A 57,671-nucleotide genomic window follows, 5' to 3' on the forward strand; every position below is an offset into this window, starting at 1 on the left:
CCGAACTTCTCCTGGCGGTGCCGGACCTCGAACACCGAGAGCCCGCGTTCGGGGTCGGTGTCCAGGAAATCGGCCACGTCCCCGGACCGGCAATGGTGCCAGTGTTTGCAGAGCAGGGTTTCCATTGCCAGGCTTCCTCCTTTTGTGAATACCGCGGGACGCTTTTCCTTGCGCAGCCCGCCTTGCCGCTTCCGGACAGGACTCCGGAATACAGTTTACCGGCAACACTCCGTCGCGTCAACGAAATGGGGCATTTCCGGGTCTCGGCGGGGTAATCCGGGCGGTGCTACAGGAAATACTTGATCACGGCGAATCCGCCGATGAGAAGCACGGTAAAAAGAATGGCCAGCCAGTTGAAATGCCGGTCGATGAAGCCCTTGATCGGCACCCCGAACCTCCAGATCAGGAGCGCCACCAGGAAGAACCGGGCGCCCCGGGAGACGACCGACGCGACCAGGAACATGGGCAGGTTCACGTCGAAGGCCCCGCCGGAGACGGTGAAGACCTTGTAGGGAATGGGGGTGAAGCCGGCTGTGAAAATGATCCAGAAGTTCCAGGTCTCGAAGAGTCCCTGGATGTAACGGAACAGGTTCACGGTGAAGCCGGGAACGTTATCGAAGAAAAACAGGGCCACCGGCGAGAACACGCCCGGCCCGTCCCACCAGACGAAGTACCCGATCCCGTAGCCCAGAAGAGCACCCAGAACGGAGGCCATCGTGCAGATGGCGGCGAAACGGAAGGCTTTTGACTGGGCTCCCAGCACCAAGGCGATGAGGAGCGGGTCCGGCGGAATGGGGAAGAACGAGGCCTCCGCAAAGGAAAGAACGAACAGGGCCGGCGCCCCGTAGGGGGTGTCGGCCCAGTGGAGGACCCAGTCGTAGAGGCGTCGCAGGAGCTTCATCCGCAGGCATGTCCGTGAGTGAATATGGGCGGCCCGGCGTCGGCCGGACCGGCAGTGTTCCCTATCTCATTTCCCCGGCCCGGACAAGTCAATTGGTCATTTTTTTCAGGATCTGCTCCAGTTTGCGGATCTCCTCCCCGTAGCCCGCCCAGTTGCCCTGCCGCTGCATCTCCAGGGCTCGCTGATAGGACTTCATGGCCTCCGCCGCGAGATCGCGGATCGATGCCTGCTTCTCCGCCACCGGGGCCGCTCCCGCCGCCGCGGAGGCGACGGCCGCTTTCCGGGCTCCGAACAGGCGCTGGAGGGCCAGGTCGAGGTTCTCCTCCATCACCACCTCGTTCTCGTAGGCGACAATGACCCGCCGCAGCTCAGGGAGCCCGACGGCGTCCGAGGCGGCAAGGTACAGCGGCTGCACGTACAGGAGGGACCGCTCGATGGGGATGACCAGGAGGCTTCCCCGGATCACCCTCGAACCGTGCTGGCTCCAGAGGGTCAACTGCTGGGAGATGTAGGAATCCTGGTTGATCCGCGCGTCCACCTGCTTGGGCCCGAAGATGAGCCGGTCACGGGGGAACGTGTAGACCAGGAGTTTTCCGTACCCGGGGGCGTCGCACCGCGCAGCCAGCCAGGCGGCCAGGTTGTCTCTTTTGGCCGGCGTGTAGGGCAGGAGCAGGATGTACTCCTCCTTCTTCGCATCGGGCAGCTTCATGATCGTATAGTAAGGCTGCATGTACTTTTCGTTGAAGACCGGCACTTCCCAGAGGTCCTCCTTGTTGTAGAAAACCTTCGGATCCGTCATGTGGTAGGCGGAGAACATGGAGGCCTGAAGCTGCAGAAGCGACTGGGGATAGCGGATGTGTCGCTTCAGGTCGGCCGGCATCTCGTCCAGGCTCCGGAACAGTTTCGGGAAGATGCGCATGTAGACCTGGATGATGCTGTCGCCGGGATCGCTGATGTAAAAAAGGACGTTGCCGTCATAGGCGTCCACGGTGACCTTGACGGCGTTCCGGATGTAGTTGGCGTTCCGGACCAGCGGGTTGGTGCGGGGCGCCGGCTTCGAGTAAGGCATCCGGGACGATGCCGTGTAGGCGTCGACCATCCACACCAGTTTTCCCTCTTCGTTGATCACCAGGTACGGGTCCGCATCGAAGATGAGAAACGGGGCGATTTTCCGGATCCGCTCCCGGACGTTCCGGTAGATCAGGATTTTGCTCTCGGCGGTGATGTCGGAGGAAAAAAAGATCTTTTCCGTCTGGAACTTCATGGAGAAAAGCAGCCGTCGGGCCGGGGAGCCTGTCGCCACTCCCCCGGTTCCCGCATAGGACGTGTAGATATTGCCTTCGGGAGTCGGATAGCTGAACTCGGGGATCTTTGTCTTCACGATGACATAATCGTTTGACATCTCCCCGTAATAGATCTCCGGCCGCTTCACCTTCAGATCCGTTTCGCTCGCCGGCGGAATATCCTTGATGAAGAACTCCGGCAACCCTTCCTTGCTGATCCGGCTCACCGGTCCCAGGGTCAGGCCGTTGCCGTGGGTGAAGATCAGGCGCTCGTTGATCCAGGTTTTGCTCGGCAAGTCGGCGTACGACAACTCCCGGGGCGACAGCATGACCTGGAGATACTTCCCGTCGACGGTATAGCGGTCGTTGTCGACGTCCATGAACCGGTAGTACGTCCGGATCTGCTGCAGCTGGCTGTAGGTGCGGAGCAGCGGGGCATGGTCCCAGAGGCGGATGTTCCGGATGGTTGCATCGTTCCGGTCGATGTCCCGGCCCGTGAGGTTGTAAGCGACGTCGAAGGGGATTTCCTGGATGCGGTCCAGGTCGTAGCCGAGACGGGTGAGGCGGATGTTGTTTTCGATATAGGGTGCCTCCAGGAGCAGCTCGTTGGGCGCCACCTTGAATTTCTGCAGGACCGCCGGGTAGATCGCAACGCCCAGGAAATAAACGACGAACGCCAGCCCCAGGGGAATCGTCGCCCATTTCATGGATTTCTTGTGGATTCCCAGGATCACGCCGATACCGGCGAGAGGGGCAAGCACCGTCAGGATCCGGTAACCCAGGAGCCTGGCGTGGACGTCGGTGTAACTCGCGCCGAAGACGACTCCGTGATCGGAATAGAGCATGCGCAGCGAGTCCAGGTAAAATCCGAAACCCATGTTCACGACCAGGAGGCCGAGGAGAAACCCGAGGTGGCGGGTTACCCGGGGATCGATCCGGATCTGACGCTGGGTCAGCAGGACACCGCCGCTCAGGAAGTAGAAAATCCCCGTCACAAGGACGGCCAGGATCAGGCAGAAATCAACGACCTGCTTGAGGGAGTCGAAAAGGGAATATTGAAAGAGATAAAAACCGATGTCCTTCCCGAAGACCGGGTCGTTGACGCCGACGTTCAGGGCGTTCTGGAACAGCAGGATGTCGTCCCACAGGGAGGCTCCCCATTTGCCCATCATGATCGTCGCAAAAAACAGGATCAGGCCCGTAACAATCAGCCGCACCTTTTTTACGGCGCCGGGAGGGATCGGAAGGGGGGTGCCGCCGATCTGGTACGAACTCGGCTGGGGGAACTCGACCCGGCCGGCGATGAACAGGTTCGCCAGGGCAACACCAAGGAACAGCAGGGCTAAAACGGCCCCGGAGGCGATCTGTGTCGTCAGGGTTTTCATGAAGACACTCGTGTAACCAGTCTCGACGAAAAACAGCCAGTCGATGTACAGGTCGACGAGAGACGATAGCAACGGCAGCACGACCAGGAATACGATGAGTATCCCGATGAAAATCCATCTGTTTTTTCTCATAACCTCTCCTGATTGTCTTTTGCTGTCCGAAACCCGGCCGGTTTTGTCGGATATTCCGCTCTTTCAGACCGCGCACGGGAATGCCCGGCCCGGAAGAAGCTCCAGTCGGGGATTTCGCCGCGGGAGTGCCCCGGTGTCCAGATCACGGCGGATTTCATCGAGGGTGGCGACACGGCAACCTTTGGCCCGGAACTGTTCAAGGAGAAAGATAAACGGTTGATCCCAGATGCCGCCCTCCGCTTCGGCATGAACGGGAAGTACATGGAGCCCGCCCCCACGGAGGGCCGACAGGACCGCCTCCGTTCCTCCTTCGACGCCGGCCTCCTCGAAGCATGGCAGGTCCGAGGGAATCTCCGGAATCCCCAGTCCCTCGTAAAGGAAGGGCTCCGCCGCCCGGGTGCAGCTCAGATACTCGAACCGGTATCGCCCCAGGATTTCCAGGACCCGGTCATCGACCCTCCAGGAAGGGGCGCCGAAAGCTGTGGGCCGCCGGCCCGTGAGGGAACGAAATTCCTCGGTTCCCTTCTCGAACCAGTCTTCGATCCACTCCCGGGATCTCTCCGCGAGGTCGTCCTGCCAGCGCCGGTGGTCCCAGGCGTGGAACTGGACCTCATGACCTTCATCCAGAATACGCCGGACCAGCCCGGGAAAGGACAGGGCGATCATGGGCGACGGCAGGAGGGTGCCGTAGAGGGCCGTCCGGAAGCCATAGAGCCCCGGGGCGTTCGTCCGGAGCATTTTCTTCAGGAACCGCGGATTTTTCAGGAGCTGGAGGAGCGCCCGGCCCGAGGCGTCGGGCCCGATGCTGAGAAAGAAGGTCCCCTTCAGGCCGAAGTCCCCGAGGATGTCCAGGAGACGGGGAACCCCGTTCTTCATCCCCTGGTACGTGTCCACGTCGATCTTCAGGCCCAGAACGGGATCCATCAACCTCCCCTTACCCTTCCGCCCTTTTATCTTTCCGCCCTTCCACTTCACAAGGAATCGACTGGCGAGGGGTCGCACGACGTTCGAGCATTCAGGGAGAGGGACTCCCTTCGCGCTCAGAAGCGTTTTTTCGACCCTGCATCGTCTCGCTCCGCTGCAAAGTCATAACTCGCACCGGACGGTGCAGAGACTGATGACTTTGCGGGCGCTGCGCTGCGACGGCAGGGTACCCCGAAAAAGCCGCTATTCGCGCTCCGGGAAGCCCCCCTCCCCAACCAATGTTCGCGGGGGCGCGACCGGGGGTTTCCAGAGGAGCGATTAGGACTTTTTTCCCATCCCTCCAGCCTGACGGACCTTCGCCACCGGATCGCGGGAAAAAACGTCCGCGACGGCGGAAGCCCCCGTGGCAGTCCCCCGCGCCCCGACCGAACCGGCCAACCGTGGGGGCGCGACCGGGGGTTCCAGGGGAGCAGGAGCAGTCTGTTGAGACCACCTTCAGAAGGCTGTTCAAAAAGGGTGGAATGCGAGGCGCCCGAAATCCCGCGCCGCGAGTCTTACTGTTTCGTAGGTCGAGCGGAGCGGGATGAGGGCAACACAGCAGACGCCCTTTTTCAACAGCCTGTTGATTGTCAGATTTTGTTTTCTTCCAGGAACGAGTACAGCGTCCGCCGCATCGATTCCTCAAGGTTCACATTCGGCTCCCAGCCCAGCAGCCGCCGGGCCTTCTCGATACTGGGCTTGCGGGTATAGATGTCCTGGTAGCCCTTCCCGTAGAAGTCCTCCGCGGGCTTCTCGATGATCTCCGAGTAGGCCTTGTCGGCGCGATGGTCCGGGTGCTCCGTGAAGATGCCCTTCAGGAGGTGGGCCAGCTCCCGGACGGAGCATTCGTTGGAGGGGTTGCCGATGTTGATGATCTCGTTCTTGCAGGCTCCGTCCTTGTTATCCAGGATCCGGATCAGTGCGTCGATGCCGTCGTCCACGTACGTGAAGCAGCGCTTCTGGTGCCCCCCGTCAACAAGGGTGATGGGACGCTGCATGAGCAACTCGGCGATGAACTGGGTCACCACCCGGGAGCTGCCCTCCTTGGCGGTGTCGAGGGAGTCCAGCCGCGGTCCGACCCAGTTGAAGGGGCGGAACAGGGTGAACTCCAGGTGTCCCCGGGTACCGTAGGCGTAGATGACCCGGTCCAGGAGCTGTTTGCAGCACGAGTAGATCCAGCGCTCCTTCTGGATGGGTCCCACCGTGAGAAAGCTTTCGTCCTCGCTGAACTCCGGGTCCGCGCAGGCGCCGTAAACCTCCGACGTGGAGGGAAAGACGATCCGCTTGTGGTATTTGACGCACTGCTTGACAACATTGAGGTTCATCTCAAAGTCGAGATGGTAGACGCCGATGGGGTCCTCCACGTAGAGCTTCGGCGTGGCGATGGCTACCAGCGGCATGATGACGTCGCACTTCTTGACGTGGTATTCGATCCACTCCCGGTTGATGGCGATGTCGCCCTCGAGGAACTGGAACCGGGGGTTGTGCATAGCGCGGCCGAGGCGGTCCTCCGCCAGGTCCATACCGTAAACCAGCCAGTCCGTCTCGTCCAGGATCTTGTTGGTGAGGTGGTGGCCGATGAAACCGTTGACGCCCAGGATGAGAATCTTTTTCGTCGCCATTCGCTTGTCCTTTTCGAGAAGAATCGTCTTTCCAATGTCCCGTGAATTCTGGGAAATCGCTCTTTACGATGTTTTGATGCTTTGCGCAACCCCAATCGGGAATCACCTCGCAATCCGGGGACATCCGCTACGGTACACGTCGCCCGACCCCTTCGCCACCCGTCACCGGCATCTGCCCGGGCGGGTCTGCAGACGCCTCCCTTCGCCCGGCTAATGACTGAAACCCTTCATATTCATTGAGTATTTCTTTTTCCTGTGGTAAGTGGGCACCCAATGGTCGTCCCGGTCCGGAACGACCCGATTCATTTCAGGGTCCATGGATATATTCGTCCCTGGAGGATCCCTGCGTGGTCGGCCCGCCATTCGGAAAGGGGCGTCTGCTTTTTCCCTTTCCGATCCGGCGGCCCGGAGATCGAGCCTGTCCCGAACCTTTCCGGAGATCTTTGCATGGATTTGAAACCCTATCCCCTGGAAACACTCTTCGGCCGCATCATGAGCCCCTTCGAGCGCTTTCTCAAGCAGACCACGGCGGGCGGAATCGTTCTCATCGGGACGACCGTATTCACCATCCTCTTTGCCAACACACCCTGGGGCGGATGGATCCACCATCTTTTCGAGCAGACCGCCGGGATTACGGCGGGAGGAGAGGTTTTCCTCAGCCTCACTCTCCACCAATGGGTCAACGAAGGGCTCATGGCCCTGTTCTTCCTGCTGGTGGGACTGGAACTGAAGCGGGAATTCCTGGTGGGAGAGCTTTCAAGCCCGAAGGACGCCGCCCTGCCGATAGTGGCGGCTGCCGGCGGGATGGCCGTTCCCGCGCTGATCTACTTCATGCTGAATCCGGCGGGACCGGCGGCGGCGGGCTGGGGTATTCCCATGGCCACGGACATTGCCTTCGCCGTGGGAATCCTTGTCTTGCTCGCCTGGCGGGTTCCCCGGAACGTGATCATTTTTCTGACGGCCCTCGCCATTGTCGACGACCTGGGAGCGGTCCTGGTCATCGCCCTCTTCTACACCCAGGCCATCGACTGGGTGAGCCTGGGCTCGGCGGTCGTCATGCTGCTGTTCCTGACGATGCTCAACCGGGGAGGCATCCGGCATCCGCTCCCCTATGTCCTGGCCGGGATTCTGCTCTGGGTCTTCCTGCTGAAGTCGGGCGTCCACGCCACCATTGGCGGCGTCCTGCTGGCATTCACGATCCCCGCGAAGCCCGCCCACACACCGGAACAGTTTGATCGCTCACTGGAGGAACTGAAGGATGCCTTCCATGCGGAGACCTGCGACCCCGAATCCTCGGGAAATCCCCTGAGCAGCCTTCGCATGGCCACCCTCGCGGAGGCTCTGGAGAAGGAGGCCATTGCGGTTCAATCTCCCCAGCAACGGATCGAACACACCCTCGCCCCCTGGGTCACCTTCGGCGTGATCCCTCTCTTCGCCTTCGCCAACGCGGGGGTGGACTTTTCCGCCATCGAGGGTTGGGAGGCCCTGGCGGACCCGGTCACCCTCGGCGTGGTTCTCGGTCTTGTCCTGGGCAAGTTCTCCGGAATCAGCGGGGCAAGCTGGCTGGCCGTCCGGGCCGGACTGGCGGTCCTTCCCCGGGGTGTCGGCTGGATTCACCTGTGCGGGGTCTCCTGGCTGGCCGGTATCGGCTTTACCATGTCGCTCTTCATCAGCCAGCTGGCCTTTCCCGCGGATCCATCCCTCGCCGAAAAGGCGAAGCTGGGAATCCTTTCGGCGTCGCTCGTGGCCGCCGTTATCGGATCTGCATGGATGTACCTCGCCGGGGGAACCAAAGGGAAAGGGAGCCGGCATCCAGGCTCCACCGCTCCGGACACCGGCAGCGCAGCCTGCGGAGGAACCAACGGGACATCTTAAACCCGCTGGGCCTTCCTCTGTTTCTTCTGCTCGTACATCAGCGTGTCCGCCCGGGTCATCAGGTCGTCGAGACTGGAGGATTCCTGCGGGTCGCACCGCACCGTGCCGATGCTGATGGATATCTTGTAATCCCTGCCTTCGCGGGCGTTGTGCACACGGAGGCACTCCTCGAAGCGCCCGGTGATGGCGTCGGCATGGTGCAGAGACGCCCCCAGCGCCAGGACCACGAACTCATCGCCGCCCACCCGAGCGATGATGTCGGATTCGCGGAAGGCCTCCTTCAAAATCGAGGCTGCCTCGACAATTGCTTCGTCCCCCATCCTGTGGCCCAGGTTGTCGTTGATCCACTTCAGGCCGTCCATGTCGGCGAAGAGAAGCACGATGTCCATGCGATTCCTTTGCGCGATCTTCATCTGTTTTTCGGCAAGGGCCACGAAGCCCCGGCGGTTGAAGAGGCCTGTCATCGCATCCGAAACGGATTGCCGTTGCAGTTCCTCCTCGAATCGCTTCCGCTCCGAGATGTCGCGGAGGATCCCGCTGAATCCGACAGGCTTCCCAGTCGGATCCTTCCGCAGGTTCACAGAGGTCTCCACATGAACCGCTACGCCGTCCTTCCGGACCAGTCGGCATTCGAAGAGACTGAGGCCGACGCCGGTCCGGAAGACTTTCCCGAACGTCTCCGCGACCTCCGGAACTGTTTCCATGTCCATGATCCGCTGATAATTCAACCCCCGCAATTCCTCCGGGGAATATTTCAGCATCGCGCAGGCCGCCGGATTGAAGAAGGTCAGGTTTCCCCGGAGGTCCGTCTCCACGTAGCTCTCCCACATGTTTTCAAGGATTTCCCGGTACTTTTCTTCGCTCCGCTGGAGGGCCTCCTCCGCCGCCTTGCGCTCGCTCACATCGTCGCAGACGGCCACGATCTCACCGGAGGGAAGCTTGTAGACGTAATTTTCAAGCCACTGGGAAACGCGGTCATCCCGGTACGGCAACGCGCCCATCCGTTTCGGCTTCCCTGTTCTCCAGACCTGGATGAAGACGTCCAGAAGGCCCATTGCCCGCATTCCGGGAAACACGTCCCGAACGCTCAGGCCGACGACCTCTATTTTCCTGACCTTGCCGATCCTCTCCATGGACCGGTTGAGGTCCCGGATGACAAAATCCATGCCGTCGGCCAGGGCCTCGTATACGACCACGCCGCTGCTCATGCTGCCGAACAGCTCCCGGAACCGCTCCTCCTTGAACGCGATGGCCTGCCGGGACCGGCTGACCACATGGACCATCGACAGGACAACCGTGAAAAGCAGGAGAACGGCAACCGTCAGCAGGATGCCCGCCATCCGGTAGACCTGGATCCGCTTTGTCGAATTCAGAAGAACGACGGACCAGCCCTCTTTGTTGAACAGCCTCCGGGAGACGATGAACGTTTCCCCGTCCAGAACGGCCTCCGTCCCGTCGGTGAGTTCATCGTCCAGGACGGCATCAAAGCCCCTCTTCCCGAACTGCCGGGACAGGCCCAGCGCAGCCGCCGATTCCGCCCGGACCGGCCACAGGCTCTTCAGAATCCGGCCGGGGCTGCTCGACAGGAAAACGATCCCGTTGGGATCGACCAGGTAGCAGTGGGGGTACTTGCTGAAGAAAGATTCCGTCGTGTCGAGGATTTTTTGCATGGCGGCGACGCCGACAATCGCGCCTTCCCGGTCCCTCACCGCCTGGCTGGCAAAAAAGCCGCGTTTCCCGGAGGTGATGCCAACCCCGAAATACCGGCCCCCGAGGCCTCGCATCGCATCCTGGAAATAGGGCCGCGACTGGAAAGACACGCCGACGAAACTGTCCGGGTCCGGACGGTTGGATGAAGCGACCGTCCGTCCCTCTCTATCCATCAGGTAGGAGACGGAGGCATTCAGACTGGTATTGTACCGGTCCAGGGCGGCATTCGCCTGTTCGATGTCGGCATCCTTCCCCCCGGTCAGGGCTGGAACGACCAGTGGGGAACCGGACAGGGCCCGGACGGCGCCCTCTATCCTCTCGCACTCGGAGTCCAGGAGAACCGAGATGGTCAGGGCTGCGGCCTCTCCCTCGCGGATGATTTCCTGCTGTGCCCGGCTGCACAGGGTATCCGTGGCCATCCAGCCGGCCAGGACAACGGCGGCCACGAGGAGCGCCGACAGGACCGTCAGGCGGAACGGGGTCTCGAGCTGTCGTTTTTCCATGCCGAATCCTTTTACATCCTGCCGTCGACGTCGATTGCACAGCGGTTTTCCACGCAGCTCCCCGCCGATCGGACCGGCTCATTCAGGAGAACCGGCAGGATCACGGGCAAAACGGAGCCCTTCCAGGGGCCGGAAGCGATCCCGCAGGGAGGCCCCTTTCATTCTCCCGCCGCCCGTCTCGACCTCCAGGAGCTCCAGCAGGCCGTCCCCGGTCGTCACGAACACCCGGTTTCCATCGAGGCGGATGCTTCCCGGTCCAGCCGTTGTCGCCGCCGCGTAGGTCGGTGTAAAGATCGGCGAAGACGAACGGCCGATCCCGGAATCCACCGGCAGGCCCCACCAGACGATCAGCTTTTCCCCGGCGGGAAGAAACGTGAAGGCCCCCGGCCAGGGGTCCGTCACGGCCCGGATGAGGTTGTAGATGCAGAGCGCCGGCCGGTGCCAGTCGATGAGGCCATCGGCGGGCCTCCGCCCTCCGAAGTAGCTCCCCCTGGACAGGTCCATCGGGATCCGGTGTGCGGTGCCCGTCGCGATCAGCGGGAGGACTTCCGCCAGGAGGTCCGTCGCTGCCCGGCAGAGCTTGCGGTAAAGGGTAAGCGCCGTGTCTTCAAAAGCGATGTCCACGGCCCGCTGCCCGACGATGTCTCCCGCGTCTGGCTTCGCCACCATGTGATGGAGCGTAACCCCCGTCCGGGTCTCGCCGTTGACCAGGACCCAGTTCACCGGCGCCCGCCCCCGGTAGGCCGGAAGGAGCGAGCCGTGGAGGTTGTAGGCCCCCGCGCTTGCGAGGTCCAGAATCTCCGGACGGATCATATGGCGGTAGTAAAAGGAGAAGATCACCGCCGGCTCCAGGGCGGCGATCCGTTCCCGCCACTCCGGCGTGCTCAGACTTTCCGGGCACAGGACGGGAATGCCCCGCGCCTCTCCCCAGGCCCGGACGGAGCCGAACCAGATGTTCTCCCCCGGGTCGTCGCCATGGGAGAAAATGGCCCGGATTCCGAAACCCGCCGCCTCCAAGGCGTTCAGCCCCGTGATCCCCATGTCGGAGTAGGCGAAGACGACGGCGTTCATGGTGCCTCCGCCTCGTGAACCCGCTCGATGACGTATTCGGGGCGCTTCCGCACCTCCCGGTAGATCCGGCCGATGTACTCGCCGATGACGCCGAGGGCGAAAAACTGCATCCCCACGAAGACGAAGAGGATGGCGAACAGGGTGAAGACGCCCTGGGCCGCCCAGAGGGCCCCGTAGACAAGCCGGGCCACGGCGAGGAAGACGCCGAAGAGCACCCCCAGGACGGACATGGCGATGCCGCCGTACATGAGCATCTTCATGGGAAAGTCGGAAAAGGACGCCACCAGGTCAAACTGGAGGTTGATCAGTTTCCTGAGGGGATAGTTGGATGCGCCGCCGTGGCGCTCCTCGTGGGCCACCTCGATCTCCGTCACCCGCTTGGCGAAGACCGTCGCCAGGGCCGGGATGAAGGTCGCGTGTTCGTGGCAGGCGCTCATGCGCTCCACCACGGGGCGGCGGTAGGCCCGGAGCATGCATCCCCAGTCTGTCATGTGGACTCCGGTGATCCGGCGGGCCATCATGTTGACGATCCGCGAGGGAATCTTCCGGAAGATCGAGTCCTTCCGGGCTTTGCGGATGGTCCCCACGACGTCGTAGTTTCCCTCTTCCATCGCACTCAGGAGGTGGGGGATCTCTTCGGGTGGGTTCTGAAGGTCCGCATCCATGGTTACGACGATCTCGCCCCGGAGGATGGAAAAGCCGGCCATGATCGCCGCGTGCTGGCCGTAGTTGCGGGTCAGCTCCACCACCCGGATGCCCGGTTCCTTCGCGAACCCTTTCAGAATCGTGAGGGAGCGGTCCCGGCTGCCGTCGTCGATCAGGACGATCTCGTAAGGCCCGTCCAGGCCTTCCAGGACGGGCCGGAGCCTTCCGAGGAGGGCCTCCAGGTTCTTTTCCTCGTTGTAGACGGGGACGACGACGGACAACATCGGTTTCGGATTCACAGTCCTCTCTCCCTTCGCGCCGGCGCGCGCCTTCCCGCGGGTTTGCCGGTTTCGGTGCATGCGTCTGTCGGGCCCTGCACCTCTTCCCTGCTTCCCCGGTTCTCGATCCAATCCGGCATCCGCCGCTCCGCCCGTTTTCTCATCGGCCCAGGATCTCCCGGACGGCCTCGCAGACGTAGGCAACGTCCCCCTCCGTCATGTCCGGGAAGAGGGGCAGCGACAGAATCCGGTCCGCTGCCTGCTCCGTCTCCGGCAGGCGGGGCGATGCGTCGCCGTAGCGCTCCCGGACGTAGGCGAGCCGGTGCACCGCCGGGAAATGAAGACCATAGCCGATGTTGCGCTCCGCCAGCCCCTCCATGAAGCGCTCCCGCGGCAGGGCGGACACCTTGACCACGAACAGGTGCCAGGGGTGCTCGTGCGGATAATCCGGAACACCCGGCAGGTCGAGGCCGTCGATCCCCGACAGTCCCTCCCGGTACCGGTCCGCCAGCCAGCGGCGCCGGGCGTTGAATTCCTCCACCCGGTCCATCTGGACGACCCCGAGTGCCGCCTGGATGTCCGTCAGGTTGTACTTGAAGCCCGGCTCCCGGATGTCGTAGGACGGATCCCCCCCCTTGCCGTAGCGCTTCCAGGCGTCCCGCTCGATGCCGTGGAAGCGGAGCAGCCGGATCTTTTTCTCCAGTTCCTCGTCGTCGAGGGTGACCATCCCCCCCTCGCCGGTGGTGACGTTCTTGATCGGGTGAAACGAGAAGATCGCCGGCACACCGAATCCGCCGGCGTGGATTCCCCGATAGACGGTTCCCACGGCGTGGGCGGCGTCTTCGACGACGGTGATCCCTCGCCTCCGGGCAACCTCCAGCAGGGGGTCCATGTCCGCCGGAGCCCCGGCGAAATGGACGGGGATCACGGCCTTCGTCCGGGGACCGATCGCGTCCTCCACCTGCCCGATCTTCAGATTCAGCGTGTCATAGTCCACGTCTGTGAAAACCGGCACCGCGCCGGCCAAGGCGATCTGGTTGACCGTGGAGACAAAGGTCAGGGAGGGGGTGATCACCTCGTCTCCCGGCCCGATTCCCAGGGCCAGGAGGAGCAGGTGCATCCCCGCCGTGGCGGACGTCAGGGAGATGGCACAGCGGGCACCTGTCCGCTCCCGGAAACGGGCCTCCAGATCGAGGCACTTCCGGCCTGTGGTGATCCAGCCGGAGCGCAGGCAGGCGGCCACCTCCGCCACCTCCCGATCCCCGATGGACGGCCTGCTGAAAGGCAGGAATTCTTTGCGGATCTTCATTCGGATCTTCTTTCCGGCCGCCGCCGCAAATGGAACGCGTGCCGGTCCGCTTCCCGGTCCGGGCGTTTCGGTTTCGCTTCAAACCCTATGCGGAGCGGCCTTTTCTGTCAATACCCCGGATCCGGCGGCGCCTCCGGCCGGTCCGGCTTCGGCAGGCGGATCATGACATAGTTCCCGTTGGTCCAGAGGACCTGCATGGCCGGGACCTCCTTCCGGATGTGATCCACATTTTCCTTTCCCGCCGTCACCAGGTAGATCTCGTGCCCCTGCCGGTAGTAACGGTAGAATTCGAAGAACATTATGAACCACTTCTGGCGCTCGTCCTCGGGAATCTGCAGAGCGCCGTAGAAAAGCTCGCCCACTTCGTCCACCACCGGCGTCCGCACCCCCGTGTAAAAGTCGATCCCGTAGAGATTGATCCGGTACTGATAGAGTTTCTGCCCGGCCGGGAGATGCTGCGGCATTGCCTGGACGACCGGCAAGGCCGACTTGTAGGGCGTCAGGAACCGGCCGGCCGGAAAGATCAGGGAAAGGAAAAACAGGGCCGAGACCAGATAGATCCCCAGGAAACGGCCGCTCCCGTCCGGACGGCGCAGCCTGTCCGGCAGGATTGCCAGCAGGATTACCAAGACCAGGGGCGGGGCGATCCACAGCATCCACTCCCCCGGCGGCATGCCATGCTCCGGCAGGAAGACCGGCACGAACAGGGCCGCACCCAGGAGAACCGACTGGAGGATCACCGGCCCGCGCACCCTCCATCCCCCTGCCACTGTTTCCTCCTCCGACACCAGGAACAGGCGCCCCAGAAACACCGCCAGGGGCGGGAACAGGGGGGCGACATAGGGAACGAGCTTCGAGGAGGAAATGGAAAAAAAGACCAGGATCAGGCCGAACCAGGACAGGAGAAAGCGCTTCTCATCCGCTCCGAAGGACTCCGCCCACTTGCGGCGAAAACCGCCCGCGGCGGAGGGCAGAAAGCCCAGCCAGGGAATGATCCCGCCGACCAGGACCGGCAGGAAGAACCAGAAGGGCTCACTCCGCTGGTGGAACTTCGTTGTATAGCGCAGGAAGTGTTCCTGGATGAAGAAGAAGCGGAAGAAGTCCGGGTTCCGCTCCTGGACCAGGAGCAGCCAGGGAAGCGTCACCAGGAGGAAGATCGCGATGCCCACCGGCGATAAGAACCGCAGGATGTCCCGCCAGCGGCGCGAGAGGACGAGCCAGAGCCCTACGACGCCCGCCGGGAAGACGATGCCGATGAGCCCTTTCGTCATGAAGGCGAGGCCGGAGAGGAAAAAGAAGAGGTACAGCCAGCCCCGGCGGTGCTCCCCGCCGGCGAAGAAGCGGTATCCCGCCCAGATGGCGGTGCAGACGAAAAAGGCCAGCGGCATGTCGAGAATGTTGATCCGTCCGATGACGGCGTGGAAGGCACAGGTGGTCAGGACGGCGGCGGCATAGAGCCCCGTCCGGCGGTCGTGGAAATACAGCCCCATCCGCCAGGCCAGGAGGATCAAGCCCCAGGCGCAGAGGGCCACGGGCAGGCGGGAGGCGAATTCGTTCTTTCCGAAAAGGTGAAAGGACAGGGCCGTCGCCCAGTACATCAGGGGCGGCTTCTCGAAGTACACGACCTCCTTGAGGTGGGGAGTGACGTAGTCGCCCGTGGCGATCATCTCCGCCGGGATGCCGCTATAGCGCCCCTCGTCGGGCTCCATCAGGGGCATGAAGGGGAGTGTGCCGGCGTAGAGAATCAACGGGACAACCCACAGAATCAGGATTTTTTTCCAGTCCTTCACGGTTTCCTCGGGGTCGAAAAAAGTGGCGAATCATATAAAGACCGTCCCCCCTTGTCAACGGACAAACGGGGACGGACGCCGTCCGTGAAGGAGCGGCGGCTCCTCCGCCGCAACGCCTCAAATCCGTTGACAACGGAAGGCTCTCTCCGCTACACACTGTGCCGGAACGGCCGGGGAATACCGGTTCGGCCCCGGGACGTCCCTTCTCATCAATTCCGCCCTTTCCCAGATCCCGGGACATTCCGGCCGCTCCCATCATCCCGACGGAGGTACCATCATGGCATTGATCGAATGGAAAAAGGACGAAACCGTAGCCATCGCCACCATGACCGGCGGCGAGAACCGCCACAACCCGGACTTCACGAAGGCGGTCCTGACGACCCTGGACGAAATCGAGGCGGACCCGGCGATCACCTCCGTGGTCATCACCTCCAGCGATCCCAAGAACTGGTCCCAGGGCATCGATCTCGCCTGGATCACCGCCGCCTACAACGAGAAGCGCTTCCAGGACGTCAAGGGCTTCCTTTACGGCCTCAACGACATGTTCAAGAGAATCCTCACCTATCCCATGCCCGTCATCGCCGCCATCAACGGCCATGCCTTCGGCGACGGCAGCATCATGGCCTGCTGCTGCGACTTCCGCTTCATGAAGTCGGGCCGCGGCTTTTTCTGTTTCCCCGAGGTGGACATCAGCATCCCCTTCCTGCCGGGCATGCAGGCCATCATCACGAAGGCCTTCCCCTACTACAAGGTCCAGGAGGCGGCCTTCAGCGGCAAGCGATACGGCGCCGACGAGCTGGCGGCCCACCACGTCATCGAGAAGGCCTGCCCCGACGAGGAGACCCTGTTGAAGGAGGCGGTCGCCTTCGCCAAAACCTATCAGAAGAAACGTCCCATCTTCGGGGAGATGAAGAAGCGGTTCCACAAGAACATCATCGCCGCCATCGAGAACGAGGATCCGAAGTATATCGAATCCCTGAAGATCATGATGTAGCGGCCGAGGGAAACGTTCGGATGCGGCGTTGCACTTCGTTCGTCGTCGTTGCGGCGTACAGGGAGTACGCCTCTCTCCTCCGACTCGCGCGCCTTGCCTGCGAACGTTTCACACGGCCGCCCGGAAGATTGCCCGCTGCATGAAACGTAAAGGCACGGTATGATGTAGCGGCCGAGGGAATAAAAAGGTAAAAAGGGGACAGATTGAAATCTGTCCCCTTTTACACATGTCTCCGTGACAGCCCCCGCGCCCCGAAAGAACCGTCCAGCCGGGGGGGCGCAGGAAGGCAGGCAGAATGGCCGGGATCATCAACCGCTACCTATTCCGGGAAATCGCCGTCCCTTTCGGCATGACCCTGTTCATCCTGACGTTCGTCCTCCTCATGGGGAAGATCGTCCAGCTGGTGAGCATGATGGTCAACCGGGGCGTCGGCTTTCTCGACGTGGTCCTGCTCATCCTCTACCTGATCCCCTCCTTCCTGGTCTACACCATCCCGGTCTCGCTCCTCGTTGCCATCCTGATCGGCCTCGGTCGCCTCTCGGGGGACAACGAGATCACCGTCCTCAAGTCCGCGGGCCTCAGCCTCTACCAGCTCGCCATTCCCGTGGCGGTCTTCGCCGGGCTGGCGTTCCTGTTTACCGCCGCCGTTACGTTCCATCTCGTACCCAGCGGGAACTCGGCGGCGAAGAACCTCGTTTACCAGGTGGCGCAGCAGCGGGCCGCCCTGGGCATCAAGGAAAAGGTCTTCGTGGACGACTTCCGGGGAATCCTCATCTATGCCGACCGGGTTGCCGACAAGGCCGAATTCCTGGAGGGGGTCATCATCTCGGACAACCGGATCACCGGCGAGCCTTCGACGATCTTCGCCCGGCGGGCCTACCTCCTGGCGGACCCGGTCCGGATGGTGATCATCCTCCGGCTCTACCAGGGCAGCACCCACACGGTCGACACAAACCTCCAGAACTACCGGAAGCTGGACTTCGAGCTCTACGACGTGACCCTGGACCTGATGCCGGCCCTCGCCTCCGCGGCGGCCCAGAAATCCAGCACGGAGATGACGGCGGGTGAGCTGCTCGAGCGCATCCGCAAGGCCGGTGTCGATCCGGCGGCCCTGCGGGAGTTGGCCATCGAGCTGAACAAGAAGATGACCATTCCCGTTTCCTGCCTCTGCTTCGGTCTCCTGGGCGTTCCCCTGGGGATTCGGGCCCATCGCTCCGTTAGGTCCCGGGGAATCACGGTCGGATTCCTGATCGCCCTGTTCTATTATCTGATCCTCATGGGCGGGGAGGCCCTGGCGGAACTGGGCCGGATTCCCCCCGCCGTCGGCACCTGGACTCCGAACGTCCTCTTCGGCACCCTGGGAATCGCCCTGTTTGTCCTGGCCGCCCGGGAGCGGCCTTTTCCGGTCCCGCGCCGGGCGGCGGAGACCCTCCGGCGCTGGTGGGAGAAACGGAGGCCGGCGGCATGACGATCCTGGACCGCTATATAACAAGGGAGTTTCTCCGGCTCTTCGGCGTGATCGTCCTGTCGCTCCTGCTGCTCGCACTGATGGTGGACTTCTTCGGGAAGATCCGCTACTTCATGAGCAACCATGCGTCGATCGGCCTGGTGGCGGCCCATTTCTTCTACATGATCCCCATGATCGTCGCCCAGACCATCCCGGCGGCGGTCCTCATGGCCACGCTCATGACCTTCGGCACCATGTCCCGCCACAGCGAGATCACGGCGATCAAGGCCGGCGGCGTCAGCCTCTACCGGCTCGCCCGTCCCGTGATCCTTCTATCGGTCGTCATCGGCGTCGCGGCTTTCTTCATCAGCGAATGGATCATGCCCTACACGAACACCCGGGCGGAGACGATCCGGCTGATCGAAGTCCAGAAGAAGCAGGACATGCCGGCCTTCAAGCAGAACCAGATCTGGTACCGCGGCAAGGACGGGGTCTACAATTTCAAGTTCTTCGAGCCCCGGACAAACACCCTGCGGGGAATTTCCATCTACTACCTGACGCCGGATTTCCGCCTCTCCCGGCGGATCGATGCGGAAAAGGCCGAATGGAAAGACGGGGCATGGGTCTTCACGAAACTCCTCATCACCCGTTTCGACCAGGGGGGCTTCCCCGCCCTGGAGTGGGTCCCCCGGAGGATCGTGAAGATTCCGGAAAAGCCGGAAGACTTCAAGATCGTTCAGAAGGACACCGAGCAGATGGGGTTCTTCGAGTTGAGGGACTATGTCCGGAAGCTGCGCTCGGAAGGATACGACGCCACCCGCTATGCCGTGGACATGCACGGAAAGGTGGCGTTCTCACTGGTGACGGTGATCCTGGTGTTCATCGGGATTTCGTTCTCGCTCAGGGAGGAGCGCGGTGGGGGCGTCAGCCGCAGCATCGGCGCGGCCATCGTGATCGGCTTCTCCTACTGGCTCGTCCATGCTTTCAGCCTGTCCCTGGGGCGGGCCGGCACCCTGCCGCCGCTCCTTGCAGCCTGGCTCGCCAACATCCTCTTCCTCGCCGTCGCCGCGTTCATGTACTCCCGGATCCGGACCTGACGAATCGTCCAGACGGCCTCGACAGCATAAACCGGTGCCCGTTGGTTCAGACCCTGCGAAAATCCTCCGGCCCCAGGAGCTCGAAGCCCTGTCCGGTGAGAACCGACTCGGCAAAATCCGGGTTGTCCGCCCGGAAAATGATGACGGCACTGTTCTTGAGCTTGTCGAGGAACGTGTAGAGGTAGTCCACGTTCAGCCCCTCGGCCGCGAGGGCCGCGAGGGCCAGGGCAAGCCCGCCGGGCCGGTCGGCGACCTTGACGGCCAGGACTTCGACTTCCTGGAAACGGTACCCCCGGCTGCGGAGCAGATCGGCCGCCGCCGCCGGGTCGGGAACGATCATGCGCAGCACACCGAAGTCCCGGGACTCGGCGATGCTGAGGGCCCGGATGTTGATCCCGCTGTCGCCCAGGAATGTGGTCAGCTCCGCCAGGGTGCCGGCCCGGTTCTCGAGAAAAACGGAGAGCTGGGTAATCTTCATGGCTTCGCCTCCTCCTCCCGTTTCCGGGCCTCTTCCACCATCAGCACGCCCAGAGCGATCGAGGCCAGCCGCGCCGCCGGCGGGTCCGACCGGGAGCTGATCAGGATGGGCACCCGGGCGCCGACAATTACATGGGCAAGGTCCCTGCCCGCATAGTAAACGAGGGACTTGCCGAAGATGTTTCCCGCCTCCAGGTCCGGCATGATGAGGATATCCGCCTCGCCCGCAACAGGGGACTCCACCTTCTTGATTTTCGCCGCCTCGGGCGAAATGGCATTGTCCAGGGCGAACGGTCCGTCGACGACGCAGCCCGGTACTTCCCCGTAGGAGCATATCTTCGCCAGGGCCAGGGCGTCCACGGTGGACCGCACCTCCGGCTGTACCTTCTCCACCCCCGAGAGGATCGCCACCCGGGGGACCGGGATGCCCAGGGCATGGGCGACGGCGACGGCGTTCCGGATGATCTGGATCTTTTCTTTCAGGTCCGGCGCCACATTGACGCCGCCGTCGGACAGCATCATGATCTTCCGGACGCCTTCCCGCCGGTCCTCGAAGAGGGCGACGTCGCTCATGAGCCGGCCCGTCCGGAGGGTCCGGGGCCCCTTCAGGACCGCCTGGAGGAGACGGTTCGTCGAGATCCCGCCCTTCAGCAGGATGTCCACCTCTCCCGCCGCCGCCATTTCGGCGCCCCGGTCGGCGGCGCGGTCCATGTCCCGCTCGTCGATGATCTCGTGCCCCGCAGGGTCGGCGCCGGCCTGCCGGAGCATCTGCTCGATCAGGGCGCGGTGCCCGATGAGAACCCCCCGGGCCAATCCCTTCCGTCGGGCCTCCTCGATCGCCTCCACGGAGGAGCTCTCCTGGGGCGCAATGACGGCCACCGTCTTCGGTCCCAACGCGGCGGCCCTTCGGACCATCATCCTGAAATTCCGGATCACGTTTTCCCCTCCCCGCCCGCTGCAGGAAAAATTTCCCGCGGGCCATCAATCCTTCAGTACAAACAGGGCATCTGCTGCGACAGGCCAGGGACCGTCGAGGATCACCGGGTTGAGGTCGATCTCGGCGATCTGCGGATGCAGCACGGAAATCCAGCCGAGGCGCTGGATGACCTGCACCAGGGCCTCCCGGTCGGCCTCCGGCTGGCCCCGGAACGCGCCGAGGAGATCCTTGCCCCGGATGTCGTCGAGCATCTCCTCCGCCTCGGCGTCGGAAAGCGGCGCGAGACGCAGAGTGTTGTCCCGGAAGATCTCCGTATAGACGCCGCCCAGGCCGAAGAGGATGCAGGGGTCGAAGCCGGGAAAGCGGGTCATGCCGACGACCAGCTCCCGTCCGCCGGGTATCATCTCCTGGACGAGAACGGGGACGCGCCGCCCCGCCGCCTTGCGGATGCCGGTGAAGGCCTTGCGGACATCGGCCTGCTTCTTCAGGTTGAGGGCGATGAGCCCCTTGCCGGACTTGTGCATGATCTCCCAGGAGCAGGCCTTCAGCGCCACGGCGCCGCCGATGGTTTCCGCGGCCGCCGCCGCCTCGCCGGCGGTCCGGGCGAGAATCTCCCGGGGAACCGGGATGCCGTACAGGGCGAGAATGCGCTTCGCCGCGTGCTCGTCCAGGGCCTTCTGTCCCGCCTTGACCGCCTCGTTGATGATCCGGTCCGCCTCGGCGGACTTCTCCGGGGCGGCCGGGGGATTCCCCGCTTTCCGGCTCTGCGCCTGGAAGCAGCGGTACAGGCTGATCATGGCCCGGGCCGCCTTCTCCGGGGCGTTGAAGACGGGAATGTCGTTGTCCTGGTACGCGGCGGCGAAGTTGTCCTCCCGGTCGAGGAAGGAGCAGACGATCACGGGCTTGCCGAACTTTTTCGGCAGAGCCATCGCCGGAGAGAGATCGTGGACGACGCCTCCGAGGAACTGATCGAGCGTCATCTCCTTCAGCAGGGGCTTGAAGTGCGGGAAGACTTCCTTCATCCAGCCGGTCATCATGGGACCGTGGATCAACAGGCCGTCCACCTCGCCGCTGCCCAGGATGATCTCGGGGATCCGCACGGTCATGTACTCCGTGTCCAGGTTGAAGGTCATGTCGACGGGGTTGCCGCTGGCGGCGTGGGGCGGAATGAGCGGCCGGATCTGCTGCTGGACGGCCTCCGAGAAGGGGACGACGTCCAGTCCGCCCTGGTCGCAGGTGTGAGACATGGCCGTTCCGGGCCCGCCCGAGTGGGTCACGACGCCGATCCGTCGTCCCCTGAGCGGCGGTTGGGTGGCGGCGGCCCAGCCGTGGGCGTAGAGGTCCTCGATCGTCTGAACGCGGACAATGCCCGCCTGCCTGAAGATTCCCTCGTAGAGGAAGTCCGGTCCCGCCATGGCGCCCGTGTGGCTGAGCCCAGCCCGGGCACCCGCCGCGGATCCGCCGACATACTGGGCGAAGACGGGTTTGTGCCGCGTGACCTTCCGGGCCGTCTCGACGAAGCGGCGCCCGTCGCGGATGGCCTCGATGTAAAGGATTACAGCTCGGGTCTGATCGTCCTCGCCGAAATACTCGAGGGCGTCGATGATTCCGATGTTGGCCTCGTTTCCGGAGCTGATGGCCTTGCTGAGGCGGATGCCCTGCCGGCGCAGGAAATAGAGCGTCTGGGTCACGTAGGTCCCGCTCTGGGAAGCGAGCCCCAGGAGACCCGGACGGTCGTCGAGGTGCATGACCGTCAGGTTCAGGTGGATCTCCGAGTTCAGAATCCCCATGCAGTTCGGACCCAGGAACCGCATCCCGTATTTTGCGGCGATGTCGTTGACCTGCTGTTCCAGGACCTTCCCTTCGGCCCCCACCTCGCGGAAGCCCGCCGTGCAGACGATGACCCGCTTCGTCCCCCGCTGGCCGAAACCCTCCATGAGCTTGGGGACCTCGCCGACAGGGGCGACGATCATTCCCAGGTCGGGGGCCTCGGGGAGTTCGAGGGGTGAGGAATAGGCGGGCAGGCCGAAGACGACCTTGTCCCGGGGATGGATCGGGTAGATCGGCCCCTGAAAGCCGTCGTGAAGGGCACTCAGGGCCTGCATGGTCCCCATCTTCATGAGGTTGTTGCCGGCACCGGCGATGGCTACGGACTTGGGACTCATCAGGGCATGAAGCGGATTTTCGGACATGAGCGACAGCCTCCTCGAAAAAGAGCGGTTATAATGAACGGGCGAAACCATAACACCCGTGCCAGCCACTGTAAAGGCCTGACTCGAACCGGTCGAGCCCAAGCCCCGTCCGCCTTGGGGAAGCGGCGGCCCCAAAACTCAAGCCGAACCGTCACCGACGCCGCCCGCCCCATTCGCGTGCACGACGTCGATTCCCTTCTTGACTTCACCTGTATTCCGCATGAAAATGTATAAGGTATTTGAGGCCTTTCCATCCCTCCACGGCAGCAGCGAAAGCCCGGAAAGGCCGTCCGTCGATTTCCGAACCGTCTACCCGCAATCTTCCTCATCAGAACAAGGAAGGCCGCCATGAACAGAAAGGATGATCAGCCCGGGAAAACGTCCTCTCTCCGCCGCCGGGAGCGAGCCCGGCCGAAGAAGCAAAGAGCGGAGGACAAGTCCTCCCTGCCGGCCGGAAGGAGCGGCAAGACCGCAGACGGCCCTGAACGGATCATCCATGAACTCGAGGCCCGCCAGTCGGAACTGACGAGACAAAACGAGGAACTCCGGCAGATATGGGCGGAAACCGAAGCCGCCCTGGCGAGATATGCCGATCTCTTCGAATTTGCCCCGGTCGGGTACTTCACCCTGAATCCCGACGGTCGGATCGTGGAGGCAAACCTGATGGGAGCACGGATGCTCCAGGTGAATCGATCCTCCCTCCTGAATCAGCCCTTCAGCCGTTATGTGGCGCACGAATCCAAAGGCCTGATCCGATCGTACGTGCAGGACGTCATTCAGAGCCGCGAGAAGCGGATCTGCGAGCTGCAGGCTCGCCGCAGCGACGGCTCCACTTTCTTTGTGTCCGCGGAAAGCATGGGCGTCTGGGACCAGAAAGACCGGCTGCTGAAATTCCTGATCGTCATCGTCGACATCAGCGAACGGAAACGGATGGAGGAGGAGCTTCGCCGGAGCGAAAAACGCTATCGCCACATCGTAGAGGATCACGCGTCATTCATCTGCCGTCACAGGGGCGACGGAACGATCACCTTTGTGAACGAAGCCATCTGTGAACTTATGGGAAAGGCAAAAGAGGAGATCCAGGGCTCCAGCCTTTACGATTACATCCCGATAGAGGACCATCCGGTCGTCCGGGAGGCCATTGCCTCCCTGTCCAAAGAGTGCCCCGACTCAAGACAGCTGCACCGCGTCGCCCTGCCGAACGGCCGGATCGTCTGGCACGAGTGGATCAGCAGGATGGTCTTCAACCCACGGGGTCAATTTGTCGAGTATCAGGCGGCGGGCCGCGACATCACGGAAATCCAGAAGGCGCAGGAAGCCCTCCGCGAGGCAAAGGAGAACCTGGAGCGGCGCGTCCGGCAGCGCACAAAGGCACTGGCGAAGGTCAATGAAGATCTCGTAAAGCGCGAGCAGGAGCTGGAAGAGGAGTCCCGGCGGCTGCAGGATGCGAACACGGCCCTGAAAATCCTCCTCCATCACCGGGAGGAGGACCGGCGGAACCTGGAGGAGAGCGTCCTCACCAACGTCCGGAAGCTCGTCCTGCCGCATCTGGAAACGCTGTTGCGGAGCCGCCTGTCGCCGGTTCAGTCGAATCTGGTCAACATCATCGAAACGAACCTGAAGGATCTCGTTTCCCCTTTTTTGAGGACGTTGATGGGGCATTATGCAAATCTGACCCCCAGGGAAATCGACGTGGTCCACCTGGCGCGAGAGGGAAAGACGGCCAAGGAAATCGCGGAGATCCTGAACAGTTCTGTTCGATCCATCGAGTTCCACAAGGCCAACATCCGGACCAAGCTGGGATTGAAAAACAGAAAGGTCAACCTCCGCAGCCACTTGCTTTCGCTGAAACCCTGAAGCATCCGGCCCGCCCTGCCAGCCGGGAACCCATGCAGACCGGCATCCTGAATACAAGGTTTTACCTGACAGAAACCCCGAAAAAACACTGTATTGCCATTCCGCGCCGATTGCGCCAGCATACGTCGCCTAGAATCATCCCATTAAAATAAATCCTACACCTTCGTTTGACCCAAGAGAAAGGAGCAGAAATCATGAGCGCAGAAGCAAGAAGAGATACAGGCTCGTCCGCTTCCTTCGCCCCCTTTTTCGGCGGAGCCGGCCTGGAGCAGGCAAAGGCCTGGGAGGAATCGCTGACGGGCTTCTACAGGGGCCTGTCTGACGCCTGGTCCGCTTCAACGAAGAACATTGCATTGCCCCAGGCCGGGATTACGGAAGGGTGGGAAGACATGCTGCTTTTGTCCCGCGCCGTGTGGAAGGAGCCCTTTTCCGGCCTCGCCACCGTCCAGGACCGGATGGAGGCCTTCGCAAATTTGGCCAGGGTCCAGCAGCAAAGCGGACAGGATCTGTACCGGTCCTTTGCGGACTGCCTTCGCCGTGTCTCGGCGGCCCGGCAGAGCGGAGGGCTGGAGAAGGCCATCCAGGTCTGCCTGGAATCCCATGGAGAACTGATTGACGAGATGGAGTCCTCCTGCCGGGACCAGGTCAAGGCGTTCTTCGACGTCTACCGCTCTCTTATTCCCCGGGAAAACAGAACCGGAAAGGTCAGGAAAGAGAAGGCGTCCTGAACGCGAGGCAGCGACCGCATTTCGACACATCGCGCCGCCCCCGGATTCCGGAAGCATCAAGTGGAGGGAGCTATGAAGACAAACGAAAAGACACTCCCGGAGAAGCAGACGCAGACGTCGCAGTCGGCACCGCGCACCCCTTTCCGGACACCCTGGAAACCGGAGGAAGACCGTCCGCCGGAGCAAAAGCAGGTCCGACTGGACGAGCATCCCCCGGAACACCTGACGGCCACGTACTGGGGATGAGGAGGAGCCGTCATGTTCACCCGCGAAATCGTCTGCATGAACTGCGGCGAGGCAGGCAGGATCGAAGTGCCCGGCTGCGACAAGGGGACGATGCCGTCCTCCCTGTTCCGCTACCTGGGACACAACCCCCTGTCGGGGCACATGCATTACCAGTGCCCGGCCTGCGGAATCGTACTCCTGGTGGAGCCCATGGCCGTTCTCACGACCGGCGGCCTCCTTCAGGGCTGCCCGCGTCCCTCCGGCCATCCGCCACAGGAACGTTCCATCCTGGAGGATCTGTCCCGGGGGATGGCGCTGATCAAACGCCTTATCCATCCGACAGGTTCCAGCCATTAGGGCCGCTTGAGCACGCCGTCCGTTCTTTTCCATCCTTCCACGCCCCGTGTTCATAAACCGCCGTCTCGCGCGCCGCTCATGCTCCTTCCGTCTTTCAACGCAGCGATCGTCTATTCGAGCGATAGGCCTTCACGAACGGATGGAAAACGCCTTGTCCGCCGGACGATCACAAGAGGGAGACTTCCTGATGAAGATGCAGATGATATGGACCATCGCAAGGAAATGGGACATCCCGTTCCGGGTCGGTGTCACGAAGACGGACCTGGTCCGGGAGATCCAGAAGCGGGAGGGTTTCGGTCCCTGTTTCGGAACGAAAGAGACTTGCGGGGAAGAGCTTTGCCTCTGGCGGGATGACTGCCTGCCCCGCAAATAATCGCAGGCGGTGAAACTCGCGGGTTGCACGAACGGAAGCCGACATTGCGAAAAAAAACTCCAGTGAAGAGCCCGGGAGGGGGTCGTCCGTCCTCCGTGCACGGGAACGGGCCGGAGACGAAGCCGCTTACGGAAAAGCGGTTCGGCGGTCCCGGCAGGATCTCCATTTTGTTTCATCGAAGAAGGGGATAAACGGGATGGCGTCCATGACAGGGTTCAGGGAGAAGACGGCCGTTTTGCTCATCGCACCGGAAACGGGCCGGCTGCCCGATGAAATGGGCCCCCTGGCCCGATATGTCTCGGGCAAGAGCGGCGGCATGGGCGAGGTCATCACCGCGCTGTGCGAAGGCCTGACCCGACGGGGGGTCGAGTGCCACCTGGCCACCCTGAACCTCAAGAAGCGCTTCCAGCGGGAATGCGCCCTGGACGAAGACTCCTGGCAGCAGGTCCGCCACAGCGTCGACCCCGACCGGATCCACCTGATCAGCTCCTCCATTTTCGCCCACCTCCCGGGCGCCTACGCCGGCAACCCCCTGCACACCGCCGCGGAATTCCAGCGGCAGATCGTGAACAGCGTCATCAAGGACGTGCGGGCCAGGAACAGGGGGCGGCTCATCGTCCACAGCCACGACTGGATGGCCGGGGGCGTGATCACCGCCTATGCCAGGTTCAGGGGAATCCCCGTCCTGCACACGATCCACAACGTCCACACGGGGAAACTCCCCCTGGAGATGCTCGCCGGGGTGGAGATGGACCGGCTGGTTCCCTATCTCTATTTCCTGAACGAAAACGGCTCCTGCATCATCGACTGCCAGGCCACTGCCGTCAAAAACGCCTGGCTGGTCAGCTTCGTGGGGCACCGCTTTCTCCGGGAGGTGGTGGACGATCACTTTATGGACCAGTCCATCGTGACGCCCAGCCTCCGCCGGGAAATCAAGGAGAAGTACCGCCACGGATCCGCCCTGACCATCCTCAATGCCCCTTCTCCCCGCATCTATCCGGAGACCTGCGAACACCTCCCCCGCCGGTTCGGTCCCGACGACGACGTTCTGGCGGCGAAGCGGGAGTGCCTCGTGGAGTTCCAGAAGCGGACGGGGCTGACCGTCCATCCGGAGGCGATCCTTCTCTACTGGCCGTCAAGGCTGGACCCGGTCCAGAAAGGCGTCCACCTCCTGGAGGACATTGCCCACCGGTTCGTCATCGAGCATGGCGACGTCCAGATCGCCATCATCGGGGAGGGCGTGGGCCACGACCGGACGCACGAGGAAATCTGCGGCCGGATCGCCTGGTCATCGGGAGGAAAGATCGCCTACCACCGCTTCGACGAGCCGCTCTCCATGCTCGGTTTTGCGGCGGCCAGCGACGTATTCGGGGCCTCCCTCTTCGAGCCCTGCGGCCAGATCGACCAGATCGGGAACCTGTACGGCGCAACGGCGACGAACCGCGACACGGGCGGTTATCACGACAAGATCCGTGAACTGGCCCTGAAAGCGGACGGGGCTCCTGAGGATTCCGGAAACGGCTTCCTTTTCCGGGATTACGACTCCGGCGGACTCTGGTACGGCCTGCGGCGGTCCGTGGAGTTCCACCGGCGGCCCGCCGACGTCCGGGAGCCCCAGATCAGGAGGATCATGAGGGAAACCAGGAAATTGCACAGTCTCGACCGGATGATCGAGGACTACATCCGTATCTACGAGCGCCTCATCGGCGGGGTTCCTCTGGCCGAGACGACGGGAAGTACGTAAAGGGGCGGAAACATGAAAAAGGGGAACCGGTCCGATCCTTCAGAGAGGGGCAGGGAACTGCCTTCCCGGGGGAGGCAGGTTCCAGGCCCGGCGCCTGAACCGCCGCAGAGAGAAAAAGCTTACACCGACTGGACGGAGAAGGACATCCCCTATCTCTATGAGAATCTCCGTTTGCACCAGGTCGAACTGGAGATGCGGAACGAGGAGTTGCGGCAGTCGCAGGCCGAAATGGAGGAGTTGCGAAAACAGTACACCGACCTCTACGAGTTAGCCCCGGTCGGTTATCTTACCCTGGACCGGCGAGGAACGATCCTCCGGGCAAACCGGACGGCGGCACACCTGCTCGGAATGGAGCGGAGCCGGCTGGAGGGCGCGCACATTCGCGCGTTCATCGCGGAAGCCGACCGTACCCCCTTCGGCATCTTCCTGGAAAGGGTTTTTGCGGACCTGGAAATACAATCCTTCGAAACGAGGCTGCAAACGCCGCCCCACCGAACGCTGAACGTCCACATCGAGGCCAGGCGGTCCGGAAACGATGACGAGGAATGCCTCGCGGTGCTGACGGACATTACCGGACAGTAGCGGGCGGAGGCGTTGCCCCGGGATATAAATGTGCGGCCTGCAGGAGGGGAAAAGAAGCCGCGCATCCGGCACAAGGCGCGGTTCTGCCCGGTCCCTTTTTTCCGCAGCGCCCTCAGTATCGGTAGTGGTCCGGCTTGAAGGGACCGCTCACCGGCACCCCCAGGTAGCTCGCCTGCTCCTTCGTCAGCTTCGTCAGTTTCACCCCGAGGCGCCCCAGGTGCAGCCGGGCCACCTCCTCGTCGAGCTTCTTCGGCAGCGTGTAGACCCCCACGGGCAGTTTTCGCCTGGCCAAGGCGATCTGTGCGAGGCACTGGTTCGTGAAGCTGTTGCTCATGACGAAGCTGGGATGGCCCGTGGCGCAGCCCAGGTTCACCAGCCGCCCCTCCGCCAGAATGAGGATGGAGCGGCCCGACAGGAGCGTCCACTTGTCCACCTGGGGCTTGATGGTCTCCCGGCGGATCCCCTTCGTCGTCTCCAGGTACCGCACCTCGATCTCGCTGTCGAAGTGGCCGATGTTGCAGACGATGGCCTCGTTTTTCATCTTCTCCATGTGCCGGCCGGTGATGACGTTGCAGCAGCCCGTGGCGGTAACGAAGACGTCGCCGATTCCGACCACGTCTTCCAGCGTCTTGACTTCGTAGCCTTCCATGGCGGCCTGAAGCGCGCAGATCGGATCGACCTCGGTGACGATGACCCGTGCGCCGAAGCCCCGCATGGACTGGGCGGACCCCTTCCCCACGTCGCCGTAGCCGCAGACCACCACGACCTTGCCCGCCACCATCACGTCGGTGGCCCGCTTGATGCCGTCCGCCAGGGATTCGCGGCAGCCGTATAGATTGTCGAACTTGGACTTGGTGACGGAATCGTTCACGTTGATGGCCGGAAAGAGCAGTTCCCCCGCCTTCTGCATGGCGTAAAGCCGGTGGACACCCGTGGTGGTCTCCTCGGAGACGCCGCGGATGCCTGCAGCAATCTTCTGCCAGCGCGACCGGTTCTTCTTGAGACTGCGGCCCAGGCGGTCGAGAATGATGGCGAATTCCTTGTTGTCACAAGGCTTATCGAGAATCGAAGGATCTTTTTCCACCATCACCCCCTGGTGGATGAAGAGGGTCGCGTCGCCGCCGTCGTCCACGATCAGGTCGGGCCCCGAACCATCCGGCCATGTGAGGGCCTGTTCCGTGCACCACCAGTAATCCTCCAGGCTCTCGCCCTTCCAGGCGAAGACCGCCGCCGAGCCGGCCTTGGCGATGGCCGCCGCGGCGTGGTCCTGGGTGGAGAAGATGTTGCAGGAGGCCCAGCGCAGGTCCGCGCCCAGGATTTTCAAAGTTTCGATCAGCATGGCCGTCTGGATGGTCATGTGCAGGCTGCCCATGATCTTCAGCCCCTCCAGGGGCTTCCGGGGACCGTACTTCTTCCGGACGGCCATCAGCCCGGGCATCTCGTTCTCCGCCAGGTCCATTTCCTTGCGTCCCCAGTCCGCCTGGGACAGGTCCGCCACCTTGAAGGGAAGGGCCGGATCAATCTTCTGATATTTCATGGTTCACTCCTTGAGGATTTTCATTTCGCCGTACCGGAGATGGGAACAGATTGAAATCTGTCCCCGTGCCGTTCCGTCAACGTTCACCCGACTGCGCCGGAGCGCTTCCCCTGTCCGGGGGCGCCACAATACCACCCGAGACGATCAGTGTAAAGGCCTGTTCCACCGTCATCTCCAGCGGCACGAGGTCCCGTTCCGGCACGAGGAGGATGTAGCCCGAGGTTGGATTCGGCGCGGTGGGCATGAAGACGCTGACGGTATCCCCGGTCCGCTCGCGGAGTTCGCCCATGGAGTGGCCCGTGACGAATCCGATCGCGTACGTCCCGGCCCGGGGAAATTCCACCAGGACCACTTTCCGGTACCCATGCCCCTTGTCCTTGATCAGGCTGTCGGAGACCTGTTTGCTCGCCCGATAGACGCCGCGGACAAAGGGAATCTTTTGGAGAATCCGTTCTCCCGTCCGGACGAGCCGGTGGCCCAGGTAGCTCCGGGTGACAAGGCCGCAGAGGAAAACGAAGACGGCCGTGGAGATGATCCCGAGCCCGGGTACGTGGACGCCCAGCAGCGTGTCCGGATGGAAGCGCTGGGGGACGACCGAGAGAAGGCCGTCCATCATGCGCACCAGGAACACGAGGATGTAAATCGTCACTCCAACGGGTACGACCACCGCCAGGCCCGTCAGGAATACCTGCTGGATTTTTTTCTTCACGAGCAGCCTCCCGGCCCGATTCTGTGAACCGCCGCCATAGCAGAAGGATCCCGGCGTTTCAAGCGTTTCCCCCCTTTTCACCGTACCCGGGGCGAGACCCGCCGGCGGCCCGACGGCCCGCCCCGGCAAATCCGCAGACCGGATTCCCTGAAAAGCCGTCCGGGAGCAGCCTGGACGCGAAACTTCCGTTCAAACCACGCGCCGGGGCAGCTTGTGGGCATGCATGATGGTGGCGGCGATCTCCTCGATGGACATGCTGGTGATGTTGAGGAACGGGATGTCCTCGGAAATGAAGAAGGACTCGCACATGGCGATCTCCAGCCGGCACTGGCCGAGGGACGCGTACCGGCTTCCCGGCCTGCGCTCCGAGCGGATCTTGTGGAGCCGCTCCGGGTTGATGGTGAGGCCGAAGATCTTCTTCTTGTAGGGCGAAATCAGGCTGTAGATCCGCTTGTCCTTCTGGGTGAAGTCCTCTTCCGTGACGGGATAATTGGCGGCGTAGATTCCGAACTGGAGCCCCAGGTAGATGCACGTGGGGGTCTTCCCGGTCCGGGACACGCCCACGAGAATGACGTCGGCCTCCTCGAAGTTCTTGGTCGAGATGCCGTCATCGTGGCCCAGGGCGTAGTTCACCGCGTCGATCCGGACGCTGTACTGGGTGTCGCTCACCATGCCGTGGTAGCGGCCCACGGTGTGGGAGGACTGGGTCTTCAGCTCGCTCTCCAGGAGGGGCAGAAACGTCCCGATGAAATCGAAGAAAACACCGGAGCTGGCCGTCAGCGCGTCTCGGATCCGGGGGTTGATGAGGGTGCTGAAGACCAGGGGTCGGATTCCCTTGCGCTTGGCCGCCGAGTCGATCTGTCGGACGGCTTCGGAGGCCTTCTCCAGCGTGTCGATGAACGGCAGGGTCACCGGATCGAAAGGGATGTGCTCGAACTGGGTCAGGAGGCTCTGGCCCAGCGTCTCCGCGGTGATGGCGGTGCTGTCGGAAACGAAGAAAACGGTGCGGCGGCGGCCCATGCATCCCTCCGGTAACGTTTGGTAGCCCTGAATAACACGAATGGATCGCCCCGTCCAAGGCGAAAAGGCGCGCATTCCCCCGCACGGACGGCGGGGAGCGGATTTCCCCTTGAATTCCGATTTTCTGTGGTATAGAAGTTCCGTTCCTCCACAGCGGGGAACAGGCAAGGAACGAAGCATGGAAACGAAACGCCTCCAGGAAGAGATCCGGCGGCTCCTCAAGGAGCGGGAAGCCATTCTCCTGGCCCATTACTACCAGCGCGACGAGGTCCAGGAGATTGCCGACATCGTCGGCGATTCCCTGGCCTTGAGCATCGAGGCGGCCAAGACCGCGGCCCGGGTTATCGTCTTCGCCGGGGTCCATTTCATGGCCGAGAGCGCCGCCATCCTGAGCCCACAGAAGACGGTCCTGCTCCCCCGGCTCGACGCCGGCTGCCCCCTGGCGGACACGGTGACCCCGGAGGCCCTCCGGGAAGCCCGGAAGGCGCATCCCCGGGCCGCCGTGGTGACCTACATCAACTCCTCCGCCGCCGTGAAGGCCCTCTCCGACATCTGCTGCACCTCCGCCAATGCCGTCCGGGTGGTCCAGTCCGTCCGGTCGGACGAGATCCTGTTCGTCCCCGACGGCAACCTGGCCCGCTACACCGCCCGATTCACGGATAAGAAGATCATTCCCTGGGGAGGGGCCTGCCCGGTCCACGACGAGATCGATGCCGGTGCCGTGGCCCGGCTGAAAGAGGCCCATCCGTCGGCGCCGCTGGCGGCCCACCCGGAATGCCCCCGGGCCGTTCTGGACCTGGCCGATTTCGTCGGCAGCACCGCGGGAATCCTCCGCTTCGTCCGGGAATCGAAAGCGGATGCGTTCCTGATCGGAACGGAACAGGGGATTTTCCACCGCCTGCGGATGGAAAACCCCGGGAAGACCTTCCTTCTCGCCTCCCCCAGGCTCCTTTGCGAAACCATGAAAGTCACCACCCTGGAGGACGTCCGGTCCTCCCTCACGGAAAACAGACACGTCATCCGGGTGCCCGAAGAGACCGCCGCGGCGGCCCGCCGGGCCCTGGAGAGAATGACGGCCCTGTCCTGACGGATCCCTGCCCATGCGCAAGATCATCGACCTGAAACCCCGGGAGGATCCCGCCTTCCTGGAACTGCTGGCACATATCGGGGAAAGTCGCCGGGAGATCTCCCTCGCGGGGCTCCAGGGGGCGGCCCGTGCCCTCGTCCTGGCCCGCCTCCGCCCTCACCTGGACGGGGCGCTGCTCGTCCTGACGCCGACGGACCAGGAAGCCCTTTCTTTTCGCCAGGACCTCGCCTTTTTCCTGGGCGACGGCTCCGTGGTCCATTTCCCGCCCTGGGACATCCGATCCATCGATCCGATCTCTCCCCAGAGGACCCTGGAGCGGACCCGTCTTGCCGTCCTGGGTCGCCTCCTGGAGGAAGAGGCCGTCGTGGTCGTGGCTTCCCTGGCGGCAGCCCTCCAGCGGACGCTGCCGAAGGAGATGCTTCTTTCCTGGCGCCAGACGCTGTCGATGGGCGATTTCATCGACCGGGACGGACTGGCCGTCAAACTCTTGGAGGGAGGGTACGAAGCCGTCTCCCTGGTGGAAGAGCCCGGACAGTTCAGCATCCGGGGCCATGTGGTGGACGTCTTCCCGCCCGTCCGGGAGCAGCCGTACCGTCTGGAGCTGTTCGGTGACGAGATCGAGGGAATCCGCGAGTTCGATCCCGTAAGCCAGCGCTCCCTCCGGGAGGTGGTGTCGTTCCCGATCGTTCCGGCGAGGGAGATCCTCGTCACCGGGCAGGGACGGAAACGGGCGGAGCGAAACGTCCGGCAGCGGGCCCTCGCGCTGGACCTCCCCCGGTCCACCCGGGACCGTCTCCTGGAGGCCGTCTCCGGAGGCGCCGTCCATTCCCTTCATCCCCTCTACCTGCCCCTGTTCTATGCCGCGCCGGAGGATCCGGCGGACGGTCCTCCGCCCGGGAGCCTGCTGGAATTTCTGCCGCCGGCGGCCCCGGTCGTCCTGGACGACCCGCCGGCCATCGATCGCGCGCAGGAAGACCTGGAGAATGCCGTCGACCGCACCCTCGGAAAGGCCCGCCAGGAAGAGCGGTTCTTTCTGGAGCGAAGCGCGTTCCTTCTGTCTCCCGAAGAATGCCGGCAGCGCATCGGAGCCCGGCGGAGGATCCGCCTGGAAAGCCTTCTTCTGGGTGCCGGGGAAGGCTCGCCTGCGGCAGCCGTTTCGTTCTCTACGGCGCCGTCTCCGGTCATGCACCGCGTGGCACCGGTTTCCCGGGACAACGAAGGCCGTTTCGGGGAACTGGCCGGCCGGATCCGCGACGACCTGGCGGCGGGTGAACAGGTCCTTCTCCTGGCCAGCGGTCCGGAGGAACGGGAACGGATGGCCTCTTTCCTCCAGGCGGCCCGACTTCCCTTCCGGATCCCCGGGGAGCGGCTTCCCGAGGAGATGGACCGACCCCGTGCAGGCGGCGACCTGCTCCTGGCGGAAGGTCGAATCAGCGCCGGGTTTTCCTGGAAGGCCCGCCGGCTGGTCGTCCTGACCGATGAGGACCTCTTCGGCAAGAAGATCCCGCGGCGCCCGCGGCGGCTACCCCGGGAGGGGTTCTTCCTGAAGTCCTTCGGCGACTTGGCGGAGGGCGACCTGGTGGTCCACAAGGAATTCGGAATCGGCCGCTACCAGGGCCTGCGAAGGCTCGCCTTCTCCGGCATCGAGAACGATTTTCTCCTGGTGGAATACGCCGAGGGGGACAAGCTCTACCTTCCGGTGGACCGCCTGGACCAGCTCCAGCGCTACATCGGTCCCGACGGCGAGAGTCCCCGGATCGACCGCCTCGGCGGGACCTCCTGGGAGTCCACCAAGGAACGGGTCCAGAAATCCATCCGCGACATGGCGGAGGAGCTGGTCGCCGTATACGCGGCCCGGGAGATCCTGGAGCGGAAGACCTTCTCTCCCCCCCGGGGACTCGACGAGGAATTCGCCGCCTCCTTCGAATACGAGGAGACACCGGACCAGGCGCGGGCCATCGAGGACATTCATGCCGACATGAGCCTGGCGAAGCCCATGGACCGGCTCGTCTGCGGCGACGCCGGTTTCGGCAAGACGGAGGTGGCCCTGCGGGCCTCCTTCCGGTGCGTCATGGACGGACGGCAGGTGGCGGTCCTCACGCCCACCACCATCCTGGCAGAGCAGCATTACAAGACGTTCCTCCGGCGCTTCGAGCCCTACCCGGTGCGCATCGAGACCCTCAACCGGATGAAGACGAAGGCGGAGCAGCAGAAGATCGCGGAGGACCTCCGCCGGGGCGCCGTGGACATCGTCATCGGCACCCACCGCCTGCTCCAGAAGGACGTCGCCTTCCGGGACCTGGGGCTCGTGATCATCGACGAAGAGCAGCGCTTCGGCGTCGTCCACAAGGAGCGCCTGAAAAAGCTCCGGACGCTGGTGGACGTCCTGACCCTGACGGCAACGCCCATTCCCCGGACCCTGCACCTTTCCCTGGTGGGCATCCGCGACCTCTCGGTCATCCACACGCCTCCGGAGGACCGTGTGCCCGTGAAGACCTACGTCCTGGAATTCGACGAGGAGGTCATCCGGGACGCCATCCGGCAGGAGCTGCAAAGGGGCGGCCAGGTCTTCTTCCTCCACGACCGGGTCCGCTCCATCCACAACGTGGCCGGGCTGGTGGAGCAGCTCGTGCCGGAGGCCAGGATTTCCGTCATCCACGGCCGGATGAAGCCCCGGGAGATCGAGGACGTCATGGTGCGCTTCCTCCGGCAGGAGACCGACGTCCTGGTCTGCACGACCATCATCGGCTCCGGCGTCGACATCCCCACGGCCAACACGATCCTCGTCAACCGTGCGGACCGGTTCGGCCTGGCCCAGCTTTACCAGATCCGGGGCCGGGTGGGCCGAGCCCGGGAAGAATCCTACGCGTACCTGATGGTCCCCAGGGGGGCGATGCTCTCCCGCGACGCCGTCAAACGCCTCCAGGTCATCCTCGATTTCTCCGAACCGGGCAGCGGATTCAAAATCGCCACCAGCGACCTGGAGATCCGCGGGACCGGCAATCTTCTGGGCTCGTCCCAGTCCGGCCATGTCTCGGCCGTCGGGTACGAGATGTACACGGAGCTCATGGAGCGGGCCATCCGGGAGCTGAAGGGGCAGGAAATGCCGGAGGAGGACATCCGGCCCGAGATCAGCCTGGGCATCGCCGCCTATCTCCCCGCGGAGTACATCGGGGACGAGCACCAGCGGCTCGTCTCCTACAAGCGCATTTCCATGGCCGCCTCGGACGAAGAGCTGCGGGAGATCCGGGAAGGACTGGAGGACTGCTACGGCCCCCTCCCGAAAGAGGCGTCCTCCCTCTTCGAGGCGATCCGGATTCGCAACCGGCTGAAGGAACTGAAGATCCGAAGGTTCGCCTACGACGGGAGGCAGGCATCCCTTACTCTCACCGCCGCGACGCCTGTGGATCCGAAACGAATCCTGTCCCTTTCCCGCGGTCCGTACCGGGGCATCACCCTGGCGCCGGACGGCAGGCTCTCCGTGCCCCTGCCGGACCGCAGGGGAGCCGGCGTCATCGAAGGCGCCCACGAGATCCTGCGGGCCCTGACGGTCTGAAAGGAGGCGGAATCCCTTTGCAGGAACACGCCACGAACCGTTCCGGTCGCTCCAGGCCGCTACGTGCCGGCAGAATCCGCTACGCCGTCAGCCTGCCGGCGGTTTTCCTCCTTCTTGCGTTCCTGTCCTCCTGCGGGGATCCGGCAAAACCGGCCGTCGTGGCCGTCGTGAACGGCGAGGCCGTCGCCTCCGCGGAACTGGCGGACCGGCTGGCATCCGAATCGGCCCGCTGGGGCGGCCCCGCAGCCGTCATGGGCAACCGCGATGCGGTGAAGGACGAAGTCCTCCAGGAACTGATTCAGGAAAAATTGATGCTGCAGCGGGCCCGTGCCCTTTCCCTTTCCATCACGGAGGAAGAGCTCGATCGGGAGGCCGGGTCGCTCGCCGGCGGCGGGCGTCCCGGCACAGGCGTCCCGCCCTCCTGGCGGGATTCGCTGCGCCGTCAGATCCTGATCCGCAAGCTGATCCGGCAGGACCTTTACGAAACCATAACCGTCGCTCCCGGGGAGGCAGAGGCGTATTACCGGAAGAATCGCGACGCCTACCGGATAGAGGATCGCGTCCGGGCCCTGCAGATCGTCCTCCGGGAGCCCCGCCGGATCTCCGCGGTCCGGAATCGATTGAAGAAGGGGGAGGATTTTGGTAAGGTCGCCCGGGAAGAATCGGTCGGACCGGAAGCACCCAAGGGAGGAGACCTGGGATTTTGCGTCCGGGGCTCCCTGCCGGATGCCATCGACCGGGTTGTTTTCACCATCCCGGTGGGGGAAATCAGTCCTCCCATCCGGACCCCTTACGGCTATCACATTGTAAAGGTCCTCCAGCGCGAGGGAGGAAAACCGCCGGACTACCCGGCCGCGCGGGAACAGGTGATCGAAGACCTGAGAAAGGCCAAAGCGGAAGCGGCATACGGCGGCTGGATGGAAACACTCCAGAAATCCGCCAGGGTCGAAATCCGGGCGGAAGTCCTTCGAAAAATCCGTGTTCCCGAGAACCGCCCCGCAACCCCAAAACCGGAGCCGCCCCCCCTCCGGGATACCCCATCTGAACGGAGGTAACCATGAAGAAATTCATCATCCTGATCGTCATGGCCCTGGCAGGGACGTTTCTGCTCCCCGCCTCCGGGTCTTCGGAGATCGTGGACCGCATCGCCGCTGTCGTGAACGGCGAGGTGATCACCCAGTCCGAGTGGAACACCGCCTTTGAAGTCGTCAAGGAACGGATCGACAGGGGGTACAAGGGCCCGAACAAGGATCAGATCCTGGCGGAGGCCCGGAAGGCCACCCTCAACCGGCTCATCAACAGCAAGCTCATCGAGCTGGAATCGAAAAAAACCGGCATGACCGTCAAAGATGAAGAGATCAACGCCGCCATCCGGGACATGATCTCCCGGCAGAAAATCACCCTCGAAGATCTGCGCAAGTCCCTTGCCAGGGAAGGAGCCACGCTTGAGCAGTACAGGGACGACATCCGGGAGACCATGACCCGCCAGCGTCTCATCCGGAGGGAGATCGGAGCCAAGGTATCCGTCAGCGACGAGGAAATCGGAGAATACTACAAGGCGCACCGGGAGGACTATGAGGGCACGGAAGCGGTTCATATCCGCCTGATCCTTCTCCCGATCCCGAAAGACGCCGATCAGGCCGCCCGGGACCGCCTCCGCGAGGAGGCCCGGACGATCCTGCAGCGCATCCGGAACGGCGAGCCCTTCGAGACCATGGCGTACCAGTTCTCGAAGGGACCTGCGCCCGAGCAGGGAGGGGACATCGGTTTCGTGGAGAGGGGCTCCCTGGTCGTCGAGGCGGACCGCGAGGCCTTTCGCCTGAACACAGGCGAAATCAGCGATATCATCGAGGCCCCCACGGGATTCCATATTATCAAGATCGTCAACAAGAGGGGGGCCGGCACGAAGCCCTTCGCCGCCGTCCGTGACGAGATCAGGGCCAAGCTGGAAGACGAGAAAATGAACCGGAAGTACGAGGAATGGATCACGGAACTCCGGAAGGGCGCCCTCATCGAGATTAAATAGGACCATGCAGGTCATTCGCATCAAGGGAGCTTCGCAACACAACCTCCGGCACATCAGCCTGGACATTCCACGGGACAAGCTGGTCGTCATCACCGGGGTGAGCGGATCGGGGAAATCTTCCCTCGCCTTCGACACGATCTATGCCGAGGGACAGCGGCGCTACGTTGAGTCCCTGTCGGCCTACGCCCGCCAGTTCATCGGCCAGATGGACAAGCCCGACGTGGAATCCATCGAGGGACTCTCGCCGGCCATCGCCATCGAGCAGCGCGCCGCCAGCCAGAATCCCCGCTCCACGGTGGGCACCGTGACGGAGATCTACGACTACCTTCGCCTCATCTTCTCCCGCATCGGCATTCCCCATTGTCCCTCCTGTGGCCGGGAGATCCGATCCCAGACCATCGACCGGATGATGGACGCGGTCCTGGCCTGGCCGGAGGGAACACGCCTGACGGTCCTGGCCCCCCTTGCCCGGGGCCGCAAGGGGGAGTTCCAGAAGGAATTCAAGAAACTCCAGAAGGACGGCTTCGTCCGGGTCCGGGTGGACGGCCAGATACACGACCTGGCGGAAGAGATCCCGCTGGAGAAGAACCGCCGCCACGACATCGACGTCGTCGTGGACCGCCTCGTGCTCCGCGAGGGAATCCGCAAACGGCTCCGGGACTCGCTGGAAATCTCCTCCGGCCTTTCCGACGGCCTTGTCCGAATCGTCCCCGCCGGGGAGGAGGAAGTCCTCTTCAGCGAAAAGTACGCCTGTCCGGATTGCAATATCGGCATCCCCGATCTCCAGCCGCGCCTTTTTTCCTTCAATAGCCCCTACGGGGCCTGCCCAGACTGCAGCGGCCTGGGAACCCGGATGTATTTTGACGAGGAGTTGGTGGTTCCCGACCCGGAGCTGTCGCTCAGGGAGGGAGCCATCGCCCCCTGGGCGGGACGCCACTCCCTGTCTTTCCATTCCACGCTGGACGCCCTGGCCCAGCACTACGGCTTCGATATCAACACACCCTTCGTCAAGCTCCCCGTGAAGGTGCGGGAGTCGATCCTCCGGGGATCGGGCCGGGAAAAGATCCGGTTCTGGATGGATCGCGGGGGCCAGCGCTTCTTCTACACCAAGCCTTTCGAGGGCATCCTGAATCAGCTGGACCGGCGGTATCGGGAAACGGCGTCCAACCACGTGCGGATGGACCTGGCGCGCTACATCAGCCTCCGCGACTGCCCGACCTGCGGCGGAACGAGGCTGAAGCCGGAGAGCCTGGCCGTCCGGGTGGGCGGGATGAACATCAACGAGGTGTGTCGCCTCTCCATTCGGGACTGCTACGACTTTTTCCGTACCCTCCCGCTTTCCCACCAGGAAGCGATCATCTCCGAACGGGTGCTCAAGGAGATCCGGGAACGGCTTCTGTTCCTCCTGGACGTGGGTATGGACTACCTCAACCTGGCCCGATCCTCCGGAACGCTGTCCGGTGGTGAGAACCAGCGGATCCGCCTGGCCACGCAGATCGGTTCGGGGTTGATGGGAGTTCTCTACGTTCTCGACGAGCCGACCGTGGGACTGCATCAGCGGGACAACCTGCGCCTCATCGCCACCTTGCAGCGCCTGCGGGACATGGGCAACACCGTCCTGGTGGTTGAGCACGACGCCGACATGATGCTCTCGTCCGACGAGATCATCGACATGGGCCCCGGCGCCGGCCGCGAGGGAGGAAGGATCGTCTTCCAGGGAACGCCCGGGGAGATCCTCCGGTCCGAGGCCTCCCTCACGGGCCGCTATCTCTCCGGATCTCTGTCGATACCGATTCCCCGGAAGCGGAGGCCCGTCCCGGGAAGGTGGATCGTCCTGGAGGGGGCCTGGGAAAATAACCTCAAGGACATCGACATCCGCATTCCCGTGGGCGTCTTCACGGCCGTCACCGGGGTCTCCGGCTCGGGCAAGAGCACCATGGTCATCGAGACCCTCCACAAGACCCTGTCACGGCGCCTTTACCGACGCCAGGGCTCGGCCGTAAAGGTGCGGCGCATCGTCGACCTGGGAGGAATCGAGCGGGTCATCCTGATCAACCAGCAGCCCATCGGCCGGACGCCCCGCTCCAATCCCGTCACCTACACCGGCATCTTCAACCCGATCCGGGATCTCTTCACCGGCCTGCCGGAATCGCGGGTCCGGGGTTACAAGCCCGGCCGCTTCAGCTTCAACGTCCGGGGAGGACGGTGCGAGGCCTGCGAAGGAAACGGGCTGATCAAGATCGAGATGCATTTTCTTCCCGATGTTTACGTAACCTGCGAGACCTGTCGCGGACGGCGGTTCAACGCCGACACGCTGGACATTCGCTACAAGGAACAGAGCATCGCCGACGTGCTGGATATGACGGTGAACCAGGCCATCGACTTCTTCGCCAACATCCCGGCCATCCGCTCGAAGCTCCAGCTTCTGGTGGACGTGGGGCTCGGGTACATCCGCCTCGGCCAGTCGGCCACCACCCTTTCCGGCGGCGAGGCCCAGCGGATCAAGCTCTCCCGAGAACTGGGCAAGCGGCCCGAAAGCAACACGCTGTATATTCTCGACGAGCCTACCATCGGACTTCATTTCGCCGACATCCAAAAGCTCCTCGATGTACTCATGCGTCTCGTCGACATGGGAAACACGGTCGTCGTGATCGAGCACAACCTGGACGTTATCAAATCTGCCGACTACATTCTCGACCTCGGCCCCGAAGGCGGCCCCGGGGGCGGCGAAATCATCGCCGCCGGCAGCCCCGAGGAAGTCGCCCGGATCGGGCACTCCTTCACGGGACAATACCTCAGGAAGATCCTGCAAACCGGCGTCCGGTAAGGTCCGGAGACCACCGTCGGACAAACACCGATAAGTCGTCGTCCTGACTTCTTTCCGCGAATCCATCTCCTTTCCGAAAAGAGATTCGGAGTCTTCCCGATTGTTGCGCCAAGGCCTTTCCCTTATTCTGCCATCGAAAATAAAAAGGAAAGGAAACAAGCCATGACGATGATTCTCCCCGAACGGACCGAGTTCAATCCGCAGAGAGACCTGCTCGGGAGAGTTACCGGGCACGGAGGAAGAAACACCGGCAAGGGAAGGCTGAATCGCCCTGCGGGCACATGTGCCTGAGACCCGAAGGCCGGTTGAATAAAAACGTCCTGGAAAGAGAGACGGGAGGAAAGAGCCATGAAGAAGACGCAAGAGAAGAAAGTGAAAGGTTGGAGGGAGATCACGAAGGGTTGGGTGGACCCGATGGCCACGCCCATGCGCTGGACTCCGTAACGGAAAGAACATCCGGGCGTCCGCCCGGCGATCGGGAAAGAGAGGCCGAACCGAACAGACATGCACGAATTCCCTTCCTCTCTTTCCAAACGGGCGGGGTGGCAACACCCCGTCCGTTGCGGTTGCCGGCGTTTCTATCCGCAATGGCCGCCGGAAGGGAACAAAAGGGACCTCAGAGACGGCCGGGAATGGAACGATTTCAACCCGGGATAACAGAGGAAGAGAACGTTCAGAAATAAGGGGAAACAAAACCGGAACGTAACAAGACGATCAAGAACTCGGCAGAATGGAGGGTTGGAAAGGGTCGGACAAACACCGATACCGCGAAGATCGTTCGTCCTGTTTTTGTGCATTCTCCTATCCGATAGCGTATTCAGACCCTCCCTGATTGCATCAACACGGTCATACCGGTAGAAACTTCCCGTCCTGCAGCCTGCAGCCCGGAAGGAGACACAGGATTCACCCTTCCGGACCATCGTTTCGTGAACACCGCCAGGGCACCTTCTCGCAGGAAAGGATGCCCTGGAACGGACACCGGGTGCGCCTGAGTCCTTCCGCGGTGACCCAGAACCGGCCCACTTACAATCCATCCTCCGCATAATCCGGAAGAGGGGCGGGGTGCTTTACGCCGACGGCGAGTCGGTGACAAGGAGATGTCCCATGAAAAAGGCTGAATGGAATGAAGGATCAGCGGCCCGCAAGGTAGCGGCCGGCAGAAAAGAGGAAGAATTGAAGCTGAAGGTGGTCCGAAAGGCCGGTGCAAAGACAGCGGCCCGGACGGGGCAGGTGAATTTCACTGCCGAAGTTCTTCAGGACGCCATCAAGGGCATTATCAATAACCAGGTCCCGTAATCCCTGCGGGGCTGCACCGATGAAAAACCCCCGTCGCGGTCCGCCGTGTCGGGGGTTATCTTTTTCAGATGCACTCTTCCAGGGGAAGAACGAAGCACCGCACACCCGCCCTGGGCCGCTCCTCCTTCAACTGATGGGCAATGCAGGTGACGACATGGATCTGCTCGTCCGGAACGGCCAGGATCAGCACGTTGTTTCCCCCGGGCCAGGCGTGGGTCCCCAGCTTGGGCTCCGTAGCGGTCCCTTCGCCGTGCACCTCCTCCATCTTCGTATAAGCCCGGATGCCCGCTCTCTTGAAGCGGTCGACGATATACTCGTCGGCCTCCCGCGAATAGACAATCAGAAACATCTTCATGACGGAGTCACCCCCTTCTCCGGATGGATGTGCCGGCGCATTCGGAACTTCTGGATCCAGTCGTCAAACAGGTCATAGGCGGCGGGAACCACCACCAGCGTCAGGAAAAGAGACGTCAGGAGGCCGCCGATGACGGTGATGCCCATGGGTGATCGGGACTCCGCCCCTTCACCCACTCCGAGCGCCACGGGAATCATGCCGAAGACCATGGCGAAGGTGGTCATGAGGATCGGCCGGAGCCGTACGGGACCCGCAAGGAGGATTGCTTCCTTCCGGGACATGCCGCGCTCCCGAAGGGTGTTCGTGTAGTCAACCAGCAGGATCGCGTTTTTCTTTACCAGGCCCATGAGGAGAATGATGCCGATCAGGCTGTAGATGCTGATGGTGTTCCCCGTCAGGAGGAGGGCGCCGAAGGCCCCGATGAAAGACAGCGGCATGGCCAGGAGGACCGTAAAGGGATGGATGAAACTCTCGAACTGGGCCGCCAGGATCATGTAGGCCATGATGATTCCGAGGATGAGCGCGAAGATCAGGTAGCGGAAGGATTCCCCCATGGTCTCAGCCGGCCCCTTGTATTTGGCCGAGTAATCCGACGGCAGGACCTTGCTCGAGATGGCGTTCAGCTCCGTCATGGCCTCAGCCAGGGGCTTTTTTTCGAGGCCCGCATAGACGATGGTCGCCCGCTGGCGGTCGACGCGCTGGATGGTGCTGGGCCCTCCACCCTCCTGGAACCGGGCCACGCTGGCCAGATCCACGAGCCGGCCGTCCCTGCCCCGGACATAGATGTTTCCCAGGTCGGAGGGATTCATGCGGTCCTCCGGGTTGAGGCGGACGCGTACATCCAGACGCTTCCCCCTCTCCTCGTCCTTAAACTTTGTAATGTCCACCTCGCCGCTGATGAGGATGTTGACGGCCTCGGCAATGGAACCGACAGAGACGCCAAGATCTGCCGCCTTGTCCCGGTCGATAAATACCTTCACCTCCGGCTTCCCCGCTTCGATGGACGTATCGACGTCCACGATACCCGGCAGCTTTGAAAACTCGGATGTAATCTGGCGGGTATAGGTCTGGAGATCCGCCAGGCTGGTTCCCCGGATGGCATAAAGGATGGGCACATTCCGGATGCCGCCGCCGATGAGAGACACGTCCTCTGCCGTACCTTTGAGACCCGGGATCGTCCGCATGTTCCGGCGGATGTCCGCCTTGATCTGCTCCTGGCTCCTTTTTCGGTCGGCCTTGGGATACAGGGTCACGAACGAGACGGCCTTGTTCACTTCTCCAACACCGCCCGCCCCCATTCCCTGGATATAAAAAACGGACCGGACCTCGGGCACTTTCCGGATCATGTCCTCCGCCTGCCGGAACATCTCGTCCGCACGGTAGACCGAGTAGTCGAAGGGTGCTTCCATGCGGACGAGGAACTGGCCCTGGTCTTCCGGCGGGACGAACTCCTTGCCGATGAACCGGGTGATGAACAGGCTGAAGATGAACAGGACAAGGGCTGCGACAAGGACCAACCCCCGGTGTCGCAGGGAGATTTCCAGCAGGACCCGATACAATCCTTCGGTCTTCTTGTATCCTCTCTCCAACGCATCACCGGCCTTGTGGATCCAGGCCAGCCTGTTTTTCAGCCCAGCGAACCGCCCTGGTGCCGGCAGCTCCGGATCGCCCTTGGATCGCTCCAGTTGTTTCAGGTAGATCGACGCCAGCATGGGGGTCAACGTGAAGGACACAACAAGGGATACCGCCACAGAGAAGACGACGGTGAGGGCGAACTGGAGGAAAAATCGCCCGATGATGCCCTTCATGAAGGCCACCGGCAGGAAGATGACGATGACGGCCAGGGTGGTGGCCATGACGGCCAGGCCGATCTCCGATGTGGCGAAAGCGGCCGCCTCCCGTGGCGGCATGCCCTCCTCCACGTGGCGGTAAATGTTCTCGATGACGATGATGGCGTCGTCGATCAGGAGCCCCACGGAGAGCGTCAGGGCCAGCATGGTCATGTTGTTGAACGTGAAGTCGAAGGCCCGGAGCAGGGCGAACGTGGAGATGACCGAGACCGGGAGTGCCACGGCGCTGATCAGGGTTGTCCGGGTGTTCCGCAGGAAGAGGAATACAGCCAGGATGGCGAGAATCCCGCCGAGAATGAGGTGGCCCTGAACCTCGTTGATGGAGCGCTTGATGAAGGTCGACTGGTCGAAGGCGAAGTCGAGTTTCAGCCCCGGCGGCAGGTTTTTGTTGATGACGGCGATTTCCTTCTTGATACGGTCGATGACCTCGACGGTGTTGGTCCCCGACTGCTTCTGGATCCCCATTCCGACGGCCGGGACCCCGTTGAACCGGACAATGGAACGCTTCTCCTGCTGGCCGTCCTCCACCCGGCCGATGTCACGGATCCGGACGGGAACCCCCTTGGAATAGGCGACGATCAGGTCGTTGAAGTCGGCGATCCGGGGGAATTCCCCTTTGATTTTAACTGAGTACTCTTTGGTTGCGGTCTCGATCCGCCCTCCGGGAAGCTCGACGTTTTCCATCTTCAGGGCGGCAGCCACGTCGCCGGGGGCCACCTGGTAGGCCCTGAGCTTGTCGGCGTCCAGCCAGATCCGCACCTCCCGGAGCTGCAGCCCCCCGATACGCAGGGCTCCCACGCCGGGAATGCGCTGGATCTGGTCCTTCAGGACCTCGTCCATGTAGGTGGACAGCTCGCGAACGCTCTTCTGCCCCGAGAGATTGACCCACAGGACGGGGTTTGCATCGGGATCCACTTTCCGGATGACGGGTTCTTCAATGTCCGAAGGCAGCTTGGAGCGGATCATCGAGACCTTCTCGCGGACATCCTGGACGGCCAGGTCGATGTCGCGCTCCAGGACGAACTCCACGGTGACGCTGGAGACTCCCTCGCGGCTCGTCGAGGTGATGGTCTTGACGCCCTCGATGGTGTTGACGGACTCTTCGATCTTGTCCGTCACGTCAATGTCCATGACCTCTGGGCTGGCGCCTTTCAAAACGGCGGTAATGTTGACAATGGGAAACTCGACCTTCGGAAACAGGTCCACGCCGATTTCGGCATAGGAAACCAGCCCCAGGAGCACCAGGGCCATGATGAACATCGTAGCGAAGACGGGACGCTTGATCGATGTATTAGCGAGCCACATTCACCTTCACTCCGTCCGCCAGGGTATTCTGCCCGACCACCACGATCTGCTCGCCTCCCTGGAGTCCCTCCAGAACCGCCATGGACTCGCCGTATTTCCCCCCGATCTGGATCTTCACTTCCCGGGCGCGGTCGCCCTCCACGAGAAAGACCTTTTTCAGGGCGTTTTCGTAAAGAATGGACGTGATCGGGATGACGACGGTGTCTTTCGCCGGCCCCGTGTACAGCGTCACCCGGGCGAAGAACCCGGGTTTGAGAAGTCCCTGGGGATTGGGGATGTGGGCCTCCGCCTGGAGGGTCCGGGTCTTCTCGTCGAGGCTCGGGTAGATGCTCATCAGCCGGCCCGTAAAGGTCCTGCCGGGGAAGGAATCAACCCGGAAGTCCACCTCCTGGCCGAGCTTGAGGCTGCTGACGTCCTTTTCCGGAACCGAAAAGGACAGCTTGATGGGGTTGGATCGGACGATCCACAGCATGGGCGTCCCCGTGCGGACGAAGTCCCCGGCGGTCACGCGCTTTTCCCGGACCGCGCCGGCCATGGGTGATCTAACCCGGCTGCGGCTGTAGCGTTCGCGGGCCATGGACAGGGCCGCGCGGGCACGATCGACGTCACCCGTCGCAAGTGTGACCCGGGTGGTGATGTCATCAAACTGCTGCTGCGTGACGAGCTGCTCCTTGTAAAGGGCATCTTTCCTGGAGTACTCGACCTTCACATTCGCCAGCGTGGCCTCCGCCTGCTTCAGGGCCGCCTCCGCCCGCTCCAGATCCAAACGGTAGTCCGTCTCGTTGATCTCCGCCAGGACCATGCCCTTTGCCACGGAGGATCCCTCCTCGACGTACAGTTTCCGTATAATGCCGTCCACTTCCGGACTGATGACGACCTCCTGGAAAGGCTTGAGGGTCCCTACCGCTTCCACAGAGGGACGGAGCGACTTTTTCTCTACGGTTGCGGCTCGGACATTGATAATCTTCTCGTCTGTTTTCGTTTCCTTTTTCTGGCACCCCGCTGTCAAGACAGCCACGAGAGCCAGAACCACCAGCAGGAACGCTCCCGGCAGCCCACTGCGGAACCGGGACAGCCGCCATCCCGGTCTCCCTGTCTTCATCCCGTTCATTTCATCCCGCCTCGATATACCGGATTGTCTCTGGAATCGGATCATTGTTTCCTCACTGCTTCGCAAGCACCGACGGAAGAAGATCCCCGGTAACCCGCTTCATGCGGAGCCAGGATACCTGGTAATTGATGGAAGCCTCGGCCAGTTTCTGCTCCGACGTCACCAGGAGCGTATTGGCGTCGATGACGTCGAGACTGGATGCCAGGCCGAATTCGTACTGCCGGGAGACCGCCTGGTAATTGTCCCGGGCAAAGGCCGCCTGATCCTGCTGGAACTTGAGGACCCCCTGCTGGGTGACCAGATCCAGCCGGGCTCCTTCGACCTCGATGCCGATCGTTTTCTTCAGATCTTCGAGCGCCAGTGCTGCCTGGCGACTCCGGGCCATTGCCTCCTTGACCTCGGCCAGCCGGAGTCCGCCCTCGAAAAACGGAAAGTTGAGAGAAACGGCGGCGTAGGCGGTTTCCTTGTTCAGGGACGCCGTTTCCGGCGTCTGGCCGGTCTTCTGATAGACGCCGCTCAAGGCCACCGTCGGCCAGTATCCTCCCCGGGCATACCAGATCTGCTTGTCCGTCGCGGCCTTTTGAATCTCCAGCGCCTGGAGTTCCGGACGCTGAGTGATAGCCTTCTCAAGCAACCGGTCGAGCGGCGGAATTTCCCCGGACTCGCCGGCGCTTTCCTTTACACCGACAGGCCCTTTGATTCCCAGGACCCGGGCCAGGACGGCCTTCGTCAGGCTTAGCCCGTTTTCCGCCCGGATCCGGTCGGCCCGGGCCCCGGACAGTTCCCCTTCCGCACGGAGGAGCGCGGTCTTGGTCACCTCTCCCAGACGAAGCCGCTTCTCCGCCAGGTGACGGTATTTCGCCAGCCGCTCCAGGTTGGCGTCGGCGATTTCCAGGGACTTCCCGGCCTTCAGGACGTCGAAATAGGCATAGACTGTCTGCAGCAGGATTTCATCCCGTACGGCATCCAGATCCTTCCGGCTCTTGTCGATGTTGTCCCTGGAAATGCTGAGAGCCGTCAGCTCCCGCCCGCTCAGGGAAAATGCCTGGTCCACGCGCACGCCCCACGAGTTTCCCTCGTCCGGCTGAATGAGCGTCCCGGTGGTGTTGGTTTTTCGCCCTGAATACCAGGTCTGGCCGCCGTAGGCCGTCAATTTGGGAATCAGGACCGCCCAGGCTTTCTCCCGTGTCGTTTCGGCGATGACCACATTCTCCCCGGACAGCAGGATCTTCTCGGAATTGCGAAGGGCCGTCCGGAGGGCCTCATCGAGGCTGTAGTCATCGGCAAGAGCGGAAGTCGGACTGATTTGCTGGAGGAATAGGACGGTCAGCATCATGCAGGCAAGAAAGACGATTCTTTTCATCGCTGCCCCCTGGAGAATCCCCGCGGAGAGCCCGGAGCCCCGCCCCGCTGCCCGCCGGAGCCGTGAATGAAACGGCCCTTACAGATTCAAAATGAATTAGAGACCCTCATACAAGCACATCTTCCTTGTCAAGTGGAAATCCTTCTCATCCCGGGCTCCACGGGGTCCCGAACAAGGCCGAGATAGCCTATCTTATCGTCTTTTTATTGACTTTTGAGCCCTGAGTTGATAAAGTATACGTTCCAAAAAGAAGTCGGCAGGTAATGCAGAATGTTCAAGGTTGGAGACATCGCCGTTTACCCGGCCCAGGGGGTCGGGGTGATCGAAGCCATTGAAAATCGTGAGGTCATGGGTAGCAGGCAGCTCTTCTACGTCATGAAAATCATGGGGAATGGCATGAAGATCATGATTCCGCTCCATAGCGCCGAATCGGTCGGTCTCCGGGAAGTGGTCCCGGCGGCGGACATTCCGAAGATCTATGCGATCCTTCGCAACAAAGACGTCTCCATCGACAAACAGACCTGGAACAAGCGGTATCGGGAATACCTCGAAAAGATCAAGACCGGCTCCGTCTTTGAAATCGCCCGCGTACTCAGGGATCTTCTCATCCTCAAGACGGACAAGAATCTCTCCTTCGGCGAGCGGAAGATGATGGACACCGCGAAAAACCTCCTGGTCAAAGAGATCTCGGTGGCCACCAAATCGGAAGAAACGAAAGTTGAACAGGACCTTCAGCGGTTTTTCACCCTCCAGTAGACATGAATCGTTTCGATGGGAACAGGACATCCTCTTCACTGCCTGAAGATCTTCCGACTTCGGAGGACGCCGCCATCCCCGTGCCTCGGGCCGGCGGACGGATCTCCAGCCTGAATGCTTCCCCGACAACCACATTGCCCGAAATCATACCCCCGTTTCCAACGGGGAGTCCGCGCCGAAGCCATGAGGCGGATGCGCAACCGGTTCGTCTTCTTTCTCCGGGGAAGTTCCCGGGAGAAGGAAGGGCGTTCCGGGATATGAAATCCAGTCTGAAAGGAGGTGAAAGCATTGATCACGAGGCTTTTTTTGATTCTGGCGTGTTCTGTAAGCGGATATTTCATTGCTTATCTGTCATTCGACGGATTATGGCAATCATTCTTGGGAGTCATAGCAGGATTATTCACAGCCCTCTTTGTAATCAAGGTAGAACAGGACATCCGGAAAGTATCCCTGAAAGTCATCATGGGCGGCGTGATCGGAATGATCATCGGTCTGCTGATCGCGGTCATTCTGGCCTATGGATTGAATTTCGTCGGGAAAATTCAGGAGAACCAGCAGATCCTCCCCTGGGTCTATGTGATCCTGACCGGAACCCTGGGATATCTTGGACTCGTCCTCGGATCCAAGAAGGTGGAGGAATTTTCCTTCTTCGGGAGTGGTGCGGCGAAGGAGCCCGCTGACTACCGGATCCTGGACACGAGCGTCATCATCGACGGCCGGATTGCAGACATCGCGGAAACGGGTTTTCTGGAAGGACGGCTCGTCGTGCCACGTTTCGTTCTCGACGAGTTGCAGTACATCGCCGATTCTTCGGACTCGCTGAAGCGGTCCCGGGGACGCCGGGGGCTGGATATCCTCAACCGGATGCAGCGTACCGGCGGCATCACCATCGACGTGGTGGACCAGGACTTTCCCAAGATCAAGAGCGTTGACGCCAAACTGGTCGCCCTGGCAAAAAAGTCGGACGGCAAGATCATCACCAACGACTTCAACCTGAACAAGGTGGCCGAACTTCAGGGCATCAAGATCCTGAACGTCAACGAACTGGCCAACGCCCTGAAGCCGGTGGTCCTGCCCGGCGAGATGATGACCGTCAAGATCATCAAGGAAGGCAAGGAACAGGGCCAGGGGGTCGGATACCTCGATGACGGAACCATGATCATCGTGGATAACGGCCAGAGGCATATCGGGTCCACCGTGGACGCAATGGTCACCAGCGTGCTGCAGACAACGGCGGGGCGCATGATCTTCTCGGAGATGAAGGCTCCCGCTCCCGACAAAAAACCCTATCCATCATCCAATCGAGCGTAGAAAACGGCCCGGGGAATCTCCCGGGCTTTTCTTCGTTTTGACTCCGGCCCCGATCCGGCATATTGGACACTCCGGATTCGGCCCATGAAATGCGAGGAAGCGAGGCCTGTGGCTCCCGGGAAATCCACGACCGGCGGGAAACTCCCGCCGAAGAAAACAATCGCGATCATTCCGGCCGGGGGCGCCGGCCGCCGGATGGGAACCGGACAGGCAAAGCAGTACCTGCGCCTCCAGGGGCGGCCCATTCTCGCCCATACCCTCCAGGTCCTCCAGGAATCCCGATCCATCGACGAGATCATCCTGGTTGTACCGGAAGCGGACATTTCCCGTGTCCGGCGGGACATCGTGAAGGCCTTTGATTTCAAGAAGATCTCCATGGTGCTACCGGGGGGGCGGGAGCGCCAGGATTCGGTGCTGAGCGGCCTCGACGCCGTGGGGGAAGACTGCCGGGTGGTCGTTGTCCACGACGGCGTACGTCCCTTTCCGCCGGCTTCGCTCATCCGCAGGGTCGTCGCGGAAGCCCGACGGGGAAGAGCCGTTGTCGTCGGCACTCCCGCCAGGGACACGGTGAAGCGAGCCGATCCGGACGGTCGGGTGCTGGATACCCTGGAGCGCAAGGAGATCTGGCTCATCCAGACGCCCCAGGCCTTTCCCGCGGCCATGCTCAAGGAGGCCTACCGGAAGGCCTGCGCAGATAACTACTACGGAACCGACGACGCCTCCCTGGTGGAGCGGGCTGGTTATCCCGTTGTCATCATCCCCGGCGATTCCAGGAACATCAAGATCACGACCCGGGAGGATCTGGCAACAGCGGAGCACCTCTCGGCAAACAGACGGAGCAGGGTAGGACGATCATGAAAGTCGGTTGCGGATACGACAGCCACCGCCTGGTGGAAGGACGTCGCCTTGTCCTGGGCGGAGTCGAAGTTCCATTCGAGAAGGGACTCCTGGGGCATTCCGACGCAGACGCCCTGCTTCATGCCGTCTGTGACGCCCTGCTCGGAGCGATCGGGGGAGGCGACATTGGAAGGCACTTCCCCGACACGGACCCGGCCTACCGGGACATCAACAGCCTCCGGCTCCTCGAGGCCGTGGCCGGGAAAGCGCGGGAGGCGGGATGCCTCGTCCACCACGTGGACGCCACGATCATCCTGGAGCGTCCGAGGCTGGCCCCCTTCCTGCCTCAAATGGCGGCCAACATCGCCCGGACCCTGGATGTAGCCGGGACCGGGGTCAATCTGAAAGCCAAGACGAACGAGGGAATGGGCTTCATCGGCCGTGGAGAGGGCATTGCCGTCATGGCAGTGGTCACCGTTGTCAAGAGGGAAAGACCATGAGTCCCGAAGGCCCCCGTGTCCGCTTCGCCCCTTCTCCCACGGGTGACCTGCACGTCGGAGGCGCCCGGACCGCTCTCTTCAACTGGCTCTTCGCCCGGCAGCACCACGGAACCCTGATTCTGCGCCTGGAAGACACGGACGCCTTGCGCTCCACGGAGGAATTCGAACGGAACCTTCTGGAAGATCTGGACTGGCTCTCCCTCTCCTGGGACGAGGGGCCGGGAGTGGGAGGCCCGTTCGGCCCCTACCGCCAGAGCGAACGCCTTCCCCTCTACCGTTCCGTCCTCGACAGGCTCCTCGAGGAAGGCTGCGTATACCCATGCTATTGCACCGACGAGGAACTGGAGGCCGAACGGGCGTCCCTGCTGGCCCGAGGCCGACCGCCCCGGTACGGCGGCCGCTGCCGAGACCTGAGCGACGAGGAGCGCCGGCGCATGGAGGACGGAGGGAGACACCCCGCCTATCGTTTCCGCGTGCCTCCCGGCGAGATCGTCTTCGAGGACCTGATCCGGGGAACCATGCGGTTCCATGCCGGCGACCTGGGTGATTTCATTATCGTCCGGTCCAACGGACTACCGGCCTACCAGTTCGCTGTCGTCATTGACGACCACGCCATGCAGGTCTCCCATGTCATCCGCGGAGAGGACCACTTGTCGAACACGGCCCTGCAGTTGTGCCTGTACGAGGCCCTGGGGTATCCACCGCCGGTCTTTGCCCACCACGGTCTGGTCCTCGGAGAGGACCGGGCCAAACTCAGCAAGCGGCACGGCTCCACCTCCGTCCGCCAGTTCCGCGAGCAGGGGTTTCTGCCGGAGGCGTTCGTCAACTACATGGCCCTCCTGGGCCACACGCCGGAGGGAGGCAAAGACATCCTGAACCGCGGGGAACTGACGGCGGCGTTCAGCCTGACCAGAGCGGGCAAGGGAGGCGCCGTGTTCGACGGCGCGAAGCTGCGGTGGCTCAACGGCCAGTACCTGCGGCATTGCGACGCGGAGGTACTGGAGGAGCGGCTCCGGCCGCTGCTGGAGAAAGCAGGATATCCACCAGACAGAATGCCCGACAGGAAGACCCTCTCGGACATCCTGGAGATTCTCCGGGACAACATGGTCGTTCTCGAGGATGCCATTCCCTACCTTCCGGCCTTTCTGGACGCGGACCCGCCCCGTTCCGCCGAGGCCGATGCGCTCCTCTTGACGCCGGACGGCCGGATCGTTCTGGATGCACTCCGGGAAGGCCTCCGGGAGGCCGCCGGCGCAGATCCCTGGTACGGGCCGCTCATTCACCGGATCCAGGATCGGACAGGATTCCGGGGGCGAAGGCTTCTGCTCCCCGTGCGGGCGGCCCTGACGGGCCTTCTCAAGGGACCGGAGCTGGAGAAGATTTTTGCCTGGCTGGGACGGGAAGCCGCCCTGAAACGGGTGGATCGTCTCCGGATTCCCTGATTCCCGCTCCCGAGTGAACAATGCCCCGATCCCGCCGGCCGGAGGAAGAGGACCTGCTTTCCATATCGGTTCCAACCACGATGTTTCCCAGATTTTCATATATTGCACAACCTACTATATTTACTAAGTATTCATCATTTTCAGGCCATTCTTGCACAAAAAAAACACCTACCATGACACCTGCTCCCTTCCGCTATGAGCAAGCCCTGGGGACGTTTGTTCCGACACAGGATAGTGAGACCGGACGATAGCGTATGTCCCCTCCCCCTGTTCCCCTAATGAAAGGGTTTTGCGGGGTATAAACTCCCCTATCACCCGCCCCATGCGATTTTCCCGATGCCGGCTCAATAATTTCTCTTGATTCTTGAGAATTTCTGTGGTATCCGGTGCCATCCTTGATGGGTGGTGGCTTTGCTCATCTATCAGGGTGAAGTTCATTGATAACGTTTTTGTTTTCTGATCCCGGCTCATCAAAGCCAGAGGCTGCGGGGTTCCGGTTCGATTCGGACCGGGGGAAACGCATATTCGTTGGGATGACGCTGCCGCAAGGGCAGCCTTTAAAAAACCAAGAAAGGGGGATGTACAGGCATGACGAAGGCAGAACTGATCGGGGCAATCGCAGGAGAAGCAGGCATCACGAAAGCGGCAGCAGGGAAGGCGCTGGACGCGTTCATGGGCGCCGTGGCAAAGGAACTGAAGAAGAGCGGCAAACTGGGTCTCGTTGGCTTCGGCACGTTTTCCGTGATCAAACGGAAGGCCCGCGAAGGCAGGAACCCGCAGACCGGCAAGGCCATCAAGATTCCGGCGAAGAAGGTCGTGAAGTTCAAGGCCGGCAAGGGTCTGGGAGACAAGGTGAAATAACGTTCCGCCAGTCATTGATGTACACACACCGCCCCGGGAGAGCTGTTCTCCCGGGGTTCTTTTTTAACGGGGCACCAGGGAAAGGGTCGGTTTGAAATCCGTCCCTTTTCCCTAAAGCCCCAGCACCCCGACGAGCCTGTCCGCCGAGGGAGCGCGGTCTCCTGCAGTTGCATTGACAGTCCTGCTCCATATCTGCTATAGGGCGTCCACATTTTAGAGATTGCAGAGGTTTTGACGTGACGAAGAAACGGATCCTGAGCGGTATGCGCCCCACGGGGAAACTGCACCTGGGAAATCTGCACGGGGCCCTGGAAAACTGGGTCCGTCTCCAGGAACATGGCGATTACGAGTGTTTCTACTTCGTAGCCGACTGGCACGCCCTCACCAGCGATTATGCCAGCACGGAGGAGATCCGCGCCAACTCCATCGAGATGGTGATCGACTGGCTGGGCGCCGGCCTCGATCCGGAGCGGAGCACCCTCTTCGTCCAGTCTTCCATCCTTCTCCACGCCGAGCTCTTCGTGCTGCTGTCGATGATCACGCCCCTGGCATGGCTCGAACGGAATCCGACCTACAAGGAGATGAAGGCGGAGCTGGCCCAGAAGGACCTGTCCACCTTCGGTTTTCTGGGCTACCCGGTCCTGCAGGCGGCGGATATCATTCTATACAAGGCCTACGGCGTGCCCGTGGGGGTCGATCAGCTTCCTCACGTGGAGTTGACGAGGGAGATCGCCCGGCGTTTCAATTTCCTCTACCGTGATATCTTCCCGGTCCCGGAGCCCCTGCTTACGGAGATCCCGAAACTGCTGGGCATCGACGGCCGCAAGATGAGCAAATCCTACGAAAACTCCATCTACCTGTCCGACCGGGGGGATGTGCTGAAGCAAAAGGTCATGGCCATGTTCACCGATCCGCAACGGCAGAGGAAGAAGGACCCGGGCCGCCCGGAACTCTGTAACGTCTTTACGTTTCACCAGCTCTATTCCCCGCCGGAAGAGGTCGAGTCGATCGCCGCCGACTGCCGTTCCGCCGGGATCGGATGCATCCAGTGCAAGGGTCGCCTGGCGGAGCGGATCGCCCAGCGGATGGCCCCCGCCCATGAACGGCAGGAATATTACCGCAGCCATCCCGAAAGGGTCCGCGAGATCATCGAAGACGGCAACGGCCGGGCCCTCCGCGTCGCCTCCGCCACCATGGCGGAAGTGCGTGACGCGGTCCGAATCGGCCTCTGAACATGGATCCGCAGGCGAAATGAGCTACGAAGTCCGGCTGGACATCTTCCAGGGACCGCTGGATCTCCTTCTGTACCTCATCAAGAAGAACGAGATCGACATCTACAACATCCCGATCGCCCTGATCACGCAGCAGTACCTGGAAACCTTGGAATGGATGAAATCGCTGAACCTGGATCTGGCGGGGGAGTATCTCGTCCTGGCCTCCACACTTCTTTTGATCAAGTCCCGGATGCTCCTGCCGGACGAGACCCAGGACAATGCCGGCGAAGAAGAGACGGGGGAGGACCCCCGGCAGGACCTGGTGCGGCAGCTCCTGGAGTACCAGGCCTTCAAGGAAGCGGCGCTGCATCTGGACGGCCGGCCCTGGCTGGAGCGGGACATCTTCAAGCGGGGATCCTACCCGGATTTGCCGCCCGCGGGAGCGGAAGAGGAAGCGATCATGGAGGTCGGCATCGTCGAGCTGGTGGATGCCTTCCGGCGGATCGTCTCCTCCCTGGAACAGGAGGAGCTGATGCAGATCAACTCCGAGAAACTGTCCGTCACCGACCGGATCAACGAGATTCTCGAAAAACTCCGGGAGGCCGGGCAGATCACTTTCCAGGAGCTCCTGGAAGGCGGCCGGGACCGCCGGCGGATCGTTTATACCTTCCTGGCCCTGCTGGAACTGATGAAACTGCGGATGATCAAGGCCTACCAGACCGGACCTTTCGGAGCAATCCGGATATTCCCGGCCGTGGAGGAGGAACCCGATGGAGCATGACAAGGCCCTTGTGGAGGCGCTCCTGTTCGCCGCCGAGAATCCGATCTCCCTGGACCGGCTCCGGGAGGTCCTCGATATGCCGAAAGAGGCCGTCCAGGCGGCGGTCCTTGATTTGCAGCGGGAATATCAGGAACGGCGCGGCGGGTTCACCCTGGAAGAGGTCGCGGGGGGATTCCAGTTCCGGACCCTCCCGGAATACAGCACCGCGATCCGGAAGCTGAAAGGCCGCGGCCCCTCTTCCCTGACCCCGGCGGCCCTGGAGACACTGGCCGTGGTCGCCTACCGGCAGCCCATCGTCAAGGCCGACATCGACCGTATCCGAGGAGTCGACGCCGGCGGAACCCTCAAGGGACTGGTCGAGAAGAAGCTGGTCCGCATCGTCGGACGGAAAGACGTGCCGGGAAAACCCATCCTGTACGGGACAACCCGCAGATTCCTGGAGATCTTCGACCTTCAGGACCTTGCCGAGCTGCCGACCCTCCGGGAATTCGGCGAGCTGGCCGAGTAGATGCCATGACCGAAGAGCGACTCCAGAAGATCCTCGCCCGTTCCGGCGTATCCTCGCGCCGGAAGGCCGAAGAGTTGGTCCTCCAGGGGCGGGTCTCCGTCAACGGCGAGATCCGGCGGGAGCTGGGATCCAAAGCGGACGCCGTACGGGACGACATCCGGGTGGACGGCCGCCGGATCCTGCCGGACGAAACCCTCGTTTATCTGATGCTCCACAAGCCGGCGGGAACCGTGACCAGCCTGCATGATCCCGAAGGCCGGCCAACCATACGGCATCTTCTGGAGGAGCGGCTGGAGCGCCTGTTTCCCGTGGGGAGGCTGGATTACGACTCGGAGGGCCTCCTGCTCGTGACCAACGACGGTCAGTTCGCCCTTCGGGTGGCTCATCCGCGTTATCGCGTCCCGAAAACCTACCGGGTCAAAGTGCGGGGATCCCTGCCGCCGAAGACCCTGAGGAAACTGGAATCGGGAATCGATCTCCCGGACGGGCGGTTCACTCCCGACGCGGTGGCCATGGAGGGAAAGAATCCCAAGAGCACGTGGATCCAGATCATCGCCACAGAAGGAAGAAACCGGGTGATCCGCAGGGCTCTGGAAGCGCTCGGATACCCCGTCCAGCGGCTGATTCGCGTGGCCGTCGGGGGCGTTTCACTTGGGGATCTGGCGGAAGGGAAATCGCGGCCCCTCAAGACGAGCGAGATCCGCCAACTGCTGTCGTACGCGGAAAAGCCCGGAGAAAAAAGCCCCCCAAAACCGGCCGGATCGGCGGGCAAAGTCGCCTCCGGACGGAAGCCCCATGGCCGGGAGTATGGAGACGGGCCCCGGGAAAAGAAGAGCAAACGTGATTCCGTCAGCAGGTCCCGGAATCAACGATCCGGCAGGCCCGATTGAATGCCGGAAGGAAAGGATTGCTACCACATCGGCGCCGTAAAATTCGCTTGAC

At 62.4% G+C, this 57,671-nt stretch carries 46 protein-coding genes; 27 read left to right on the forward strand and 19 right to left on the reverse strand.

The window, feature by feature from the left end; all coding sequences use genetic code 11:
- Window positions 1-286 precede the first annotated feature (286 nt).
- The 4 genes from HPY65_10965 to HPY65_10980 form a co-directional block, all read right to left on the reverse strand.
- Complete coding sequence (locus HPY65_10965) at window positions 287-901, reverse strand: DedA family protein (protein NPU84997.1); 615 nt, start codon at window positions 899-901, stop codon at window positions 287-289.
- 88 nt (window positions 902-989) lie between these two features.
- Window positions 990-3,701 (reverse strand): UPF0182 family protein, encoded by a 2,712-nt coding sequence (locus HPY65_10970; GenBank protein NPU84998.1) that lies wholly within the window; start codon window positions 3,699-3,701, stop codon window positions 990-992.
- A 63-nt stretch (window positions 3,702-3,764) separates the two neighbouring features.
- Window positions 3,765-4,625 (reverse strand): polysaccharide deacetylase family protein, encoded by an 861-nt coding sequence (locus tag HPY65_10975; protein ID NPU84999.1) that lies wholly within the window; start codon window positions 4,623-4,625, stop codon window positions 3,765-3,767.
- A gap of 629 nt (window positions 4,626-5,254) precedes the next feature.
- On the reverse strand, window positions 5,255-6,286 hold the full coding sequence (locus HPY65_10980) for a bifunctional UDP-4-keto-pentose/UDP-xylose synthase (protein ID NPU85000.1): 1,032 nt from the start codon (window positions 6,284-6,286) through the stop codon (window positions 5,255-5,257).
- A 447-nt stretch (window positions 6,287-6,733) separates the two neighbouring features.
- On the opposite strand from HPY65_10980, the gene nhaA reads away from it, so the two are divergent.
- Window positions 6,734-8,161, forward strand: coding sequence for a Na+/H+ antiporter NhaA (nhaA, locus tag HPY65_10985; protein NPU85001.1), 1,428 nt, complete (start codon window positions 6,734-6,736; stop codon window positions 8,159-8,161).
- Here nhaA and HPY65_10990 read toward each other — a convergent pair.
- The 5 genes from HPY65_10990 to HPY65_11010 form a co-directional block, all read right to left on the reverse strand.
- A complete protein-coding gene (locus tag HPY65_10990; protein ID NPU85002.1) occupies window positions 8,158-10,374 on the reverse strand; it encodes a diguanylate cyclase in 2,217 nt (738 codons plus the stop codon). The two genes, nhaA and HPY65_10990, sit on opposite strands and share 4 nt — an antisense overlap.
- 78 nt (window positions 10,375-10,452) lie before the next feature.
- Window positions 10,453-11,445 (reverse strand): formyltransferase, encoded by a 993-nt coding sequence (locus HPY65_10995; GenBank protein NPU85003.1) that lies wholly within the window; start codon window positions 11,443-11,445, stop codon window positions 10,453-10,455.
- Window positions 11,442-12,374, reverse strand: coding sequence for a glycosyltransferase (locus HPY65_11000; protein NPU85004.1), 933 nt, complete (start codon window positions 12,372-12,374; stop codon window positions 11,442-11,444). Before HPY65_11000 ends, HPY65_10995 begins: the two co-directional genes overlap by 4 nt.
- Before the next feature lie 154 nt (window positions 12,375-12,528).
- Window positions 12,529-13,671, reverse strand: a complete 1,143-nt coding sequence (locus HPY65_11005; protein ID NPU85005.1) for an aminotransferase class I/II-fold pyridoxal phosphate-dependent enzyme — start codon at window positions 13,669-13,671, stop codon at window positions 12,529-12,531.
- 113 nt (window positions 13,672-13,784) lie between these two features.
- On the reverse strand, window positions 13,785-15,467 hold the full coding sequence (locus HPY65_11010) for a glycosyltransferase family 39 protein (protein NPU85006.1): 1,683 nt from the start codon (window positions 15,465-15,467) through the stop codon (window positions 13,785-13,787).
- Window positions 15,468-15,744: 277 nt separating this feature from the next.
- Here HPY65_11010 and HPY65_11015 point away from each other — a divergent pair, with 277 nt between their 5' ends.
- From HPY65_11015 to lptG, 3 genes are all read left to right on the forward strand, one after another.
- Window positions 15,745-16,461 carry an enoyl-CoA hydratase/isomerase family protein gene (locus HPY65_11015; GenBank protein ID NPU85007.1) on the forward strand — a complete coding sequence of 239 codons (717 nt, stop codon included), beginning with the start codon at window positions 15,745-15,747 and terminating at the stop codon, window positions 16,459-16,461.
- A 295-nt stretch (window positions 16,462-16,756) separates the two neighbouring features.
- Complete coding sequence (gene lptF / locus HPY65_11020) at window positions 16,757-17,929, forward strand: LPS export ABC transporter permease LptF (protein ID NPU85008.1); 1,173 nt, start codon at window positions 16,757-16,759, stop codon at window positions 17,927-17,929.
- Window positions 17,926-19,005 (forward strand): LPS export ABC transporter permease LptG, encoded by a 1,080-nt coding sequence (gene lptG, locus HPY65_11025; protein ID NPU85009.1) that lies wholly within the window; start codon window positions 17,926-17,928, stop codon window positions 19,003-19,005. Before lptF ends, lptG begins: the two co-directional genes overlap by 4 nt.
- Before the next feature lie 46 nt (window positions 19,006-19,051).
- Here lptG and HPY65_11030 read toward each other — a convergent pair whose 3' ends face one another.
- From HPY65_11030 to HPY65_11040, 3 genes are read right to left on the reverse strand one after another with little or no spacing between them, the layout of a single operon-like run.
- The gene (locus HPY65_11030) at window positions 19,052-19,483 is read right to left on the reverse strand and encodes an ACT domain-containing protein (GenBank protein NPU85010.1); all 432 of its coding nucleotides are present in this window, start codon (window positions 19,481-19,483) and stop codon (window positions 19,052-19,054) included.
- Complete coding sequence (locus HPY65_11035; GenBank protein NPU85011.1) at window positions 19,480-20,418, reverse strand: bifunctional enoyl-CoA hydratase/phosphate acetyltransferase; 939 nt, start codon at window positions 20,416-20,418, stop codon at window positions 19,480-19,482. The genes HPY65_11030 and HPY65_11035 overlap by 4 nt, the downstream gene beginning before the upstream one ends.
- Window positions 20,419-20,463: 45 nt before the next feature.
- Window positions 20,464-22,611: an acetate--CoA ligase family protein gene (locus tag HPY65_11040; protein NPU85012.1), complete on the reverse strand. Its 2,148-nt coding sequence runs from the start codon at window positions 22,609-22,611 to the stop codon at window positions 20,464-20,466.
- Between the two features lie 348 nt (window positions 22,612-22,959).
- On the opposite strand from HPY65_11040, the gene HPY65_11045 reads away from it, so the two are divergent.
- The 7 genes from HPY65_11045 to HPY65_11075 all read left to right on the forward strand — a co-directional run bounded on the left by HPY65_11045 (window position 22,960) and on the right by HPY65_11075 (window position 28,477).
- Window positions 22,960-24,468 (forward strand): PAS domain S-box protein, encoded by a 1,509-nt coding sequence (locus HPY65_11045; GenBank protein ID NPU85013.1) that lies wholly within the window; start codon window positions 22,960-22,962, stop codon window positions 24,466-24,468.
- 194 nt (window positions 24,469-24,662) lie between these two features.
- A complete protein-coding gene (locus HPY65_11050; protein ID NPU85014.1) occupies window positions 24,663-25,196 on the forward strand; it encodes a hypothetical protein in 534 nt (177 codons plus the stop codon).
- A 72-nt stretch (window positions 25,197-25,268) separates the two neighbouring features.
- A complete protein-coding gene (locus HPY65_11055) occupies window positions 25,269-25,442 on the forward strand; it encodes a hypothetical protein (protein ID NPU85015.1) in 174 nt (57 codons plus the stop codon).
- A 12-nt stretch (window positions 25,443-25,454) separates the two neighbouring features.
- On the forward strand, window positions 25,455-25,778 hold the full coding sequence (locus tag HPY65_11060) for a hypothetical protein (protein NPU85016.1): 324 nt from the start codon (window positions 25,455-25,457) through the stop codon (window positions 25,776-25,778).
- Between the two features lie 187 nt (window positions 25,779-25,965).
- Window positions 25,966-26,151, forward strand: coding sequence for an SAP domain-containing protein (locus HPY65_11065; protein NPU85017.1), 186 nt, complete (start codon window positions 25,966-25,968; stop codon window positions 26,149-26,151).
- Window positions 26,152-26,356: 205 nt separating this feature from the next.
- Window positions 26,357-27,895, forward strand: a complete 1,539-nt coding sequence (locus HPY65_11070; GenBank protein ID NPU85018.1) for a glycosyltransferase — start codon at window positions 26,357-26,359, stop codon at window positions 27,893-27,895.
- Between the two features lie 12 nt (window positions 27,896-27,907).
- Complete coding sequence (locus HPY65_11075; GenBank protein ID NPU85019.1) at window positions 27,908-28,477, forward strand: PAS domain S-box protein; 570 nt, start codon at window positions 27,908-27,910, stop codon at window positions 28,475-28,477.
- A 112-nt stretch (window positions 28,478-28,589) separates the two neighbouring features.
- Here HPY65_11075 and HPY65_11080 read toward each other — a convergent pair whose 3' ends face one another.
- The 3 genes from HPY65_11080 to HPY65_11090 form a co-directional block, all read right to left on the reverse strand.
- Window positions 28,590-30,014: an adenosylhomocysteinase gene (locus HPY65_11080; GenBank protein ID NPU85020.1), complete on the reverse strand. Its 1,425-nt coding sequence runs from the start codon at window positions 30,012-30,014 to the stop codon at window positions 28,590-28,592.
- Window positions 30,015-30,090: 76 nt separating this feature from the next.
- Window positions 30,091-30,729 carry a DUF502 domain-containing protein gene (locus HPY65_11085; protein ID NPU85021.1) on the reverse strand — a complete coding sequence of 213 codons (639 nt, stop codon included), beginning with the start codon at window positions 30,727-30,729 and terminating at the stop codon, window positions 30,091-30,093.
- 183 nt (window positions 30,730-30,912) lie between these two features.
- Window positions 30,913-31,743: a kinase/pyrophosphorylase gene (locus tag HPY65_11090; GenBank protein ID NPU85022.1), complete on the reverse strand. Its 831-nt coding sequence runs from the start codon at window positions 31,741-31,743 to the stop codon at window positions 30,913-30,915.
- A 178-nt stretch (window positions 31,744-31,921) separates the two neighbouring features.
- Between HPY65_11090 and nadA the strand changes: the two genes are divergently transcribed.
- The 6 genes from nadA (at window position 31,922) to HPY65_11120 (ending at window position 42,535) form a co-directional block, all read left to right on the forward strand.
- Entirely contained in the window at window positions 31,922-32,830 is a 909-nt protein-coding gene (nadA, locus tag HPY65_11095; protein NPU85023.1) for a quinolinate synthase NadA, read from the forward strand.
- A gap of 13 nt (window positions 32,831-32,843) precedes the next feature.
- Window positions 32,844-36,386: a transcription-repair coupling factor gene (mfd, locus tag HPY65_11100; GenBank protein NPU85024.1), complete on the forward strand. Its 3,543-nt coding sequence runs from the start codon at window positions 32,844-32,846 to the stop codon at window positions 36,384-36,386.
- A gap of 17 nt (window positions 36,387-36,403) precedes the next feature.
- Window positions 36,404-37,441 (forward strand): hypothetical protein, encoded by a 1,038-nt coding sequence (locus tag HPY65_11105; GenBank protein ID NPU85025.1) that lies wholly within the window; start codon window positions 36,404-36,406, stop codon window positions 37,439-37,441.
- Window positions 37,442-37,443: 2 nt separating this feature from the next.
- Window positions 37,444-38,412 carry a hypothetical protein gene (locus HPY65_11110; GenBank protein NPU85026.1) on the forward strand — a complete coding sequence of 323 codons (969 nt, stop codon included), beginning with the start codon at window positions 37,444-37,446 and terminating at the stop codon, window positions 38,410-38,412.
- Between the two features lie 4 nt (window positions 38,413-38,416).
- A complete protein-coding gene (uvrA, locus tag HPY65_11115; protein ID NPU85027.1) occupies window positions 38,417-41,239 on the forward strand; it encodes an excinuclease ABC subunit UvrA in 2,823 nt (940 codons plus the stop codon).
- 1,104 nt (window positions 41,240-42,343) lie between these two features.
- On the forward strand, window positions 42,344-42,535 hold the full coding sequence (locus HPY65_11120) for a hypothetical protein (protein ID NPU85028.1): 192 nt from the start codon (window positions 42,344-42,346) through the stop codon (window positions 42,533-42,535).
- 64 nt (window positions 42,536-42,599) lie between these two features.
- On the opposite strand, the gene HPY65_11125 is transcribed toward HPY65_11120, so the two are convergent.
- From HPY65_11125 to HPY65_11140, 4 genes are read right to left on the reverse strand one after another with little or no spacing between them, the layout of a single operon-like run.
- Window positions 42,600-42,890 (reverse strand): hypothetical protein, encoded by a 291-nt coding sequence (locus HPY65_11125; protein ID NPU85029.1) that lies wholly within the window; start codon window positions 42,888-42,890, stop codon window positions 42,600-42,602.
- Window positions 42,887-46,045, reverse strand: coding sequence for an efflux RND transporter permease subunit (locus tag HPY65_11130; protein ID NPU85030.1), 3,159 nt, complete (start codon window positions 46,043-46,045; stop codon window positions 42,887-42,889). The genes HPY65_11125 and HPY65_11130 overlap by 4 nt, the downstream gene beginning before the upstream one ends.
- Window positions 46,032-47,156, reverse strand: a complete 1,125-nt coding sequence (locus HPY65_11135; protein ID NPU85031.1) for an efflux RND transporter periplasmic adaptor subunit — start codon at window positions 47,154-47,156, stop codon at window positions 46,032-46,034. Before HPY65_11135 ends, HPY65_11130 begins: the two co-directional genes overlap by 14 nt.
- A 52-nt stretch (window positions 47,157-47,208) precedes the next feature.
- Window positions 47,209-48,519 carry a TolC family protein gene (locus HPY65_11140; protein NPU85032.1) on the reverse strand — a complete coding sequence of 437 codons (1,311 nt, stop codon included), beginning with the start codon at window positions 48,517-48,519 and terminating at the stop codon, window positions 47,209-47,211.
- Between the two features lie 270 nt (window positions 48,520-48,789).
- Here HPY65_11140 and HPY65_11145 point away from each other — a divergent pair, with 270 nt between their 5' ends.
- The 10 genes from HPY65_11145 to HPY65_11190 all read left to right on the forward strand — a co-directional run bounded on the left by HPY65_11145 (window position 48,790) and on the right by HPY65_11190 (window position 57,619).
- Window positions 48,790-49,275, forward strand: coding sequence for a CarD family transcriptional regulator (locus HPY65_11145; protein NPU85033.1), 486 nt, complete (start codon window positions 48,790-48,792; stop codon window positions 49,273-49,275).
- Between the two features lie 279 nt (window positions 49,276-49,554).
- Complete coding sequence (locus HPY65_11150; GenBank protein ID NPU85034.1) at window positions 49,555-50,586, forward strand: PIN domain-containing protein; 1,032 nt, start codon at window positions 49,555-49,557, stop codon at window positions 50,584-50,586.
- Window positions 50,587-50,670: 84 nt separating this feature from the next.
- Window positions 50,671-51,444, forward strand: coding sequence for a 2-C-methyl-D-erythritol 4-phosphate cytidylyltransferase (ispD, locus tag HPY65_11155; GenBank protein ID NPU85035.1), 774 nt, complete (start codon window positions 50,671-50,673; stop codon window positions 51,442-51,444).
- The gene (locus HPY65_11160; GenBank protein NPU85036.1) at window positions 51,441-51,923 is read left to right on the forward strand and encodes a 2-C-methyl-D-erythritol 2,4-cyclodiphosphate synthase; all 483 of its coding nucleotides are present in this window, start codon (window positions 51,441-51,443) and stop codon (window positions 51,921-51,923) included. The genes ispD and HPY65_11160 overlap by 4 nt, the downstream gene beginning before the upstream one ends.
- Window positions 51,920-53,365: a glutamate--tRNA ligase gene (locus tag HPY65_11165; GenBank protein ID NPU85037.1), complete on the forward strand. Its 1,446-nt coding sequence runs from the start codon at window positions 51,920-51,922 to the stop codon at window positions 53,363-53,365. The genes HPY65_11160 and HPY65_11165 overlap by 4 nt, the downstream gene beginning before the upstream one ends.
- Before the next feature lie 588 nt (window positions 53,366-53,953).
- Window positions 53,954-54,226, forward strand: a complete 273-nt coding sequence (locus tag HPY65_11170) for an HU family DNA-binding protein (GenBank protein ID NPU85038.1) — start codon at window positions 53,954-53,956, stop codon at window positions 54,224-54,226.
- Window positions 54,227-54,462: 236 nt separating this feature from the next.
- Window positions 54,463-55,458 (forward strand): tryptophan--tRNA ligase, encoded by a 996-nt coding sequence (gene trpS / locus HPY65_11175; GenBank protein ID NPU85039.1) that lies wholly within the window; start codon window positions 54,463-54,465, stop codon window positions 55,456-55,458.
- 19 nt (window positions 55,459-55,477) lie between these two features.
- The gene (locus HPY65_11180; protein ID NPU85040.1) at window positions 55,478-56,221 is read left to right on the forward strand and encodes a segregation/condensation protein A; all 744 of its coding nucleotides are present in this window, start codon (window positions 55,478-55,480) and stop codon (window positions 56,219-56,221) included.
- Window positions 56,211-56,729 (forward strand): SMC-Scp complex subunit ScpB, encoded by a 519-nt coding sequence (gene scpB / locus HPY65_11185; protein ID NPU85041.1) that lies wholly within the window; start codon window positions 56,211-56,213, stop codon window positions 56,727-56,729. Before HPY65_11180 ends, scpB begins: the two co-directional genes overlap by 11 nt.
- A gap of 5 nt (window positions 56,730-56,734) precedes the next feature.
- Window positions 56,735-57,619: an rRNA pseudouridine synthase gene (locus HPY65_11190; protein NPU85042.1), complete on the forward strand. Its 885-nt coding sequence runs from the start codon at window positions 56,735-56,737 to the stop codon at window positions 57,617-57,619.
- The last annotated feature ends 52 nt before the right edge of the window (window positions 57,620-57,671 follow it).

This window comes from Syntrophaceae bacterium, assembly GCA_013177825.1.
In the GTDB taxonomy this organism is placed as follows: Bacteria; Desulfobacterota; Syntrophia; order Syntrophales; family PHBD01; genus PHBD01.

Excerpts from the sequence above, each read along its gene's own strand:
- HPY65_10965 (NPU84997.1), bottom strand. The coding sequence starts at position 901 with ATGAAGCTCCTGCGACGCCTCTACGACTGGGTCCTCCACTGGGCCGAC.
- HPY65_10970 (NPU84998.1), bottom strand. The coding sequence starts at position 3,701 with ATGAGAAAAAACAGATGGATTTTCATCGGGATACTCATCGTATTCCTG.
- HPY65_10975 (NPU84999.1), bottom strand. The coding sequence starts at position 4,625 with ATGGATCCCGTTCTGGGCCTGAAGATCGACGTGGACACGTACCAGGGG.
- HPY65_10980 (NPU85000.1), bottom strand. The coding sequence starts at position 6,286 with ATGGCGACGAAAAAGATTCTCATCCTGGGCGTCAACGGTTTCATCGGC.
- nhaA (NPU85001.1), top strand. The coding sequence starts at position 6,734 with ATGGATTTGAAACCCTATCCCCTGGAAACACTCTTCGGCCGCATCATG.
- HPY65_10990 (NPU85002.1), bottom strand. The coding sequence starts at position 10,374 with ATGGAAAAACGACAGCTCGAGACCCCGTTCCGCCTGACGGTCCTGTCG.
- HPY65_10995 (NPU85003.1), bottom strand. The coding sequence starts at position 11,445 with ATGAACGCCGTCGTCTTCGCCTACTCCGACATGGGGATCACGGGGCTG.
- HPY65_11000 (NPU85004.1), bottom strand. The coding sequence starts at position 12,374 with ATGTTGTCCGTCGTCGTCCCCGTCTACAACGAGGAAAAGAACCTGGAG.
- HPY65_11015 (NPU85007.1), top strand. The coding sequence starts at position 15,745 with ATGGCATTGATCGAATGGAAAAAGGACGAAACCGTAGCCATCGCCACC.
- lptF (NPU85008.1), top strand. The coding sequence starts at position 16,757 with ATGGCCGGGATCATCAACCGCTACCTATTCCGGGAAATCGCCGTCCCT.
- lptG (NPU85009.1), top strand. The coding sequence starts at position 17,926 with ATGACGATCCTGGACCGCTATATAACAAGGGAGTTTCTCCGGCTCTTC.
- HPY65_11030 (NPU85010.1), bottom strand. The coding sequence starts at position 19,483 with ATGAAGATTACCCAGCTCTCCGTTTTTCTCGAGAACCGGGCCGGCACC.
- HPY65_11040 (NPU85012.1), bottom strand. The coding sequence starts at position 22,611 with ATGTCCGAAAATCCGCTTCATGCCCTGATGAGTCCCAAGTCCGTAGCC.
- HPY65_11045 (NPU85013.1), top strand. The coding sequence starts at position 22,960 with ATGAACAGAAAGGATGATCAGCCCGGGAAAACGTCCTCTCTCCGCCGC.
- HPY65_11050 (NPU85014.1), top strand. The coding sequence starts at position 24,663 with ATGAGCGCAGAAGCAAGAAGAGATACAGGCTCGTCCGCTTCCTTCGCC.
- HPY65_11055 (NPU85015.1), top strand. The coding sequence starts at position 25,269 with ATGAAGACAAACGAAAAGACACTCCCGGAGAAGCAGACGCAGACGTCG.
- HPY65_11060 (NPU85016.1), top strand. The coding sequence starts at position 25,455 with ATGTTCACCCGCGAAATCGTCTGCATGAACTGCGGCGAGGCAGGCAGG.
- HPY65_11065 (NPU85017.1), top strand. The coding sequence starts at position 25,966 with ATGAAGATGCAGATGATATGGACCATCGCAAGGAAATGGGACATCCCG.
- HPY65_11070 (NPU85018.1), top strand. The coding sequence starts at position 26,357 with ATGACAGGGTTCAGGGAGAAGACGGCCGTTTTGCTCATCGCACCGGAA.
- HPY65_11075 (NPU85019.1), top strand. The coding sequence starts at position 27,908 with ATGAAAAAGGGGAACCGGTCCGATCCTTCAGAGAGGGGCAGGGAACTG.
- HPY65_11080 (NPU85020.1), bottom strand. The coding sequence starts at position 30,014 with ATGAAATATCAGAAGATTGATCCGGCCCTTCCCTTCAAGGTGGCGGAC.
- HPY65_11090 (NPU85022.1), bottom strand. The coding sequence starts at position 31,743 with ATGGGCCGCCGCCGCACCGTTTTCTTCGTTTCCGACAGCACCGCCATC.
- nadA (NPU85023.1), top strand. The coding sequence starts at position 31,922 with ATGGAAACGAAACGCCTCCAGGAAGAGATCCGGCGGCTCCTCAAGGAG.
- mfd (NPU85024.1), top strand. The coding sequence starts at position 32,844 with ATGCGCAAGATCATCGACCTGAAACCCCGGGAGGATCCCGCCTTCCTG.
- HPY65_11110 (NPU85026.1), top strand. The coding sequence starts at position 37,444 with ATGAAGAAATTCATCATCCTGATCGTCATGGCCCTGGCAGGGACGTTT.
- uvrA (NPU85027.1), top strand. The coding sequence starts at position 38,417 with ATGCAGGTCATTCGCATCAAGGGAGCTTCGCAACACAACCTCCGGCAC.
- HPY65_11120 (NPU85028.1), top strand. The coding sequence starts at position 42,344 with ATGAAAAAGGCTGAATGGAATGAAGGATCAGCGGCCCGCAAGGTAGCG.
- HPY65_11125 (NPU85029.1), bottom strand. The coding sequence starts at position 42,890 with ATGAAGATGTTTCTGATTGTCTATTCGCGGGAGGCCGACGAGTATATC.
- HPY65_11130 (NPU85030.1), bottom strand. The coding sequence starts at position 46,045 with ATGTGGCTCGCTAATACATCGATCAAGCGTCCCGTCTTCGCTACGATG.
- HPY65_11135 (NPU85031.1), bottom strand. The coding sequence starts at position 47,156 with ATGAACGGGATGAAGACAGGGAGACCGGGATGGCGGCTGTCCCGGTTC.
- HPY65_11140 (NPU85032.1), bottom strand. The coding sequence starts at position 48,519 with ATGAAAAGAATCGTCTTTCTTGCCTGCATGATGCTGACCGTCCTATTC.
- HPY65_11145 (NPU85033.1), top strand. The coding sequence starts at position 48,790 with ATGTTCAAGGTTGGAGACATCGCCGTTTACCCGGCCCAGGGGGTCGGG.
- ispD (NPU85035.1), top strand. The coding sequence starts at position 50,671 with ATGAAATGCGAGGAAGCGAGGCCTGTGGCTCCCGGGAAATCCACGACC.
- HPY65_11160 (NPU85036.1), top strand. The coding sequence starts at position 51,441 with ATGAAAGTCGGTTGCGGATACGACAGCCACCGCCTGGTGGAAGGACGT.
- HPY65_11165 (NPU85037.1), top strand. The coding sequence starts at position 51,920 with ATGAGTCCCGAAGGCCCCCGTGTCCGCTTCGCCCCTTCTCCCACGGGT.
- HPY65_11170 (NPU85038.1), top strand. The coding sequence starts at position 53,954 with ATGACGAAGGCAGAACTGATCGGGGCAATCGCAGGAGAAGCAGGCATC.
- HPY65_11180 (NPU85040.1), top strand. The coding sequence starts at position 55,478 with ATGAGCTACGAAGTCCGGCTGGACATCTTCCAGGGACCGCTGGATCTC.
- scpB (NPU85041.1), top strand. The coding sequence starts at position 56,211 with ATGGAGCATGACAAGGCCCTTGTGGAGGCGCTCCTGTTCGCCGCCGAG.
- HPY65_11190 (NPU85042.1), top strand. The coding sequence starts at position 56,735 with ATGACCGAAGAGCGACTCCAGAAGATCCTCGCCCGTTCCGGCGTATCC.